The organism is Clostridium sp. HGF2, from assembly GCF_964240115.1.
Lineage (GTDB): Bacteria > Bacillota_I > Bacilli_A > Erysipelotrichales > Erysipelotrichaceae > Clostridium_AQ > Clostridium_AQ innocuum.
This window is the reverse complement of record NZ_CAXSSO010000005.1, coordinates 1-57671: the sequence shown is the minus strand read 5'-3', so window position 1 is coordinate 57671 and position 57671 is coordinate 1. Positions and strand designations below refer to the sequence as shown.

Here is a 57671-nt window from a genome sequence, read left to right as displayed (position 1 = left end):
CCTTTTTCATATACCCTAAAGTAAGAAAGAAACAGTGATAGAATTTCTCTTTTCTTTTACTGCAGGTTTCCTGCATTATGTTATTTTAGAAAGCTGAATGCATCCGGATCTGCAATGAAATGTGCATATAAAGGGATTGGATCAACTGGATTTTCCCAAGGGACCTCTTCCGCATTCAATTGCGTAATTCTGATTTCATGTTCATGATACTGTTTATTCAATACGAATTCCGGCAAACTTGAGGAACCTTCCATAACAAAGACTGGAGCACCTTTCATTTCTTTCAGATGTCCATATTCACTATTGGCATCTTCAATAATCAGATCACCAAATATAAACGGATCTTTTCCCGTATTGATGGATAAATGGTAATAACCGCTAGGAATGATTAAATAATCCCCAGGCTTCACATTTAACATAATCACCTGAATACTGTTTTCTTCATAGGCAAATAATTCAAAAAATCCTGTACCCTGAAGAACCTCATATGCTTCAATGTGCCTTGTTTTCTTAATCGGATGTACGCCATGAATATGACCGTGAGCTTTCATCATTTCCTTATGAATCGTCTGTGGCATTAGAATGGTATATTCATAACGGATATGCTGACTCTTAAAGATCTCTTTGTGGGCGCTGCGGTAGATACCGTTATACATGTAATACAGAGGATAATCATCCTCATAATCTACAGAATTACGGAATAATTCACGCATATCCTTCATTCTTCGGATTGCGATTTCCTCAATCACAGTATCCGGTGGTACCTGCAATTCTCTTGTTTCGTCGTTAAATACAGATGGGATGGTAGATGCTTTTCCAAAATCATAGTCCATAATATGACCTCCAATCATTTCTAATTTCATTATTATCATGCTCGGATTCTATTGTCAACCTGAGTATTTTTATTACTTTTATATGTACAAAGCAGAGAATTGTATGCTTTTTCTTTATAGATTTACGAAAAAACCTAGTTTTATAATATTTTATTTTCTTTACTTTCCAGGACAATAAAGAAGAATGTCTAAAAATCAGCAAAATAAAAAATTTTAAAATTGATAGTACCTTTTTTTATAGCATAACAAATTTAATAAATTTTAATTTTTGTATAGACAATAAAATAATTGTATGTAATAATTTGATTAAGGTTAGTACAAAAAGGAGGCTGGACATATGTCATTTGTTTTTACAAGAGTGGATGATCGGGCAATTCATGGACAAACAGTTACCATGTGGAGCAAGATTTTCCAGAACAACGGTATTCTGCTGGTGGATGATGAAATATCGAATGATCCAACAATGCGTCAGATTTACAAAAATGCTGCAGTGGGAATGAAAGTTTTTATTTATACCGTTGAGCAGGCATTGATCAAGGCGAAGCAGGCATCAGAGAGTGAACGAAATTATATTCTGATAGCCAGATCACCTATTGTGTTCGAGAAACTGGAGAAAGGCGGTGTAAATGTAGGTAATAAAATCACTCTCGGACCGGTATCACAGGAAGAAGGCAGAACCCTTCTTGCTCAATTTACAGCATTAAATGATGAAGAAATACAGGCGTGCGAATATCTTTCTGAAAAGGGTAAAGAAATCGTATTCCAGAATATTCCTTCTACACAGGCAGTTGATTGGAAATCCGTACATCATAAATAAAAACATAGGAGAGGAGTGAGTCGTGTGAGTATATTACAGGCAGTACTGATTGCTCTGTTCAGCTATTTAGCAGCAGAGTGTGTACCAGTTCTTATGGGGGATTTTGGAGGATATTATGTTTTAAGTAAGCCGCTGGCTTCCGGATTGATCGTTGGAATTATTCTTGGGGATGTTTCAACAGGTGTCACAGTGGGAGCAGCTGTTCAAACAGTATATCTTGCCACAATGTCTGTTGGTGGTTCCATTCAAACAGATATCGCTGTTGTTGCTTATCCTGCTGTAGCACTCGGAGTAGTATCTGGTGGAGATGCCAATGTTTCTATAGCACTTGCCACAACCTTAGGAATCGTTGGTATTCTAATCTGGAATGGTATGGAATTCTGCAATGTATTCTGGGGTAATATGGCTGTGAAAGCTGCAGAAAAAGGTGATTATAAGGGTGTTATTAAATATCATGTCTTTGGTGCCCAATTAACTACCTTCCTGCTTCGTTTTGTTCCGGGATTTCTCGTTTTGTACTTTGGTGCAGACTATGTAATCAGTCTGACAAATGCTGCACCGGCTTGGACCATTCATGCACTGGAAATTGTAGGCGGCGTATTACCAGCTGTTGGTATCACGATGATTACCAGCTTGTTAATTAAGGATGGAACATACTGGGTATATTTCCTGACAGGCTTTATTCTCATAACCTACTTTGAACTGAGTATGGTAGCTGTTGCTGTAATTGCTGTAATTTTTGCAGTAATCGCATACAAGCTTCTTGGCAGAAGCACTCCTGCTGATCAGGAGGAAGACGATATGGAGGTTGAATTCTAATGGAACAGAAGAAATTAAAGAAATCAACATTGATGAAGAGTTATTTAAACTGGTCATTTTTCCATCTTACATCTCTTGGCTTTGAACGAATGGAGGCATTTGGTTTCCTGCATAGTATGCTGCCAATCATTAAGGAATTGTATGGAGACGATAAGGAAGAAGAGATAAAGGCATTAAAACGTCATAGTGTATTTTATAATGTTGAGCCCATTCTAGGCAGTGTGGTACCCGGTATTGTCGCAGCTCTTGAAGAAAATCGGGCGAACGGTGCAGAGATTGATGACGGTATGATCAATGGCGTGAAGGTTGGTCTTATGGGACCGCTGTCAGGAATTGGAGATAGCTTTTTCCAGGGATTGATGTGTCCGATTTTCTTGAGTATTGGCATCTCTCTTGCAGCTGATGGAAGTATCGTAGGTCCTCTGTTTTACATATTTACCATGTTTCCTCTGATTGTTGCTTTCTCTTATATTGTATATTTTAGAGGGTACAGATTAGGAATTGAATCCGTCAATATGTTTCTTGGTAAAAATGCAAAGCGTATTCAGGAGGCGTTCTCTATTCTGGGTCTGATCGTAACGGGTGCGATCGGTGCCAGCTTTGTGGCATTAAGCGTGAATATTACAATCGTAAAGGATGTTACGGTTCAGGGCTTTCTGGATGGTGTATTCCCATCTGTACTGCCTTTGCTTCTGCTCGTTGTGACATGGATTTTGATGGTAAAGAAACATGCGAAAGCAACACATCTGATTATTATCTATATTATACTTGCTTTCATTGGTGCATTTACAGGTATTATATAAATCACAGGTGCTGCTGAAGACTTGGTATTGGACAAAGCATCCATGATAAATACATGTAAGCTTTTCATTTTTATACGAGTAAAGGGAGCTTTTACTTCCATACTACTCCTTCCCTGAGTACCGAAAAGGGATAAGGAACAACACTGTAGAAAAGAAACAGCGAAAAAACGAACAGGTATGTGAACATACATTTAGAAAAAGAACATGAAGCAGGCTCTGATTCACTCTCGGATATTATAAAAAAGGTAATTCTAATAGTGACTGATAGCCTAGAATTACCTTATTCCGATTTTGAACGTAAGCATACTCTCCTGTTCTTTTTTGTATCGTGCGAAAAACGCATACCTCATTCAGTAGACTGCTGGTTTTCCTGCTGTATAAGCGCCAGATAATCACCATATCCCTTTTCCTCCATCTCAGAGATGGGAATAAACTTCAATGCTGCACTGTTGATACAGTAACGCATCCCACCGCAATGCTGCGGACCGTCATCAAACACATGTCCCAAATGCGCGTCGGAATGTGCACTGCGTACCTCTGTTCGACGCATACCTCCACTTATATCACTTTTTTCTTTTATCAGGTCTTTCTGAATCGGTCTGGTAAAGCTCGGCCATCCGCAACCGGAAACAAACTTATCCGTAGAAAGAAATAGTGGTTCTCCACTGACAATATCGACATAGATTCCTTTTTCAAAGGTGTCCCAGTAAGCATTTCGATAAGGTCGCTCTGTCGCGTTTTCCTGTGTTACTGCAAATTGCTCTGCACTCAGTCTCTGCTTTAGCTCCTGCTTCTCCGGCAACGGGAAACGGTGGGGCTCTGCCGCTTCCTTCCTTTCAAATTTCCAGGCGGGTATATGACAGTAACCATCCGGATGCTTATCCAGATAATCCTGATGACAGGTCTCTGCGGAATAGAAATTTTCAAGAGACTGATATTCAACAGCAAGCGGCTGATCATAGGATTTCTGAAGCTTGTCCAAAGACTGCTGTATAACATCGGCATCCTTTGGATTGGTATAATAAATACCGGTGCGATACTGAGAGCCGATATCATTTCCCTGACGATTTACGGATACCGGGTCGATGATAGTGTAAAACTGATTCAAAAGCTCCTCCAGCGTAAGCACGTTTTTATCATACAGGACATGTACACACTCTGCAAAGCCCGTATCCTTTGTACAGACATCCTCATAGCTTGGATTATCACTCGTTCCGTTCGCATATCCGCACTCCGTGAAGCGGACGCCTTCAAGGGAGGATAAGAATTTCTGTACACCCCAGAAGCAACCGCCGGCCAGAAATATCTCTGCTTCTTCATCATGCTGTATATCTGCCTGAATATTTACCTTCTGAACCGGCTGTTCGCTTTTTCTTGTAAACAAATAAAACAGTAAAAGTATCCCTGCGGCGGCGAATATTAAAAGTACCATGTCATATCATCTGCCTTTCTTTCATATAGTAGCTGTTGTCATCGTAAACTGCATGCGGCAGCTTCAACACTTACAGCATCCCCAGAGAACAAATATTTATACATGCGGTATAAAGGTGAGAAATGTGGCAAGAATTGTATTAGAAACTGTTACAATCACGGCAATTCTATGATAGACTAAAGCTGAAATGGAAAGGAGCATTGCTATGGAGTTTAGAAGAATCAAACCGGAAGATTATAAGGACATCCATGCACTGAATGAAAAGCTGGGGTATTCCTATGATGGGGATAAGGTGTATGAGCGTATCATTTCCATACTGGAAACGGGAAGTGACTTTATCACCGTTGCGGAGGATGAAGGCAGAGTTGTTGGTTATATTCACGGATCGCCTTATGAAACACTGTATTCAGATAAGCTGGTCAATATTGTGGCTTTGGTAGTCAGTGATGATTACGCGGACAATGAAGAGGTGCGTCAGATTTATGATGTATTTGAGGCCAGAGTACGAAAAAACGGATATTGCGGTCTTCGTATGACTGCGAATGTCAGAAGAAAAAATCTTTTCAAGCTGCTGAGTCAGCATGGATTCAAGAGTCACAGCGACCTGAAACACTATCTGAAATATTTTGACTAGTATTAGATTATTGAGGGAAAGAATGCGTACTGCGATATAACAGGGATTATATCGTTTTTTTATGCTGAAGTATATTCTGACAGCCTGCCCTCTACCTTTTAAATCATTGGCGGCTGCCTGCTTCTTGCTGATGGGATATCAAAAAAGGATGAATTTCACCCTTTTTCAAAATGACATATAAATCTGATGATCTCATTGCGGCAGCTGGCTAGCGTATTACATATGGGAATGCAGGAGGATTGCTTTAAGTATTAGATGTTGCATTCTGCAGAAGAAAGTAAGAACTATGCAGAACAGCTTCGTGAGGATAACAATACTATTGCCATTATCGACTGCTTTGCTTTTTCAATGCTTTCAGATTGCTCGTACGTGGTACCTTGCGCAGTTTTTCCAGATTCTGCGCCAGTATTTTTTCGTAGGAGGATGTCAGCTCCGGTTCATAGAAATGCTTGTTTTTCAATCTGTCCGGCAGATACTGGATACGATTCCATAGATCACTACGTTCATAATCATATTTTTCATCATCATCCATATTGACCGGTGTATATCGAAGATAATCCGGGACACTGTAGGAGGTATGGCGCAGTGTACTCATTGCTGTATCGATTGCATGCTCTGCACTCTTTGACTTTGGTGATAGAGTCAGATCTATCACGGCTGCGGCCAGGATAATACGGGCCTCCGGAAAGCCTACTCGTTTTGCGGCATCAATTGCCGTTGCACACCGTGCCACTGCTGCAGGATTTCCCAGACCGATATCTTCATATGCGGTAACGAGCAGTCTACGCTCGATACTGTCCATATCATTCGCCTCGATCATGATACCCAGATAATACAGGGCAGCATCTACATCACTTCCCCGAATGGATTTCTGGAATCCGCTTAATACATCATAATAACCGTCTCCATCGCTGTCCATGCTCATATTCGGAAACTGGGAATATTGAGAAACAAGCTCCTGTGTGATGACACCGTCACTTGCAAGTGCACAGATTTCAAGAATGTTGAGTGAATATCGTATATCTCCATTGCTGTGACGCGCTATGATATGCAGTGCTTCCTCCTCAATCTGAACACTGTCATTGAGGCCGTCCTGATGATGAATGGCTTTCATCAGAGCCTGTTCGATATCCTCCTGCTGCGCCTGCTTGATTTCAAACAGATGACAGCGGGAACGGATGGCGGGATTGATGGCATGCAGCGGATTGCTGGTGGTTGCGCCGATCAGGGTGATATTACCGTTTTCCACATGTGGGAGCAGAAGGTCCTGCTTATCCTTGTTTAACCGATGCACCTCATCAATGATCACGATCAGTCCCTCGTAAAACTTTGCCTCCTGAAATATGGTTTCCAGATCCTTCTTATTTCCGGTTACTGCATTAAACATGCGAAACGGAAGCTCCAGCTCGTTTGCGAGCACCATAGCCAGTGTTGTTTTACCGGTACCGGGAGGTCCATAGAAAATCATGGAGAATAAGCGCTTTTCAAGAACACATCTGCGAAGAACTTTGCCTTCACCAATCAGGTGCTGCTGTCCGATGATATCATCCAGATGCTGCGGCCGCATCCGAAAAGCCAGTGGCTGCTTCATATACATTCCTCCATTCATGTACGTATAATTTTATCATAAAATCATAGAAAAGGGAGCATCAACAGGTATTTCTACCCAAACAGATGCTCCAGAAGAATCTTCGTACCAATCAGTATCAGAATGATACCTCCCAGAATGCCGGCATATTTCTCTAAAAGATCACCGAGGCGGTTTCCAAGATAGACGGCAATGAAGCTCAGCACAAAGGTTGTAACACCAATAACCGTAATCGCAGTCCAGATATGTACCTGTAGAAATGCAAAGCTGATACCGACAGCAAGTGCATCAATGCTGGTCGCTACAGCCAGAATCAGAATGGTTTTTAAAGTCAGAGATTTATCTTCACAGGCCTCCTCCTCTCCACGAAGAGACTCCCGTATCATGTTCCCTCCGATGATGGCCAGCAGACCAAATGCAATCCAGTGGTCGATGGAAGCGATGAACTCCTGAAAATAGCTTCCTGCCCACCAGCCGATCAATGGCATAACAGCCTGGAAAACACCAAAGAAAAAACCCAGCGTGAGTGCATAACGCAGAAGATCTTCTTTCTTCATTGTCATACCTCTTGCGATGCTGACCGCAAATGCATCCATACTCAGCCCGATACCAATCATAAAAATAGAAAATAAACTCATACCCTTATCCTCCTGAATGAAAAAGAGACTCATACGTGAAAAACACACGCATAAGTCTCGTTATTTAATACTTAAGCCAGATTCACTGTGAATCATTATGTTGACCTAACTACTCAAATGTGAGCTAACTACTCCCTTATAAGCCTGTACATCATATCAGAAATAAATGTAAAATGCAATATATCAAAGTGCATTTTCATTACTTAATTCATTTAGCAGGTCATTTGCTTCCGATTTCCTGCTATCTGCCTTTTTGTAGTCTTTAAAGGATGGAAAATCAATTTTATTTACTTGATTGATATCGTTCAGATTCACTACGAGGCTGATCGTCATATCAACTGCTTTCTTTTTTTCGTCCTCATCGTCCAGCTCATAGGACGCTGCGACCTTCATTTCTATACGCTCAAACTGATTCTGCTTATTCACTGTGAAAATATAGGAGCCTTCACGTATACCGGTGACTTTAATGCCATTCCCGAGTTTAAAGGTATCATCATCAATGGATTTATTAGCATAATCCTTTGCGGCACTCAGACCGTCTTTATTCATGACAGCCGTGATGACCTTTCTGCCATCCTTTTCCTCCATCGTCATTTCTTCAAAGCTCTTTTCAACATTCTTTTTCGGATCACCGGTTTCCTTATCAAGCTTCAGCCTGTTCAGCAGCTGATCATCCAATTCCTTGTATTCCTTTTCCATCTCCATGATGTTTGCATACACAACATCATCCTTCATATAAAATGATGCAAGATCATCGAGTCCGATTCCATTTACAGCGGCATCCATGTGCAAAGCCAGCTGCAGCTTCTTTTCCGCATTATACGTTCCGTCCATGGTAACCTTGGCATGCATATCCATATCATCTGCATCAACGAGCAGCTTCATATCATAGGCTGCGGATTTCATCTTTGTAATGTTTGTTGCTGCCTTTGCATACGCATCCAGTGCATCCTCATTTATTTTGTTCTTACTGCTGCATGCTGCAAGTGTGAAACCCATCAGTGCACAGGTCAGTATCGCCAGTATTTTTTTCAATTTTCTCATCTCCCTTTTCTATTTAGAAAAAGGCCGCGAAGCTAAGAGTTCAACGGCCGTTACATGTTATTCTATGCTGCCTTCCTTGTAATCCTTGAAGTCCGGGAAGTCAATGCTGGAAACCTTGTTGATATCCTTTACGGTCAGAGATATCGTACCATTCATTTCCTGCTTGGTCTCACCCTTGGTATTTGTCATCTCCATGGTAATGACAGCTTTCTCCATGAAGTCATTGTTCAATGTGACATCCATATCCAGCTTCTTGAATTCTACATTCGCATCCGTAACATTGTTTTTCTCTGTTTCTTTCTTTGTTTCCTCGTTCAGCTTTTCAACATCGAAGGAAAGCTTCAGGTCGTTTCCCTTTACAGATGCTTCCTTCAGGAATTTCTTCATGTCTTCCTTGTTCATTTTAAAGGTATCCGCATCAAAATTTACATTTGGAATACTTGCAGTACCCATTGCATCCTTCAGACTTGTTTTCTGTTTCATCATATCCATCATGTTCAGGTACATGGTATCGTCCTTAACAAACAGCTGCATGTATTTCTCCAGCTTCTGTCCACTTGCTTCCATATCCATGATCATGCTCAACTGCAGAGGCTTCTTTGTTTCTGAAATAAAACCACCATACAGCTTAATCTTTGCATTTTCCTTATCTACAGTCATATCCATATCTGCAGAGTAATTCGCATTTTTTACCTCGCTGAATTTCTTTACCGAGGATTCCAGCTTATCCAGTGCGTCGTCACTTACCTTGGAACCGGAGCAGGCAGCCATGGAAAACAGCATACCAAAACTTAATACCAGTGCGGCTAATTTTTTCATTTGTTTCTCTCCCTTACTATTTTTATTATAGTTTAATAATACCATAAGGTTCTTTCATTTTATAGTATTTTTCTACAAATTACAAAAAAGTAAGAAATACAAACTAACTGTGTTTCCCTATGAAATAAACACGGATGAATTGCGTCTTCCGTAAATCTGCGATACACTATATAAATATAAGAAGGAGGTGTCTGTATGATACGAATCGGGCAATCAACAGATATACATCAGCTGGTAAAAGGAAGAAAGCTGATTCTGGGAGGCGTGGAAATTGAACATGAGATGGGACTGCTTGGGCATTCCGATGCGGATGCGCTGCTGCATGCAATAGCGGAGAGTATTCTGGGGGCGCTGGCGCTGGGGGATTTGGGAAAGCATTTCCCGGATACCGATGAAAGATATAAGGATATGAATTCTTTGTGGATGCTGAGGCAGGTATATAAGATTATGGAGGAAAAGGGATACGCAATCGGTAATCTGGATGCCATGATCATGATTGAACGACCCAAAATGGCTCCGCATATTCCGGCAATGAGAAAGCATGTCGCAGAGGCACTGTGCTGTGATATGGAACAGGTTAGCATCAAGGCAACACGCGGGGAAAAGCTGGGCTTCGTTGGTCGTGAGGAAGGTGTGCAGGCACAGTGTGTGGTACTGCTGCATAAAAAGGAAGGCATTGCATAACCGCTTTTCCTTCCAATGATAAAACTAAGAATTATTTTTAATTTTATTCTTAAAACTATTGACGGATTCACTTTTCGGGTATATAATAAGAACGGTTCTTAAGATTGGAGGTTGACATGATAAGAAAGTCTTCCAAGCAGCGTGATATGATACTAAACTATATGAAACAGATAGATGGTCATGTCACACCGGAGCAGGTCTTTCAGGAAATGAATGCCGGCGGCCAGAAAATCAGTCTGGCAACGATTTATCGAAATCTGAATATTCTCTGTGAGATGCATGAAGTCAAAAAGATTGCGCATCCTATAGATGGTTATCAGTACGATAAAACTTGTAAACCGCACTATCACCTGCACTGTATTAAGTGCGACCGCATCCTTGATTTGGATATTCCTTATCTTGAGTCATTCAACGAGGAAATGTCAAAACAGACTGGACTTCCAATCAAGACACACAATATGATGGCAGAGGGTATCTGCCAGGATTGCTTGAAAAAGCAGAATGGTATGGATCAGGAACACTGATCAGAAAATGTAAAGTTAAAAACGGAGGAAAAAAACATGGAATTAAAAGGATCTAAGACAGAACAGAACTTAATGGCAGCATTCGCCGGTGAATCTCAGGCACGTAACAAATACACATATTACGCACAGATGGCTCGTGAAGAAGGTATGGAGCAGATCGCTGATATCTTTGAAGAAACTGCACGCAATGAGCAGGAGCACGCAAAGCTGTGGTTCAAGGCTCTGCATGAGGATAAGGTTCCTACAACTGCAGTAAATCTGGAGGATGCAGCTGCTGGTGAAAACTATGAGTGGACTGACATGTACAAGGGATTTGCGGAAACTGCAAAGGAAGAAGGCTTTGCTAAAATCGCATTCCAGATGGAGCAGGTTGCTAAAATCGAAAAACATCACGAAGAACGTTACCTGAAGCTGCTGGAAAACGTGAAGAACGGTAAAGTATTTGAGAAAGATGAAGCTACTGTATGGGTATGTGATATCTGTGGATACCGTCACGAAGGAACTGCAGCACCAAAGGCATGTCCGGTATGCGGATACTCCGGAGCTCACTTCGCTGAAGAAGCTAAAAACTACTAAGAGAAAGTCATTAAGAAAACACGGCATAGATCCGTGTTTTTTTTGCGATATACAGCTTATTTCTAAGCCGTGATTTTATAGCACTATTGGTGTTGGGGCACTGCCTTCTTATGCATAGCGATAAACGCGACTCTTCAGGTTCAGCATCTTCCTTATGATTCTATTGCACCCGGAATCCTGCGTGTAGGCTTGTGATTATTTTATATAGAAGGAAATATAATTGTTTGTTAATCTACCTGTTGATAAGAAATACTGGTTAAAATGAGCAAAAACATTCAAATTCATTTATAGTATATATAAAAATGAATGAAAATGCTTGATTTTGTTTCGCTGCAGCCTTATAATTAGATTGTAAGAAAGGGCACTATGGTGTAAAAGGTGACAAAATGAAACCAACAAAAAAAGCATGTGAAATGACGACAAAGGAGCTTGCACAGTATATTGATTATTCCGTATTAAAACCTGAATTTACAGAGGAGGATATCATTGCTCTTACAAAAGACGGCGTCGAGCTGGGCTGTGCTACAATCTGTATCAATCCAGGATATATGGATCTTTGTGAACCATATGTTAAGGGAAGCGAAACAATGCTGTGTCCGGTATGTGACTTCCCATTTGGGACGAGCTCAACAGAATCTAAAGTGAAGCAGATTGAAATCGTAGCAAAATACGATACTGTAAAAGAAGTGGATATCGTTGCTAATTTCGGTCTGATCCGTTCCGGTAAGTTTGATGAAGTCACGAAGGATCTGAAAGCATGTGCGGATGCTGCTCATAAATATGGCAGAGAAATCAAGGTGATTTTTGAAACAGATGCTCTCAATGAGGAACAGGTGCGTAAAGCATGCAAATGCTGTATCGATGCAGGGGCAGATTTTGTAAAAACCAGCACCGGATTCCTTACAGGCTTTGAATCACACGGAGCAACACCGGAAATCATTAAGGTTATGATGGAAGAGGTTGACGGTAAATGTAAGGTTAAGGGAAGCGGATGCATCCGTACCAGAGAACATTTCCTGCAGCTGATCGATATGGGAATCGATCGCATGGGTGTTGGATACAAGTCTGTACCGGTAGTTTTAGGTCTGGATAATAAGGTTTCCACAGATAATTACTAATATCGGATAAGAAGCGAAGAATATAGTAAAGAGGCAAATAGGGATGCCTCTTTTTTACTGTGGAAATATTATCAGCAGCACGATACCGGAAAGCTGTGTGGTAACTCTCATACTTTTTGTACATAAAATGTTATATTAGCTGTACTGTGAATGTATGTATGGTTGTAAAGGCTGAAAGATGTCGTACTGCATACCTGAATAATATAAAAGAACATACAATTGTATCTATGCAATTGCTGATCGATATTTGAATCCTTTAAAACAAAATGGCTGCTTTCAAGAAGAGCTGATAGGTATTCGTATCGATTAAGAGAAATGAATGGTTTTCCTTTGAAAAACAGTAAACTAATCAGATTATGAGATAAACAAGAAACAAAAGCTTGCTAAATATGGAAAATACCAAATAAAATCACAGTTTCGAATATATTATTTTATAATAACAAACATTTTCCTGCTTTGAATAAGCAGAATTGTAACTGCAATGCTGTCAAACGTGCAAGAATGTGCAAATAATAAAAAGGCTGCGTGTCATTTATAAGTATATCGCTATTTATAGTTTTGTAAACGATTACACAAATAAATATAATATCCTTGTAATTACAGCAGGTCTGATTTTCCAAGGGGTAGGGGCCGTGAAATGTGAGAAAGGATGACTTGCTGTTGAGCTGCTTTATGCAGAGAAAAGGAGATGAAGTTATGATTACTTGGGTACAGGCTGCACTGCTGGGTCTAATGAGCTGTACAGCAGCGTCCATCCCTGCCGCACTGGGTACGACGATTGGTAACTATACATTAAATCGTCCGTTGATTGCCTCATTATTTGTCGGGTTGATATTGGGTGATGTAGAGGGCTGTATCAAACTGGCTATTCCTATGCAGATTATCTATATCGCAGTTGTAACACCTGGAGGAACCGTTGCTGCCGATCTTCGTGCAGTATCGTATATCGGTATCCCGCTTGCCTATGCAACAGCGAAATCACAGGGGCTTGATCTTGGCGGTCCGGAAGCACTGGGACTTGCCGGATCCATTGGTGCACTGGTAGGTACGGTCGGCACGGTACAGTTTTATGGAACTGCTATGATGAATCTTGTCTGGCAGCATATCGGATGGGCAAGACTTGATAAAAAGGGTTTTAATATCATAACAAAGGTCAATGTGATACTTCCGCTGATTTCGCATATTCTTGTATCCTTTATTCCGGTCATGCTGATTACCTATTATGGTGCTGGAGCTGTTACAGATTTTAAAACGGCGTTACCAATGGATTCCTGGTATATGAAATCGCTGTTTACTATCGGCAGCTTACTGCCTGCGGTAGGGATTGCAATACTGCTGAAATCTGTCGTAAGCAAAGCCACCGATTTGATTTTCTTCCTGTTTGGCTTCACGGTTGCGGCATCCATGCATTTAACACTGATTGCGGCAACTGCAGTCGGTGCTGTATTCGCACTGATCAATTATCAGATGACGATGATTCGTTTGAGAGGTGCAAAGACAAATACAAATGAAGAGGAGGATATCTGATATGAAGAAGCTTTCGAAAAAAGTTTTATCCAAATCCTTCTGGCGCTGGTTTTACGGAAATCTAACATGCTTCTCTCATGAACACATGCAGACCTTCGGTTATATGTGGTCCATGCTGCCAATCGTTCAGGAACTGTATGACTCCAAGGATGAGCAGGCTGAAAAGCTGAAGACCTATTACCCATTCTTCAACACGGAGCCGCAGATTGGTTCCATTGTTGTCGGCATAACTGCTGGTCTGGAAGAAGCACGTGCGAACGGAGCAGAAGAAATTGATGATGAGATGATCAATGGTATTCGCGCCGGTTTGATGGGACCTCTTGCAGGTATTGGTGACTCTTTGATTGTCGGCACCTATATTCCGGTACTGCTGGGTATCGCATTGGGGCTTTCAGAGGGTGGCTCACTGATTGGTCCTCTGTTCTATATTATCGTATGGAATATCACAAGTATTTTATTTCAGAAATGGATTTATGGAAAGGGCTATGAGCTTGGCGGTTCTGCTGTGGAGGTAATTGTCGGCGAACAGGCAACTGCATTGCGTGAATCTGTCATTGTAATGGGTCAGGTAATCGTAGGTGCCATGGCCGGCACCTGGGTTTCAATTACAACGGCTGTACAGCTGACAACTTCTATTCAGAATAAAACAGAGATGGTCATTGAAGGCTCTAAAGTTATCGAAAAGGTTACAGGAACTCAGGAAGTACCTGTACTACTGCAGGAAAAGCTCGATGGTGCATTTCCCGGCGTTCTGACTCTGCTGTTTGTAATGGGCTGCTGGTGGCTGATGGCGAAAAAAGGAATCAGCCCGATCAAGATCATGCTGCTCATGGTTGTGATTGCTGTTGCCGGAGTTCTGGTTGGATTCTTTGATCCGGGTCTGTCATATTAAGAAAGACAGATAAAGAGAGGAATTGTTGCATCCCTGATGGATAAATGTATGTAATTAAATATGATGCAGATTCCTTCTGAAATACAGACATCTCCTTTTCCAAGACAGCGACTGTCATGTTTGTAATCTCCCTTTGGAAGAGCTGTTATCATATAAAAAATCATCGATACTGCTTCGATGATTTTTTAGTTCAGTATGATGGATAGTTCAAAGCCTCCGGGAGATAAACGGTTCAGACTCTTCGATAAAGCTTAAAGCTTTTTAGATAACAATATATAATGAAATGATGTATTCCTGCAATATAAGCCGGATGATGAACTGCTTGTGGAGCATCCATATCGGACTACTCTTTGCTGTTATATGGAAATGGTGCAGTACAGCTGCTATTTGACAGCAATGAAATGATCCGGAAGTGTTTCCATTCCTGTCGTGCGATTGATAAAAACATCTTCAAATTCATCCAGCTGAGCAAACGTACAAAAGCCCTTTACGTGCAGCTTGCTGTCATCGATCAGAAGATAATTATGATTTGATAATTCCATAGCGATACGCTTCAGCTCTCTTGTGGCCATCTCGGCTGTGAAAGCCTTCTTCATGCCCAGATTAACACCGGCACAGCCGATAAAGGCACGGTCAAAATTATAGAGACGCAGCATATTTTGAGCTTCATTGCCCTCACTCATTCGATATTTCGTATTGAATTCTCCACCGATGACAATGATTTTAGCCTTTGGATTCTGAACATTCTGTACGATTAGGTGATTGTTTGTTACAATTTTAATCGGTCTGCTGCTTAGAAAGTGAATCATCGGTACAATACTGGTACCACCATCCAGAAAAACACACTCCCCATCCTCTACCAGCGTGCTGGCAGCTTTACAAATCCGCAGCTTCTTATCATAATGAATGGACATGCGTTCCATCATTTTTATTTCCGCTTCATCTGTCAGAATGCGTTCCCGTTCTTTTTTTACAGCGCCTCCGTAAATTCTGTCAACCTTATTTTCATCATCCAGCTCAAGAAGGTCTCGGCGTATGGAGGATTCCGATACATGCAGCTCTTTGGCAATCTGTTTTACCTGTATCGTCTGTTCCGATTCCAGTTTTTTTAGAATATACAGCTTTCTATCAGCTGACAGCATGTCTGTTCAACTCCTATCTTTATGGTTTATCAGAGGTATTTATCCTTATGTATGTGTGTCTGGTGCGTTATGCAAACTGTAGTCAGCATATTCGTTCATAGCTTTATTATACGAGAATATGAAGAGCATTACAAGCACTATTGCACGAATATTATCGAAAATGTACGATTTATTATGGATATAGATGTTAAAACGAGCATAAACAAGCAAATAAGCGGAAGGAATGTAAATGAAAAAGTCATCCTTTTTCCGGAAGGCAGCCTATCAGTAGAGCTGTTCAGCCGGTAAGGATGAGTATATGTAGGAGCTGTTAATCTGTCAGAGTAAGCAACAGCTGTCTAAATTCCTGAAAGCTTATACATTCCTTGATCTGATCGGGTACATGCTTCTGAGAGAACAGCAGAATCAGGGCTTCATACAGCTTTCTGAATAAATGTGACTCCTGTTCGTGTATGGCGATCAACAGGACAACATGAACAATCTGCTTGTCCCAAGTGATACCCTGCTTCGACAGGGCGAGAGCTATGCCGGTCCTTCTGGCGTCCATTTTCATGGAATGAGGAACAGCGATACATCCAAAGGCTGTGGAAGCGGCCTCCTCCCGCTTGATTACATCTTCATAAAAGGATGGAGAGGTATAGCCCTGTGCATAGAGCTTATCGTGGAGGATACGGATTATCTGTTCTTTTTTCAAACCGGCATCTGTATGCAGATAGAAAAGCGATTCATGAAAAAAGTCAGAAAAGCTCTCAGAGAGGATATGCAGCTTTTTCTGATCTATAACCTCCTGTATTTTTTCGAATATCAGCTTAAGATCCATTGCTTTTTTCAATGGAGGAATCATCAGCATATGCGGATACTCTTTTTGTACGGGAATTGTGGTAAACAACAGGTCGATTGCTGTATCCGGCAGCTGTGCTTCATAGGAGCATGCAGCACTGATACAGATTTCAGAATCAAAATGAATGAGAAGATAATTATAGATTTCCTGCCTGCTATTTTGATAATCCGGACACAGCAGTACGCATTTCAGCTTTCCGCTGTCGCTGCTCTGCCGTTCGATATCGGCACCGATGTGCATAGCAAGATAAGCGATTTCATCTGCAGTGATGTGGAGATTACAGGAAGCCTCCAGATAATTTGCTACATAGATTGCGCAGTCGAACAGCATTGGGCAGGAGGCCTGAATGCTTTCCAGCAGCGGGTTGCGCAATGAGGTGTTTCTCTTACAGCGGGCAAATAAATTCTTGAAATGCAGAGCAAGCGGATACAGCAGCGTATCCTTATCGAGCTGTAAACCATACTGTCGGTTGACAGAGGATATAACGGTCTGTGTGATTTCATAGATATCCTGTCCGACAACGGTAATCAGCTCCTGTCGGCTTTCCGCATGGCAGAGGTTGATGCTGGTGGTGACAAGGTTGTGAATATCACAGCGTTCTGGATCCAGTAAGGCAACATGAAAGCTTTTTTCTAATTCGTCTATTACAGACACCGTAATTTCTGAAAGCTCAGGCTGCTCCTTTTGTGAATGCTCAATCGTATTGCCGCTTTGCATACGGTCAAGCAGTATAGCAAGATGCAGTGTCAGATTTGTATATCCGAAGTCATTGATATAGCAGCTGTGCTTCTTGAATGTCTCATGCAGGATATCATGAATCTGCTGCACATTCAAATCCGGGAATATATCCTTCAATGTCTGTAAATCCACAAAGCGTTCACTAGATTCCTGATAAATAATGTCTGTCAGAAATTTTCGTTTATGTCTTTCCTCCCCGTCCGCATATATCATATCATTACGGCATCGAAAGGTGATTCCGGTATCCTGATACTCTTTGTTCATGCGATTCAGCAACCCTTTTATGGATGAATAGCTCAAATACAGTTCATCGCAAAGATCATACAAATCGATTTCCTGCACGTGGTCAATGAAAAACTGCCGGATGATATAAGAGCTGCGCTCCTGGTATGTCTGCGGAATATCACTTTCTGCTTTCACATGCGTATCTGTATCAATACGGTATCCTCTGGGACCTGCCGCAATCAGATCTGGAAATTCCTCCTGTATGGCGGCAACGTAGTTTTTTACCGATCGCGGAGTAACATTAAGCAGTCTGGCAAGCTGTGTGGAAGAAATCGGCTGTTTCTGCTGTCTTATTATATGGACAAGCTCCTCATGTTTCTTTTTCATACGCATACCTCTCTCTTTACTGTTATTATAATGCAAGAAGTAAACAAAGCAAAACGAATCTTTTTCACTACAGGGATGAAAATATAAAAACTTTCACCCCTGCAAGGAAAGATTACAAGTTGAGCATTTTCTTTATACCGGAGATAATATAGGCGTGGAACAGTTCCAGTACCAACAGGAGGTAGAAAAGATGGAAAAACTGAATATATTATTATGCTGCGGAGCAGGGATGTCCAGCGGCTTTCTGGCACAGCAGATGCGCGGTGCAGCAAAAAAACAGGGGATCATGGCCAAGGTGGAAGCAAAGAGTCAGAACAATATAGCGGATGATCTTCCGAAGATGGATATTTTGCTCATCGGGCCGCATTTATCCTATGCTTTTGATGAATTAAAGGCGATGTGTGATCCGTATGCAGTCCCGGTTCTGATTATACCGAAGGATATGTATGCAGGTCTCGATGGAAAAGGACTGCTTGCTTTGTGCATGGAAACGTTAAAGGAAAAGGGATAGAGCTATGAATACATTTATTAACTGGCTGGGCTCCAGCTTTGCACCAAAGGTCGCCAAGGCCATGGATAAAAAAATAATACGTACACTTTCCGGAGCATTGATGGCCAATGTGCCGATTCTGTTGCTGGGGAGTATCATCTCCATATATAATCTGCTTGCGGGTTATGTCTCCTTTCTTCCGGATCTTTCTCCGGTCTATAATTTCAGTTTTGGCATTATGTCGCTGACACTTGTTTTTCTGGTTGGCTATCACGGCGCAAAGGAATATGGGTTTAAGGAATATGGTGTGTCAACCGGCTTAATTGCTTTAATGATGTTCTTTATGGTGATTAAACCGTCTATTGCGGACTTTCAGTTTCAGGTAGCGTTTGGAAGATTCGGAGGCTCCGGTATGATTTCTGCATTCTTTGCGGGTATTGTGACCATTGTGATCAGTAATCTGTATTTCAAGCTGCTTCTGTTTGAGGATTCCGTATCTCTTCCGGATTTTTTGATTCGCTGGCTGAATCAGGTTATTCCGGGAATTATCGTGCTTGTGCTTACTACCATCCTTATTTACTGGTGCGATATTGACCTATTTGAGCTCATTACCAAGCTGTTCTCACCACTGATCAGTATCGGTCAGACCTATCCGGGCTTTATGCTCTGTATCTTTATACCGGTATTCTTCTATTCATTTGGTATCAACAGCTGGTTTATGAATCCAATCACCAGTCCTATTGGTCTTGCAGGAATCACCGCAAATGCAGCTGCATTTGAACAGGGGCTGCAGCCGACAAATATCTATACATCAAATGTAACCTTTTCGGTAATCTTTATCGGAGGTATGGGAATGACACTGGCTTTGAATATCATGATGCTCAAATCCCGCAGTAAGAGAATCAGGAAGTTCGGACAGATTGCCATGATACCGTCGCTGTTCAATATCAATGAGCCTCTGGTATATGGAGCACCGATTGCCTTGAATCCGATTTTAATGATACCGATGTGGATCAATGCACTGGTTCTGCCAACGATTGCATGGTTTGCGTTCTCCAGCGGTCTTGTCACGATTCCGCATGCTGTCATGAATGTGAACCAGCTGCCGATGCCGATTTGTTCCTTTCTGGCAACACATGGTGATTTTCGTGCCGTGATTCTGGTTGTAGGCATGTTCCTGCTGTCATGGCTGATCTGGTGGCCGTTCTTTAAGGCACATGAGAATAAAATGGTAAAGGAAGAAATGGAGATGGAAGCAAATGACTGATGAAAACAATGAGCTGATACTGAGTGCAATGGGGATTCTGACGCATGCCGGAGATGCCCGTCTGCATACCAAAGAGGCATTAAAATATGTACAAGCATTGCAGTTTGAGAAGGCGGATGCCTGCCTGAAGGAAGCCAAAAAAGAGATAACACAGGCTCATGCGGCACAGACAGAAATTATTCAGGCCGAAGCACGGGGTGTGCAGTATCAATACTGCATGCTGTTCAATCATGCACAGGACACACTGATGACAATCAACAGTGAAATTGAATTGTGCAGTTCTCTAATCGATACCTTTCGCAGCTTTGCGGCTATGTTTGTAAAAAAGGAGGAAAGCTGATGAGTGTGTTTCCTGAAGATTTTCTATGGGGTGGCGCAAGTGCTGCTGTTCAGATGGAGGGAGCCTATCTGGAGGATGGAAAAGGGTTGAATGTTGCGGATATCCAGATTTGTTATAAAAAAGCTGCAGGCGGCGGCAATACCAATTATACCAGAGAGCTTTTGAAGCAGCGTATTGAAGATGTGCAGGCAGAAAAGCAGCAGCAATATTATCCAAAGCATAAGGCGGTGGATTTCTATCACCGATATAAAGAATACATAGGATGGATGAAGGAGTGTGGATTTAAGGCATTTCGAATGAGTATCAGCTGGGCACGGATTTTTCCGAATGCGGATGATGAATATCCCAATGAAGCGGGACTTCGGTTTTATGATGAGGTGTTTGATGAATTGCACAGACAGGGCATCGAGCCGATCGTCACACTGACACATTACGATATGCCGTTAAAGGTGGTAACACATTATCAGGGATGGTATGGCAGAAGGACGATTGATCTGTATGAGCGTTTCGCACAAACCTGTTTGAAAAGATACAAGGACAAGGTTACATACTGGATCGTAATCAACCAGATTAACCTGATTTTTGGGGAGTCCTTCAGCTCATTGGGAATGGTTATGGATGAGTATGAGGATTTCACTGTCGCAAAATATCAGGCGGTGCATCATGAGTTTGTGGCAAGTGCGGGGATCGTCAAGGCTGCAAGAGAACTTGATCCTGCGTTAAAAGTCGGTATGATGCTGGCAGATCAGCTGACGTATGCAAAGACCTGTGATCCGCAGAATGTAAAGATAGCGATTGAGAAAAACCGGATGAAGGATTTCTTCTTTGCGGATGTACAGCTGCGTGGAGAATACCCGGGATATGCGAAAACGTGGTTTAAGAAGCATGGTATCACGATTCAGATGGAGGATGGTGACGAGGAGCTGATCCGTTCGTATACCATGGATTTCCTGGCAGTCGCATATTATTATAGTCACTGTGTTGATGAAAATGGAAATCGCTGCGCCAATCCGTACACAAAGGCGACGGAGTGGGGCTGGACGATCGATCCGGTTGGATTGTACAATACGATGGCACAGTATTGGGATCGTTACGGCGTACCGATGATGATTGCAGAGAACGGTGTGGGGGTGGAAGAGGCATTGGGAAGTGATGGCTGTATACATGACGAATACCGGATTGATTATCAGAAACGCCATATTCAGGAGTTAAAGGATGTAATGGAAGAGGGTACGGATATCTTCGCATATACCATGTGGTCACCATTTGATATCGTCAGCGGAAACAGCTGTGAAATGGAAAAGCGGTATGGGCTTATTTATGTGGATATCGATAACGAGGGGAATGGCACTGGTAAATGTATACCTAAGGATTCCTTCTACTGGTACGCTCGCCTTATAAAATCGAACGCAGAGAACTTATAGGGTGCACAACGTGCGCCCATGTGATTGAATCAAACGCGGAGAATCGACCTATCATACAAAAGGAACTACTACAGAAAAAGAATAATACTAAAAAAGATGCAATACAGAAATATACAATTCATAGCGTTGATGAATTGCAAGATACCTGTAAGCATCTTTTCATTATTCTAAATACTATCCTGTGTATGTGTCTTTATAAATTGTACTATCTCAAGAGAATTATGAAATCTCTTTATACATTGTCGAAAATCCGTTTCCTTGATCAAGTTGGCTACTGCGACTAAAGCATCCAGATGTTCGATATTATCTTTAGAACAGAAGGAAAAGAAGACCTGAAGCTTTTTTCCATTGATAAATTCTACCGGTTTTTTTAAAATCAACAAGGTCATGCCTGTTTTTCTGACCGTTCCTTCATTCTTCGCGTGGGGAATAGCAATTCCATCATCAATTATCATATAGGACCCATAATTTTCAAAAGAATATAGCATTTGTTCCTGATAACGCTGATCCACATAACCGTTTTCTACGAGCAGACCACCTGCTGTACGTACCGCATCTCTCCAGTTTTCAGCAGGATAATTCAGAAGGATATTCTCTGCCGGCAGGATATCAAGGAGTGTTTGGTCACGGCCATCATCCCGTATCAATAAATCCTGCAATGCCTCGCTCAGGTTTTTCTTCAACTCCGCATAATCATGGATTGTGCAGGATTTTTTTACAGCCTCCAAAATAGCGGTCATACGAACCCGCTTTTTTCGCTTTACAAGCAGTTGCTCATCCAGCAGTTGAATATCCTCACTGCTTAAGACAGGATGCACATGAAGAATCGGAAGGTCGTTACAATATTTCAGAGTATTGATTGTTGTGACAATCATGTCCACCTGATGCAGCAGCTCATACTGTTTTAAATAATGGTAGGGAATACAATCGAGAACATTCACCTCATAGGTATCTGACAGCTGCTGTTCCAGAAGTCTGCTGGTTCCATATCCGTGCGAACAGATTATCAGAATATTCTTTTTCTTACTATTGTTTTTTTCGCACCGGTTAATTGCTGCCTTGAAATGCAATGTCAAAAGAGCGGTTTCATCCTGATCCTGATGCTCACCTGTAAAGAAATTCAACTCTGTAAGCACCTGCTTCATCACCTCATATTCCTTGGGAAACTGTTGTTGAATCAGGCGGTAATCCATATCTGATACAGGAATATGGTTCAACAGGCGATACATAGTCGGGCGAAGATGCGTCAAAAGACTTTCATAGAGAGTACGATCCTGATTTAGGTTTAGCTGATAATATTTACTGTACAGATTGATGATTTTAGATACAAGCAAATCGTGTTCAAACCATTCATTTTCCCGAAGATTACTGTTTTGTGCATAATTTGAACCAATTAACAGGGAAGACAGCTGCATTGTTTCATAGCGATTCAGGTCTTGCTTAAGCAGTTCCTTATTTGCTTCAATCACCTTATACTCCGGGCATGTAATGAGGAAATACTCATTATCACAGGATAACAGAGTCTGCTGTTCTGCTGTTCTGGCTAAAATAATCAGGCAGGAATAAAACATGATAGAATAACTATGGTCAGATAAAACAAAACCAAGCTCTTTCTGTATAACATGTAAAAAATTATGAATTTGTTCCTCCGCAAGATCAGTACGCCAGTGATAAAGAATCTCAATTAGAATTTTCTGCTGTGTTTCTGGCAGCTTTTCATTTTCCATAAGCAGCTGCAGTAAAAGCTTGCGTATGTTTTCTTCAGAACCGTTGAGCACCAGTCCTTTTTTATGCTCCTGTAACAGCTCCAGGTGATACTTTGTAAGAGTTGTACGAATATCATCCATATAGCTTTTGGCACTGGAGCGTGAGATATCAAGATTTCTTGATACGGCACTCAGGTTGATACTACCCTCAAAGCACAGAGTGTACAGCATGAATTTCTTTTTGGTATCTCCACTGTACAGCTGTGGGCGCTTTTCCTGTAAAAAGCTTTCAACATAGGAACGGTCCTGCAGTGTACAGATTTTTTTTATAATTGAAATTCCATGCTCCTTTAGCTCATAGTTTAGATTATTCACATAATAACGGATACTGCGTTCGCTGACTGAAAAGTAATCCGACAAATCCTTAATACTCATGGGGGCTTCCTTATTATATAAAAGAGAAAGCAATTCTATATCTTTATCTGACAGCATACTATCACCTTCATCCACATTATAACAGATATAGATATTTTTCGTATGACAGATTTTTTCACATTTATGTGAAAGAAAGTGGTGGGGATACTTTTCTTCACAATAAAATGAAACCGAATACAAATGTATTTCTTTTGTTTTGCATGATACCATATGGGTGTAAAGAAACAGGACGCTACAGGAGGTACCATTTATGATTACTGATTTACTGGGAAAACATATACGGACTGCAGAAAAAGCAGAGGACTGGAAGGACGCCATTCGCATGGCGGCTGCACCGCTTCTGGAGAATGGAAGTATTCGAGCATCATATATTGATGCTATGATTCACAACGTTGAGGTGAATGGACCGTATATCGTTATAATGCCGGATGTGGCGATGCCGCATTCCCGCGTGGAAGACGGTGCTTTGAAAACGGATATATCTATTCTGAAGCTGAAGGATGGTGTCGCATTTCCTCAGGACAATATCGTACATCTGATTATTGCTCTATCCGCCAATGACAATGATGCGCATATGCAGCTGCTCAGTGATATGGTTGACGTATTTATGGATGAGGATAAAATGAATGGCCTTCTGCATGCGGAATGTGTAGAGGATATCAGGAGAGTGCTTGCATGAGCAGAGTCACCTATCCGCTTGTAATCAACGGATTTACGATTTCAGCAGATTATGAGCAGGAGGATGTGGAAACGATATTCCTTCCGCTGCTTCGTAAGCTGAGTGAATTTCAGAAAGAGAAAAAACGACGGCTTCTGGTCTTTCTCGCTGCACCGCCGGCTGTAGGGAAATCCACACTGGCTCGTGTACTCGCCCATCTGTCCAGAGCTGATGAACAGCTTTGTGAAATACAGGATATCGGATTAGACGGATTTCATTATCCGCAGCGCTACCTTGATTCCCATACCATGCTGAAGGATGGAATCAGGATCCCATTACGTGATGTTAAAGGTTGTCCGGAAACCTTTGATATAAAAAAACTGACAGAGGCTTTACGTATCATCAGAGATCAGGATATAACTTGGCCGGTTTATGATCGAAATCTGCATGATGTTGTCGAGGATCAGATTCAGATATCCAAGGATATACTGCTTCTCGAAGGAAACTGGCTTCTGTTACAGGAGGAAGGCTGGAAGGAGCTGAAACAGTTCTGCGATTACAGTATCTTCATTCAAGCCGAAGAGGACATGCTGAAACAGCGTCTGATTGAGCGGAAGATACAGGGAGGACTTTCCCGCAGCGAAGCGATTGCGTTTTACGAACGCAGTGACGGCAGAAATGTTTCGCGGGTCCTACAGCATTCCATGCAGGCGGATCTGACTCTCAGACTGTCACAGGATATGAGATTTTGTAAGGAGGAAATAAAATGAATCGAGCGAAGCTGCAGGCATTCGGTGGATTTCTGACCGCTATGGTCATTCCCAATATGGGTGCCTTTATCGCATGGGGATTTATAACGGCTCTGTTCATCCCTACAGGATGGATACCGAACGAAGGCTTCAATGAACTGGTAGCGCCAATGGTAAAGTATATGCTGCCAATGATGCTTGCCTATTCCGGGGGAAAACTGGTACACGGCGAACGTGGGGCGATTGCCGGATGTGTAGGAACCTTTGGACTGATTGTTGGTTCTGAAGTAAATATGTTTCTTGGCGCAATGATTATGGGACCGCTGAGTGCATGGTGTGTAAAACAATTTGACCGGCTGATTGCCGGAAAAATTCCTGCCGGATTTGAGATGGTTGTCAACAACTTCTCCCTTGGTATTATCGCAATGATTCTGAGTCTTTGCTCTTACGCAGCAATCGGACCTGTTATTGAATTTGCGAATGAAATGATCACCAGTATGATTACATCACTTGTGAAAACAGGATTCCTGCCGCTGTTATCTGTAGTAAATGAGCCTGCAAAGGTACTGTTCCTGAACAATGTTATTGATCAGGGCGTCTATTATCCTTTGGGAATGCAGCAGGCTGCGGAAGCAGGGAAATCCATCTTCTTTATGGTTGCCAGTAATCCCGGTGCCGGGCTTGGTCTTCTGCTTGCCTTCTCTTTCTTCGGTAAGGGAAACAGTAAGAAAACAGCACCAGGCGCAATCATTATTCATTTCTTAGGCGGTATCCATGAAATTTATTTCCCATATGTGCTCATGAAGCCGCTGATGATCTTTCCGATGATTATCGGTTCCGCATGCGGTATCATGGTGTTTGAATTTTTCGGAGCAGGTCTGGTTGCCGGACCGAGCCCGGGTTCTATATTTGCATATCTGGCTCTGACTCCAAGAGGAAATTTCATCGGTATTCTGGCAGGTGTAGTAACAGCTACCGTGATCAGCTTCCTGCTTGCTTCACTTATTTTAAAGACAAGCAAGGATAACGGTGATGAAAAGCTGGAGAAGAGCATTGAGAAATCCAAGGCTATGAAGCAGGAAGGAAAGGATCTCCTTGCATCTTCATTACAGACAGAAGAAGCAGAGGCCTTAAAGGATATTGCATATATCGCATTTGCATGTGATGCCGGACTTGGAAGCAGTGCGTTAGGGGCTACAGCGTTCAAGAAGCGTCTTCAGAAAATAGGAGTTGAAAAAACAGTACGTAATTATGCTATTGAAAAGGTGCCGGATGAGGCGGATGTTATCGTAACGCACATCAGTCTGCTGGATCGAGCACGCTTGAAATTTCCAAATCGCCGTATTGTCACCATTCAGAATTTCATGAATGATCCGAATCTGGATGCGCTTTTCGAAGAAATCAGCAATACAGAAAACTAGAGAAGGGAAGGATATCATGTTAGCAAAAGCTGCCGTACTATGCGGAAAGAATACCATACAAGTTAGGGAACTGGAATTACCGCCAATCGGGGATGATGAACTGCTGGTGAAGAATATATCAAACAGTATCTGTCTGTCTACGTACAAGGCAGCGCTTCTGGGGGAGGATCACAAGCGTGTACCGGATAATATCAGCGAGCATCCGCCGATTACCGGTCATGAGTTTACAGGCATAATCATGGAAGTAGGAAACCATCTGAAAGACAGATTTCAGCCGGGTGAAAAGTTTGTACTGCAGCCTGCGATGGGGCTTCAAAGCGGTTATTCCGCAGGCTACAGCTATGAATATTTCGGAGGGAATGCCACCTACTGCATTATTCCGAAAATCGCCATTGATCTGGGGTGTGTACTCCCTTACCAAGGAAATTACTTTGCGAATGCATCCCTCAGTGAACCAATGTCCTGCATTATCGGAGCATACCATGCAACCTATCATACAAAACAGTATGTATATGAGCATTTCATGGGCGTAAAGGAACAGGGAAAGCTGGCGCTTATGGGCTGTGCCGGACCGATGGGAATCGGAGCGATTGATTATGCAGTAAATGGGCCGGTTTCATCAAAGCTGATTGTAGTGACTGATATCGATGAGCAGCGTCTGGAACGTGCACGTACACTGATACCGGAAGAAGCGGCAAAGAAACAGGGAAAAACATTGATTTATATCAATACAAAGGATATAGATGCAGTAAGTGAGCTGCGAAAGCTTAGCAGGGGCACCGGCTTTAATGATGTGTTTGTATTTGCCGCAGTACCAGCACTTCTGAAACAGGCTGATGCAGTATTGGGAAATGATGGATGTCTGAACTTCTTTGCAGGACCAACCGATAAACAATTTGCAGTACCGTTCAATTTCTACAATGTGCATTATGAAGGAACGCATATTGTGGGAACCTCTGGCGGATCAACGCAGGATATGCTGGAATGCCTTACGCTGTCTGCAGAAAACAGGCTGAATCCAAGCTATATGATTACACATATCGGTGGGTTGCAGGCTGCACCGGAAACAATTCTGAATCTGCCAAATATACCGGGAGGGAAAAAACTGATTTATCCGCATATCGATCTGCCACTGACTGCGATTGAAAATTTCCGCAGCAGGCAGTCTGAAAACCCGTTGTTTAAAACACTGGCGGATATATGTGAGAGAAATCATAATGTATGGTGTGAAGAAGCGGAGACCTATCTGCTGGAGTATTATCAGGTTTAAAAAGGAAAACGTTGAACCTCATTCTAAGAAAATAAAGCAGGAATGAGGTTTTTTATGATGTTTCGTTGTAATGTGTTGAACTTATACTCTTACATGTATCAGGCTTATTTCGAATAGAGTATATAAGCATACAAGGCGAATGAGAATAGCAGTTGATTCCTACGTAAATAAAAAGCATAAAATCACCTGTCGCTGGTAATCTTATGCCTCATGGATTAAGCGAATACAATTATAAGTGGAATACTTTCCAATTTTCTCTTGCTTGTTTCATATTGCTGGGCGCTAAGCCTTCCTGTCACAGTGCTATTTCGCCAGCCATATCAATTTCTTTTTAAGCTTTCATAATGCTGCAGGATGGCATGATGTAGTTCATGTGTTTTTGGAAAGCCGGTAATGCGTTCTACAACGTTGGAAAGACCCTCTTTCTGTATACTTTCCTGAAGCAGCAGTGCCTGTGGATCATCTGGATTATCATATAAAAAGCCATAAGCTATCGCCTTTGCTATATGATTATATGAAAGACTATTCTCGTAACACATGAGAGCACTTCCTGAAAGCCGATCACCTTTCGACAGCTTGCGAATTGGATCATAGGCAACCCTGTAAATATAATCTACCATATCACCCTCTGCCTGAGGGAATACGCTTAAATTATCGAGTTGCTCCTCTGTGAGCGGATATTTCGCCAGAATACCTGCCTTTATTTCTTTCTCAACGGCTGAAATGAATGCTGAGCCGTTGGCGTCACTGCTGATTTGATTGATTGTTTCATAACCGGAATAATACCCCATGAATGCTCCAGCAGCATGCGGACCGTTCACGATGAAAACCTTGACATCCTTCAGAAGCTCTAGCTGATCAGTAATCTCCATCCATTCTATATCTGAAATATCAACGTTCAGCGGACCCTGAATTAATAGCGATAATACGGCAGTTGTACGTATGTTTAAAGACTGATTGCTTTCAGCGTCCGTACTTCTTCTGATGATGGAATCACGTAGTACAACATGATTGTTGAACCAGATGTGATCTGTATCCGTAAGCATGTGAGAAAATTGTTCATGTATACCCTGCATCATATGATTTTTATTGGTTAAAAAGATGATGGAGAGATTCTGATGCGGATTTTTTTCCTTCCTAACTTTCAGACCGTCCATGAGTGTGATAACCGCCTCCGAGATTTTTTCAGGATATATGACAAACATGATTAAATCAGCCTGAATTATTTTATCTGTAATTGCTTCCTGCCCCCATGTGTATGCTTCAAAATTGGATATACTATGTTCCTCTATTCGATCAAAGCGATGTACGGTAACATGATAGGAACCGGCTTCTCTCAGGTTACTGATTACAACAGGATCAGTGTCAATAAATGTCATATTCCATGCAGGTGAGTTTGCGATTGTTTCTCCGATAAAGCCTTTGCCGAGACGTCCTGCACCGATAATAATTGCTTCTTTCATATTATTTATCTGCCAGCTCAGTTTGAGCGACCGGTTTTTTTAGAAGATTCACTAAAATAGCAGTAACCAGTGTGCCAACGATAATTGCGATAACAAACCATATTTTTTCATCAATGATAGGCAGTACAATCGGTCCTCCATGCGGCGCATAATCCTTTACACCGGCTACTGCTGCAATTGCACCTCCAACAGCACCACCTGCCATAATTGACGGAATGACCTTTGCGGGGTCAGCGACAGCTAGTGGTATAGCACCTTCGGAGATTCCTATCAGACCCATGAATAGAGATGCCTTGCCTGCATCACGCTCCTCCTGGGTATATTTGTTTTTTGCCAGCAATGTCGCAAGCCCCATACCCAGTGGTGCAGTACAGATTGGAACGGCGCAGATGCCGAAGAATTCGTAGTGCCCCTCTGCCATCATCCCAATAGAGAATAAGCAGGCAGTTTTATTAACCGGACCTCCCATATCAACAGTAACCATCATCCCCATGATGATACCCAGAACAATTTTACTTCCGCTTGATAAGCTGGTCAGAAAGCTTTCGACTCCACCCATCGCCATGCCGATTGGATTGGCAAGAATGTACATATAGAAAATACAAACAATAAAGGATGTAACAACAGGAATGATCAGTATTGGCACAACGCTCTTAATCAATTCAGGATAGTGTATCTTCTTCATATATTTAACCAGATATCCAGTCATAAAGCCTAATACCAGCGCTCCCAGAAACCCTGTTTTTACAGCATTTCCCCCGATCGTAATTTCTGTATTCGCGATATAGCCGGCAACTAGTTCGGGAGCCAGAGCGGGTTTGCCTGCAATGGCATAAGCAATATACCCGGCCAGAACAGGAATCATCAGGAACAAACCGGCCCCACCGATTTCCTGTACATGAAGAAGGAATTCATTTTTAATAACCATCCCTTCTCCAGCTACCGCAGTGCCCCCAAATGCGATGGAACCTGCATAGAAGATACCGCCAATCACGGTCATCGGTATCATGTAAGACATACCAGTCATTAAATGGTTTTTAATTTTCTTGAAATCAATACTCATAACTGTCTCCATTCTCTCGTTATACACGAGTGCAAATTTTTATGTAAGTTTTTTATAACGTTTGAATCTTGTCATCTGTAGCATTAGCGCTTTCATGACAATGGGTATGATGAATGAAAAAGTATTTTCTTCTTGACTTGAAATGAAGCCGCTCCAATACATCATGTAAAGATTCACATTATGATTTAACTATTATCATTTTTACTATCAACTAATCTTTCGTTTATGTTTTCATCGCTTTAGTCTTTTTAATTTCTGAAGCGTCTTTTTAAAGTAATTGAGCCCTCTTTCTTCCAGCAGTGCGCTTTCATACTACATCTTTCAGAATTGAAGCTTATGGAATCATCTCAGTAATCAGTAGTTTACTGTCTCTTTCAGGTTTATGAGCTATAGAGCTTCCATTTCGAACGGTGTTTTCTTAAACCGCTTTTTCGAGCTTTACGATTGCTGCTTCCGGATTCTTAATAGCATCTGCCACATCAATTTCAACAACGCATTTACCGTCAAAGCGCTCCAATCCTTCCACTGCACAACCAACTGCAATCAAAACTATATCAGCCGTTTTAAGATCCTCTTCGGTAATCTCATTTTCTGCTCCCATTGCCCCTTGTGTTTCCAGTTTGATTTGATGACCGCGTTTTCGTCCTGCCTCTTCCAATGCTTCCTGCGCCATGTATGTATGGGCGATACCTGTCGGACATGCTGTGATACCTACGATATTCATTTATATTCTCCTCTCTATTGCTCGAGTCTGCTTAGACATTCGAATAATTGTGTTTCATTTCCTGCATTGACAACGCTGCTGCGAAATTCATCATGCATAAGGTTTCTGCTTAGCCAGGCAAGAATCTGCAGATGTTCTCTGGTTCTTTTATGTTCTGGGACACCAATCATGAAAATCATGCGGACGCTTTCCTCTCCCCATAAAATCGGTTTCTTCACTGTAGATACAGCCACAAAGGATTCTGTAACATCATCACTTGACCCATGCGGTATTGCAACTTCATAACCGACTGCTGTGGAAAATTCCTCTTCTCTCTGTAATACGGATTTTCTATATGCTTCACCTCCATTCAGTTTGCCGGCTGCTGCGGCTTCATGAATTAGAAAATTGATAGCGTCTGCTTTGTCTTTAAACGTTTTATTTACAAACGTCAGTTGTTTATCGAACATGCTTCCCCTCCTTTATACGTGCCCCGGCTCGCTGATCAGGATATCCATGCTTCCGGTAAGCCGAAAGCTGGTACAGCTGGATGTCACAATAAATCCCTGACCGGCCTTTAAGAAATAGCTTTCATCCTTTATATGAATGTGCCCTTCCCCGCTTAAGATAAGACATAGGGAATAAGTTTCATTGCTTATTGTTTCTGATTCCTGAATTTCATAACGCGTAATTCGGAAAAATTCATTGCTTATGTATTGCAAAATATGATTGTTTCCATGCAGCTCATCACGAATATTCATTTCCGGTTCTTTGTGCGGAAAGCAGATAACATCCAATGCTTTTTCCAAATGCAGCTTCCGTGGTGTACCATCCGGTTCGGTATTATCATAATCATAGATACGGTATGTGACATCGCTACTTTGCTGAACCTCAGCAAGAAGCATTTTTCCTTCCACACCATGTACGATTCCAGCCGGAGTAAATACACAGTCACCTGCTTTTACCGGTGTTCTATGCAGCAGCTGTCCCCATTTTCCTGCCAGTGCCAGTTCTTTAAATTCTTCTTTTGTGTTGGCTGTATGACCGCGTATCAGCTTTGTTCCATCATCCACATCAAGATATAGGCAGAACTCTGCTTTACCTAAATCATTTTCATACTTCTCGGCATAGATATCATCAGGATGCACCTGTACGGAAACAGGCCGTGTTATTTCATTGATCTTGATAAGGAGTGGAAAACGTTCTTCCTTCGCATTGTGAAATAACTCACGATGCTGTTTATACACCTCCTTTAGTGAATGGTTTTTATAGGTACCATTCGAGATGATACTCGTACCGTTTTCATGTGCACTAATAGCCCAGTATTCACCGATTTTCTGATTTGCAGCTTCATCGAAGCCAAACGTTTTCTGAATTTTGGTACCGCCGTAAATCTTTTCTTTCAACGGTGAATGCAGAAACAATATTTCATCAGACATTAACATCACTCTCCTTTGACATCTTCATTATGCCACAGTCTCTTTTCTCTGAATATGTCAAAGTCTTTCATATATTTTTGTAAAACATAGTACACGAAAGAAAACGCTACAATGAGCGTTTGTTAATAAGAGTAAGTTTCTCGGCAATTGATATGTGGCTTGTTTATAGAATTACTGTTATAAATTTTCAATTATATTATAGAATTCCGCTCTTGATTTACAATCGCGAATACTTTGTATCGTTTCATGTGATTTAATAATGCGGTAAATATTACTAATCAATTTTCTTGAGCGTTCCTTATTCTGGAAGCTGAAAGCCAGACAGATGATGATATCCACCTTCTCTTTATGCCAAAGCACAGGTTTTTTTAAAGTCATGATTACGATTTTTTCCTTAAGTACATATTTGGTGATGCCATGAGGTATCGCGATACCATTACCTACCTCTGTAGGTGAAATTCTTTCTCTGCTTAGCATGGAATCCAGAAAACCATCTATCACATAGCCGTTGCATTCTAGAATACTACTGATTTTCTGCAGGATTTCATCACTGCTACTATAATTCTGGTTAATAAATAAGGTTTGTTCATCCAGCATTTCCAGAAGTAGATTTTTTATGTTCTCATCTGACTGTGTTGTACTTCCCATATAGATTTGATTTATTTTGCGTACGTCATATGCATCAACCAGGGGTGAAATTAGAATAGCAGGCTTTTTATGATAATCAAGTTGTATCGTAGAAATAATAAAATCAAACTCATCCAGATAGGCCATTTTTAAATCATCAATATTAAATGTTTCAACAACATCAAAGCGCGGCAAATTACGCTTTACTCTGTTTTCTACCAGGGCAGCACTTGCGCCGCTTGAATGAATGACGATTGCAATTTTCTTTGACAGATTAAGGCGTTCAATAGATGCCTGAACGTGGATAAGCAGAAAGCTTATTTCATCGTCAGATAAATGAACACCAAAATTATTCTCAAAGGTCGCCGAAGCCAGAACCAAGACGGAAAATAGGGCGGGATACTGTTCCTTGATTTGGGGAAGGAATGGATTTGTGATATGAATTTTATTCGTTATCCTCGCTACCATGGGAACTACATGAAGCTCAAGCCCCTTCAAAAGCTCATCATCAATCAAGTTTTCTCCCAGTACGTTAGAAATCGTCTCTACAAATTCTCTAAGCTGTTCTCTTATCTCATCCGTTCTCGTACCTGTATAATGTAATGTGTTTTCATGATAGACACCGGAAACACGGGCATTCAGCCAGCGTATATCCTGTTCTTTTAATTCAATATGATGTGCATCTTTCAGCCATTTTGATAATTCCACTGTTACAGGCCAAGTTTTCAATCTGTGCAGCTCTGATACGACTGGGCGATAGGTCGTCTGAACAAGAAAGTGCATCTTTGCAATGCGGTCAAGAAAAATAGCAAATTGAATGAATATCTGATAATAGTACATATCATCCATCAGCTCACAGGAAAGCTTATCTGTCACAAAATGTATCATTTGTTCAGCAATTGCCATATGATTTTTATGTACATAGGAGGCTAGTATTTTTTCACAGGTCTGCAGATCATAGCTTTCCTTAGAAGAAATTTTCGATTTAAATTGTTCAAATACATAATTCCGCTTAGCACTGCGAATATGCTGTTCTTTCCCATTTACGTAAGTCCCACTCTTATCTCTTGTGAGAAACAATTCATTTTTCTGAAGACTTCTATCTACATATTCCAGATCATTTACGATACTGCTTTTGGATACCTGATATTTTTCTTCCAGCGTTCTCACAGATACCTTCTGATCCCTCATCAAAAGGTTTTCCAATAACTCCTGCCGCCTGGCTTCTGTAAAGTCCTGGTTGAGATAATCCTGGTCAAGATAGGTTCGAAATCTTCTTTTCTCCTCAGCACTGCCTTCTAGCAGATAGCCCTGCTGTTTCTGTTTGACCAACTTCAAATCAAATCGTTTTAATTCAAAGTCTAATTCCTTTAGATAATTATAAGCTGTCTTTGCGGAAATCGCGAGCTTTTCTGTGAAATAAGATACAGGAATACTCTCCTCACTGTTGAGCAGTATCATGTAAAACATCTTTAGCTTATCATTCGCCACCATACTTCACCTCCAGTAATCTGTTATTTTTTATATTATTCTACACTTATATACCAATAGTATTATAACGTATAATAAATGAAATAAACTAAAAGATTACTAATAAATATTCCACATCTGTAAAGTGCTATATAAAAATCAGCAAAGAATATCATTCGTGTCTGTTATTTTTACATGCAGTCATATTATTTGATCTTTTAGATAAATATAAAAAAGAAGTTCCTCAGTCCATTGTTATACAATAGATTTTGAAACTTCCGTATTCAATTTCGCTTCCCTCGCTTCTACATGTATTGAAGTTATATCACACAGGATAGCCATATGTGTGACCTTTACGTTTTAAATATTTGAAACAAGCTCTTCTGTCCGTTAGCTACATAGGTGTTTTCTTTTATCTTTTTTTCAAATTTACTGCTGTCGATATTTGCAAAAATTGCAGGCGATACAGCATATATCTGCTTTTCCTTCCATAGAAAAGCATAACCACAGTATTTCCTTGATTGGTTTCACGATATGCTTCCAGTAAAGCATTAGTCAAACAAAAAGGAAAACACCTTTTTAATTTGCCATAGCATTCAACATATTCTTTTCCATATAGTCAAGAAATATCGACTCCTGGCAGTATATGTCTATTCAGCTCGTTATATTTTAAAATACAATGATCTTGCTTATCAGCTGCAGTTCTTCACATGCCTGCGGGAATGCTGAAGCATACACAGGGATATGATGACAATCGAAACTATCCAGAACAGCATAATAACATTCTTCCAGGCCAGCGAATAACCGCCAATACTGAAATACGGCAGCATTTCACCCAGATGAGGATTCAATGCGACTTTGAAAAATTGTGTGAAATGTACCATTTGAGAAGGAAAGAACTGATCAATCACCATGCCTGGCAAAAGCTGATTGAAAAAGCCTGTAAATCCGCTGATCAGCGTCACCAGAAGAAGTGGGATCACTGTCGCAAAACGATTCTTTATGATATAGGAAAAAAGCATAGTGATAAAGGCGGTTGCTATTGATGCGATACTGATCAGCAGCATAGCATTCACAATCAGCGTTCGATAAGTAAATACATAGGCTGTGATATTCAATGATGCCTGCGACTGGGAATAATAAGTCAGATTCAGATCACGCAGTGGAAGGAACATACAGGACATGATATATACGATAAGAAATTGTATGAGTACGATTCCAAGCGCAAGCAATATACCTGCACACAGCTTTGCCGCAGTTATCTTTTTGTTTCCGGCAGCTGTGGGAATCATAATCTGATAGGTCTTATAATGCTTCTCCATAGCGAAGGTATTTGCCAGAATGATAACAAGAATAAGCAGCGAAGCGAATTCCAGATTATACAATGCTTCAACGAACAGTGTATTTGGAATATTGCTGTCAATCTCATGAGAGGCTGATTTATAACGGTTTATGAAATTCTCCATCGTGGCATCGTATATGCTGTCCGGATACTCAAAGCCGGCAATCTCAATATTAAGCTGTTCCTTACTTAACTGATCCGGATGAAGCCACTTTCTCTGGGCGTCAGAAGAGAAGTTTTCATAATCGGCAACATCCTTTTTATCCTCAATATAATAATCATAGATATTGCTATACAGCTGGCGCACACCATCATGTTTTAAATAATCTTCAACATGTACCTTTACTTTGTCGCTTCCTTCGATTTCCTCATAGGAAATACCTCCGCTGATCTGCATATAGTTTTCAAATAATTCATTGACTTCCTTACCGGTGTACTTACCGCTGCGTGCGTCTTTCAGTAAGGTTTCATAATTATCGCCATATACAGCTTTCATTTTTTCTTCATCCAGCGTTGTTTCTGTATACTTGTTCATAATAGCGCGGAAGTCTTTATCCATCTGCTGTATGGTCTTTTCACTGAGTGTTCCCGCATAGGAATGTTGAATCTGATCGGCCAGCCTCCAATATGCAAGTCCTGTTCTTTCTATTCCGTTTTCATCCTTCATGACGATATCAGTGCGGTACTGCAGTGGCTGATGGTAAACCTGATAGGTGCGGTAGCCATTGAAGATAAACAGGATAAGCAGCAATACGATGTTGACTTTGCTTTTGAAAATCTTTTTAAATTCAGATTGAATCAATCGTCTCATAGGGAATCACCTTCTTTAAAATAATATAAATAAAGATCATCCAGATCAGGCGTTATATTATGAGCCAGGGTATGTGGACAATCATCAGCCACGATACGCAGTTCGATGTCATTATCGACATTATGACTCTTTACGATAATATGGGAAGCCATAAGGGAGAGTGCCTCCTTTTTCGGAAGTGTTACCTGCCATACCTTTTCCTTCATAGTATGAAGTAGCTCTTTTGGTGTATCATGAAGAATGATTTTTCCTTCCTTCATAACGATGATATCGTCTGCGATGGTTTCGATATCACTTACGATATGCGTGGAAAGCAGAACGATGCATTCCTGTGAGAGGGATGCAATCAGATTGCGGAAGATAATGCGTTCCTTTGGATCCAGCCCGGCAGTCGGCTCGTCCAGTATGAGAATCTCCGGTTTATTTAGAAGTGCCTGTGCGATTCCCACTCTACGCAGCATACCGCCGGATAACTGTTTCATTTTTGTTTTCCGCTTATCCTCCAGATGCAAAATATGCAGCAGCTCGTCAATTCTTTTTCTGCTGTATTGCTTTGACTGATTTTTCAGAATACTCATATATTCCAGGAATTCATAGACGGTATAGTGCGGATAAAAACCAAAATGCTGTGGCATATAGCCGATTTTTGACGCATAGACATCATACTGTTTTAAAGCGTCTATTTCGTCATAGCTGATGCTGCCGCCATCCTTTGGAAGCAGTCCGCAAAGAATTCTCATCAGCGTTGTTTTGCCGCTTCCGTTTGCTCCAAGTAAGCCATGTACACCCTTTTCAATCGTTAAATTTACATCATACAGCACCTGATTCTTTTTGAATGATTTATTGATATGTTCTATAACCAGCTCCATTTTTGCTGCCTCCTTTCTGTATCCGACATCCCTTTATTCAACTGCCGCATATTGAAAAGCGTTAAACAAGAAACGATAAGTATAACCAGCACCGCCTGAGGATTGGATATCATGTACCGGATATACTGACTGTATATAAAAAGATATATACAATAAAACATGGAGTATGTGGCAAGTGCGGATATATAGCCTTTGATTCTGTGTAGTAAATGTGTAAAAATAATTTGCATGGCATACAGCGGAACGATACCGGTCATGATAAAATCAGCAGGAATCCAGGATTCTTTAAGGATGAATATCACCAGTAATATAAAAGACATCACGAGCCCGTTTAAGGCGATACCGGCTGTACGAATCAGAAAGGCGCGACAGGGATTCAGGTAAACAGGACTGATGGTATCCAGCATCCTGTAGTGGCTGCATTTATAATATTCATAAAGCGCAGAAATACCCAGTATGAAAAAGTAAATAGCGGTGTAAATCTGAGCATTGACTGCATCCAGCGTTATCAGCAGTATCGAAATCAATAGTCCGATAATAGATAGGACCATATAGAAGCGAAAATCCAGCCACATATAGCGAAGAATCAGCTGTAGCAAAGAGGTGCAGTTTTTTTGTGTGTATTGTTCCTGCTCTTTTTGACAGAGAAGAATCGTTTGTTCCATCGCTGCCTCATCTACCTGTATGAGTTTCTGTTTCATGATAACCTCCTTCTTTCCATAATGCACAAAGCCGCTTTAATGCCGCCGTGTGTCTTGTTTTCACTGTGGATACGGGAATTGAGAAGCTCTGCGCTATTTCCTTAAATGTCATCTGATGGTAGTATTTCAATAGAATTACATCCTGTTGAGAATCAGACAGCTCCCCTATGTAATACATAAGCTCTTCGTTTCGTATCTGATCAAGAATGACTTCATGTACATCACTGTCCGCAGAAATTAAGTTTTCCTGCCTGTCAATATCCGTGTGCAGATCACGCTGCATTTTTCGGTGATAGTCATGACACAGGTTACTGGCAATCCGGTATAGATAATGCAGCGTCTTGCCCTGCGCATGATACATGGGAAGCTGACGGATGAAGCGCACAAACACTTCCTGTGTAATATCCTTTGCACTGTCGTCTCCCTGCATTTTGCGATATGTGAAGGAATAGACGTATGGATAGAGGTCTTGTATGAAGTTATTTAGTGTCTGCTGATCGCCTTTTTTTATTTTATGCAGGATCTGCTGTTCTCTCATATGCCGCCTCCTCACTTACTTAACGATTTGATTTGAAAAAAGGTTTTACTTTTCATTTATTTTAGCATACATGATAAAAAGACTTATCCACAGCTTGCTATAATTGCTTTATTCACGACTAACGTTTTTTACGTTAATATGCTTTCACAAAATTATAGCATTTTATACAGCTTGAATAAGTCCTTCGCTTTATTGTGTTTGCTTTAGTAGGTGATTGACAAACACCATCTGTTTCTGCGCTTCCTGAATAGTGTGTTCTATATAAGTGTCATCAATGGTGCTTGTCGTTAGTACGAACTCCAGAATCAGCGGTAAATTGATTCCTGTAATGCAACGTACATTATATCTGTCCAGATAAGGAGCTACCGCCTGCGTCATGCTTCCACACATGAGATCTGTGAAAATGATAATTTCCTCCTGATTTTCAAAGGATTCAATGATTGTTTTTAATTGCAGCGCAGCATCCCTGTCATCAACATAGGCATTAACAGCGTAAATATTGTTCTTTTTTGTTAACACCTGTATGGAACTGACATAGCCATCCGCAAGATATCCATGGGTCGCTATGATGTATTTCATGAATCATACCTCCTCTGTGTGCGTCTTCAAATAAGCAGATGCACCATCATTTGCCGCATGAACAACACTCAGACCTCTATCTTCCGCAAGCAGGTGAGCAAGCATTTGAAAGGGGACCATGTACTCCATGACGCTGCAATACGGATCATCTTGAAAGTGGCACAGCAGTGCTTTGGAATCTTTCAATGGATGAGAATGATTTGCGATTAGTATTACATAATCGCTATATAACCGACACCAGCGTATCAGCTCCAGCATTCGCATTTCCTGTACACCGTCTGGAGCAATCAAAAATAATAGAGTATCCTTTTGTATCTGTGTGGTCCCGGTATGCATAAATTCCTCCTGCTCATAAGCAAGAGCTGCAATAGATGCAGCTTCTGCGATCTTTAAACCACCTTCCTGTGCAACTGCATAGTAGGGACCGGCTCCAATATAGCGTGCAACCATTTTCGTCTGCAGCAGCTCCCTATGGTTTTTATACCAGTCTGCTGTATCCTTTATGATTTGATTCACATTATCTTCCGATCTGGTAAAGTATTGCTGATAATATGTGTATTGCTGCCTGCTGATGAGCTCTTTTTGATTTGCCGTTTCTATGATGCAGAGAAATGTTATCAGCAGTGATGCCATATGTGTACGTGTTTCGATAAAGCTTTCCTCAGAACCGCATAGCTTATTGATGACGATATCCGAAAGGTTTGCAAGGGGAGAATTCGAATCAATAGTTATACATACTACAGGGATATTCAACCGTTTACATTCCTGTGCCATCCTGATCGGTCCGGTTGTTGTTCCTGAATGTGCAGGGCAAAGCATAAGCATTTCATCCGGGCTATACTGCTGATTGATGTTAAATTGAAAATATTCAGGAAAGGAGGCAGGATTGCACACCTCTGTTTCCACCTGCAGCAATTTCTCCATACAGGGGGCAAGCATATTTCCTACAAAGGTGCCGGATGCCTGTCCGCTGAAATAAACCTTTTTTACTGTATGTGTCAGAAAATGCTGAACAAAGTCCTCAGTGAGTTCTTTTTTATGCTGTAGGAGTCTACGGATGAGCAAAGGTTCATCAGTAATCGCCCGCAGTAATGCAGTGCGTTCCTGTTCCTTTGCTGTTGTCTTGGCACCTTCCATATCAGATGATACCGAAGGAGCCCAGAATGACACCAATAATAATAACCCAGATCATTAAAACGGTAGGCTTAACATTCTTTTTACGCATCAGCCATGCACACAGCAAAGTTAGTAGCAACGGCAGAAGATTCGGACAAATTTGATCAAACAGCTCCTGAATAATGATAGGCTCCTTTCCATAGCTGATCTGTAATGGCGTAGACAACGACACATAAGCACTCGTCAACGCTCCAACCACACTGAGTCCGACAATTAGACATAAATCTGTAATTTTTTGCAAAACGCCGGAGTTAACGACCTTTTCAATGAAGACCGATCCCATTTTAAAGCCCTGATGAATACCCCACCAATGAACCAGATAATTTGGCACATTATAAATCAGGAAATAGAGAAGCAGACCAAATGGATTGCCTGCGATACACATAGAAGCCCCAATACTGGCGGATATGATGCGAAAGCCGCCGGTCTGAAAGAAGGCATCACCGATTACGCCTGTAGGTCCCATCAAAGAGGTTTTAACTGCTTCAATCGTAGGTCCCATGGTATTACCGGATTCGGCGTTTTTCACCTCCAGAGCTGCAACGATGCCGACTACAATTGCCTCAAATTGCGGACAGGTATTATAGAACTGCATATGCCGTACCAGTGCATCCCGCATTCCCTGCGGGTCATCCTTATAAATCTTTTTAAATATCGGAGTAAGGGAATAGACATAAAACATATTGTGCAGCCGCTCACTGTTGTAGGAAATTTCAATCGGCATGCTGCGCCAAAAGACCTTGTGTAAATCTGACTTTGTAATTTCAAATGCTTTTTCACTCATATGCGTCTTCTCCCTTCTCGTTACCTGATGTATACATGGCTACAAAGCCAAGACCTGTTGCGATGATAGTGATAGCGATAACATTCAGATTCAGGAAAGCGGCAACTGCGAAGCCGACGAAATACAGACCGATAAACCGTTTGTCCCAGAGAATGTTTAAAAGCATACCGAATCCGACAGCAGTCAGCATTTCACCGGCCTTGCCAAGACCGTTCAATACATTTTCAGGAATGACGTTGATCAGTGACGTAATCGCCCCGGTTCCCAGAAGAACGGTAAGAAAGACAATGGCTGTCATGAAGAACAGCTTTACAAAACCGACACCGAGGTGAAACTGTCCGATTTTTTTATAATTTCCTTCTTCAGCCCATTTGTCAGCCCAGCGATGCATCAGATAGCTGACAACAATGTTATAAGCATTGGATACGTTCCCGCCCAGAATCGCGATTGGCATTGCAATGGAAATCGCGACATCAAAGCTGTTTCCGGTTGCCAGTGCAAAATAAGTTCCTAAAATCGCCCCGATACGCGTTTCTCCATTGATGATACCGGCATAGCTGATAAACCCCATCCATACCAGTTCCAGTGTTCCCCCGATAACAAGCCCCTGCTCGAAATTTCCCATGACCAGACCCGTTAAGGCACCGCATACGATTGGTCTGTCCATAAAGGAGCTTCCGGCGATATTGTCCATGGACCATGCAAATGCATAAACAAGGCCCAGTAAGATAGCTGTTTGCATAAGTTCTCCATTCTCCCGCTTTCTGCGAGTAAATTTTAACGAAACAACATAGATAAAGATTTGCTGTTTCCTTTTTCTCTTTCTTATAAATACTTCGTAATGGATACCGGACGTTCATCCGGTGTAACATAGGATTCCGCTTTCACGCCGAGGTCTACGATACTGCGAAGGTCATCATAATCCTCAGGGGCAAAAGCCAGAGAAGGACATACCATCTTCTTACCCGGTCCGCCTTTCATAAGTGCTACATTCAGATGCTGTATTCCGGGTACACTGCGGATGATTCGCAAGGCGTCCTTCGGTGTTTCCACAAGCAACTCAATTCTTCGACGCTCGTTTTTAGGATCCATGAGAAACAACCCTGCTTTTTCCACAGATAGAATCTTCAAACCGCAGTTTGCCGGAGCAGACATTTTCATCAAACTCATACGCAGAGGGTCCTGTATCACTGCATCATTGGCAACAACGATCATATTGATATCCAGTTTTTTCGGCCACACCTGTGAAGTCTGGTAATGTAGTAAGCGAAAATCAATTCGAAACAAACTGATCATACAAATCTCTCCTTTCTTTCCTTATTGTACATACGGTGGTGAGCTCAGGCCTCCGCATGGTTCAGGCATTACTTTTTGAATATATAATCATACATATATAAAATTTCACTCACAGGGATGTCCACCTTGTAGTAATCCATAATTCTGGCAAAGCTGTCGTTGAACATTTTCTGAAACCGTTTCTGTTCTACATCCAAAGAGTAACCACGTTCCTTCTGGGCGATTTCATTTTTCATGACAAGCCGTTCTATAATACAGGAAATATGAATGTACATACCAACCATAGTTTCATTGGCGATCAGCATACCCAGCAGCTCCTGAAGGTGATCCAGTGCTTCTTCAATAAAGGTGATCAGTTTATCTGCATTGAGTACGGTCAGGTAATTCATGACATTTTCCAATGTGAAATTCTTGATGAGATTCCGGTTAAACTGCTCCTGCTCATTCTTTGTGAAGTAGCTGTTCAGTGTTGAGGTTATACTGTCCACATCCTTGAATGCAATGACATCCTCCATCGGTACGCTGGAAACATTGCGTATGTCTAAGCGTGTTGTTGTGACAATGAACAAAACATCATACAGCTTGAATATATCATCCTGTTCCTTGTTTTTCTGTAAGCTGAGACAGTCATAGGCGAAAATACTGATATCAATCTGTCGGGGCATGCTGTTTTTAAAAAGCTGAACAACACGCTCGATTGCTTCCATTCCTGTTTCCGAGGTAAATATGATTGCTTTTTTGCGATTGATATTGCTGAATATTTTATATTCACATACGGTTTCTCTGCTTACCTTGCTCAATATTTCCTTCATTTCTACATTTCTGCGGATCTCTCCGGCCACATGCAAGGCCATTCGGGTGGAAACATTGTTGATGATTCCGATATTGATGCCGCATTCTTCAATCAGCTGTGTACCTATATTCTCCAGAGATCCCATATCCACAAGCAGAATCAAATCCTTTCGTATACTGTTGTCGTTGATATATTTTCTCAGCTTCATGACAATGTCGTCCATGGATGTACTAACCGGCATATCAATTCCTTCCATAATGTGGCTTCCAATCAGCTTGTTCGCAGCATCTGCTATGGAAGAGGCAGTGGAATAGCCATGTGAGATAATAATGCAGTTGTAACGGTATTTATCAATGGAACGGTTATAAAACTGAATATTCAAAATCAGAAATATCAGATTCATATCATTGATTTCCACATCAATTGTCTGTCGTATCTTGGTCATGATTTCCATGGCGCTTCGATAGCCTGTGGGATAATGCTCCTTTAACAGATGAATGACCTTACTGATTTCTTCGGCATGCTGCACCTCATAGCTGCGGATGGAAGAAAACATCTGCATATAGCTGTAAATAACGCGTGCAACAACGAAAGCACAATTGGATGGTATGTAGATATCATAACGGTCCAGCATATGTTCAAATACATCCAAAACCGCTTTTTCATAGGCACGAACGCGTGCATTGTAATATTTATGCTCAAATACGATATAGTCATAATAGACATTCATGTTATCAATGCAGCGTTCAAGAAACAGCTTCAGATCGATGCTTCCCTTTTCGTATTCCCGATAGGCGGTCACTATAAAATCGAAGAAATCAATGATTCTTCCATTTTTTGTCTGCGGCAGATATTTGCAGATATCAATCATGTATTCCTCTTCACTATTGCTTTTATCAAGAGTCAAAGAATTGATAATAGATACCGGAAGATGATACAGATATATGTGCAGATCATCCGATACATCATGTGACAGATAGGCATTTGCACAGCTCGACTGTATGCAGGTTGATAACTCCTCAATATTGTTTTCATAGGTATGATTCACCAGGGCGATAAACGCCTTGCTGGAAATGAGAATATTTTTCTTCAACCGCAAGCCTTCCTCTTTGAAAAATTCAATGATCAGCATTTCCTTATCTTCTATCGGCCTGTTTTGGAGGCTTGGGATATGACAGATAATCGGTATGCTGTGAAAGAAAGCGTTATGTATATTCTGCTTTGAGTCTATACAGCTGGTAAAGATAATACGGGTTCTGGACTTAAATACCTTTCCCTGCTTTCCTGAGGAAATGGTATATTCACCACTTTGCATGTACTGAATCAATAGAAAGTAGCACTGTGGTGAAAGCCGCTCAACATTCTCTATGACCAGAATTCCATTTTTTGCTCTGGCAATCAAACCACCTAGATATTTCTGCGAGCCGTCGTCCAGATAAGTCCCGAAGATGATTTGTACATCCTTTTCCCTGCCATTGCTTTCCTCATACTGACTTTCATTAAAGAAGACCAGTCTGGCATCTTTGTCTATTAGCGATTCTTCGATAGCATATTGGTAAATCAGGCGTGTGAAGAAGGTCTTGCCCACGCCGCGTTCCCCGTAAAGGAGGATTGGCAAACCGTTTGGCGGATATTTAATTGCAGACTGGCACTGCAGAATACATTCGCTGAGAGAGGTATCATGTCCAACAGCCTTCAGAAAGCTTCGTTTTGTTCGCAAAGACCTACCAAACTGATCAGTCAGCTCCTTTTCATCGTAAAATTCATTATTTTCCAGCTTGATCTGATATACACTTTCAAGTGTATGCCGATCCAGAAAATAAACCGGTCGTGTTTGAACCTTCAGAAAGATACCGTCTCTGTAAAATTCATTCAGATACTGTGAGGCAAGCGAACGAGAAATGTTCAGGCGCTTGCTTAAGTAGCTGGAATCACATTTCAACAGCTGATTGCTGCAAAATTCAAATGTGCATTTTACAATAAATTCATAAACTTCATTTTTTGTTTCTCTACTCATTGCGGCTCCTTTCTGCACCCAATCTTTCCACTTTTATATTAAAGGGAAACGGACGCCATATGTAATGTGTCGACACTTTCGACACATAGGCAGGAAATATCGTCAGCGAATGCGTCTTTAGACCTGTCCTCATGAAGTAAAAGGTATCAGGTTCTGCTGTTAGTATTGAGCTATGCTGCTAATATATGAATTTCAATCAAGAGAACATGAAAAAAGAAAGCCGGCAACTGCCAGAATGATGGGAATAAGTGTTCAAAGTGTCGACACTTCCCTGCCCTGTCATCAGAGTATTTATAATGAAGATAAAGATATGAAGGAAAGGAGGAAATAAGCATGCGATTTGTTATAACAAAGGATTATGATGAGCTGAGTCAGGTGATTTCATCCACCATGCTGAAGCATATGCACACAGACCGGCCTCGCGTCAATATTTGCGTGACAACCGGCACGACGCCCGTACAGGCATATCAAATACTGGCTCCCCTGGTGAAAGACAAGCCGTATTTTGAACATGTCCATTATTATGTGGTGGATGAGTTCTGGTATGCAAAGGAGCCGGGAACTCAGGATGTGGATATTCCCGTAAATAAAATGAGCATGGATTTAAAATTCTTTCAGGCAGCCAATATCCCGGAAGAGAGAATTCATACTCTGCGGGATGAAACCGTGGACAGCTTTGATGCGGCGATACAACAGACCGGCGGCATGGATATGGTCCTTATGGGAATCGGTACGGATGGTCATTTCTGCGGGAACCATCCGGGTACCTTTACAAACTGGAATCAGGGCTGCCACAGTATTGACCGCTACTGTACGCCGCAGGTGAATCAGCTGCTGGAATTTCTGTTGAAGGATGACATTCACAGTGATGATGTGTCGAGAATCCCTGATCATTACCTCACGATGGGGCCGAAGACGATTATGGATGCAAAAAATATTGTCATGATTTTCTCAGGGAAAGGAAAGGCTGAGACGGTACGCAGGGCATTCTTCGGTCCGGTCACTATGGATTTTCCGGTATCTGTTTTCCAGCTTCATCCACATGTAAGCGTGCTTTTGGACGAAGCAGCGGCATCTGAAATAAGGGAGCTTTTGTAAACGGGATGCTGATTCCCCAGTATCAGCGGAAAGGAAAAGGCAGTTTCAATAAACTGCCGGTGAATGTATGAGATTTATAATTACAAAGGATCATGAAGAAGTAAGTAATGTTATGGCACAGCTAATGCTGAAGCATATGCATAGCGACAAGGAGCGTGTCAATATTTCTATCACAACGGGCAAAACGCCAGTCCGCGGATATCAAATCCTGGCTGAACAGACGAAGGGGAAGGCATATTTCAACAATGTGCATTACTACATTTTTGATGAATTCTGGTATAAGGATGATCCAAAAGGTATCTGCCGTGCCAGCCTGGACTACAAATACTTTGATCTTGCGGATGTAGAGGAGAGTCATATTCACAATCTGGATGAGAGTAACGCGGACACCTTTGATGAGGATATACAGCAGGTTGACGGTTTGGATTTGATAATTATGGGAGTTGGAAGCAATGGCCATTTTTGTGGAAATCAGCCGGGAACCTTTGATAACTGGAATACGGGTACCCATCGTATTGACAGACATGCGACACCGCTTGTAGAAGAACTGCTGCTGCAGCTGTTGAAGGAGGATTTACATAGCGACGATACAGCACGCATTCCGGATCATTATATTTCCATGGGGCCGAAAACTGTCATGGCTGCGAAAAGTATTGTCTTCCTGATGAGTGGAGAACAAAAGGCAGAGGCAGTGAAACGAGCGTTTTTCGGACCTATCAGTGAAGATTTTCCGGTATCCATTTTTCAGCTGCATCCGGATGTGACAGTCGTTCTGGATGAAGCTGCCGCAGGCAGAATCAAAGAGCTGCTGTAATGCTGCGTGTACACCGCTTTGAACAGGACTGTCAATATATCGAGGATACCAAGCATCATAAGCTTTATCACATTCCCGCAGAGCAGTGCGGTATATTTCAGGTATTGCATAGGGCTTTGTTTGCCGGTACTGCGCTTTGCGGTGCTGCGCTGGGACTTTCGATACCGCTTTGGCTGGCTGTCTCAGCAGGCTGTATGCTGGCAGTACTGCTAAAGCTATATGAACATCGTGTTTTTCTGCCACGGCTTTCCTGTGTGAAACGACTGCCGAAGCAGATGGATATATCGCGCAGACAACATCATAAGCTGCTTATTATCAGCGGATTTCTCATTGTCTTCCCACTGCTTATCTTACGGAATCAGACATATCAGAATCCTGTTGTAGTTACACTGGCGCTTACTGTGACAGGTATATCCGCATTTCAGTTCATACGGCAGCTGCGAATATCACGGAAAAGGAGAATGCTATGAAATTTATTGTTACCAGAGATTATGAGGAACTGAGTCAGGTTATGGCTCAGCTGATGCTGAAGCACATGCATACTGAAAAAGAACGTACCAATATCGCTATCACAACCGGAAGCACCTGTATACAGGGATATCGACTGCTTGCCAAACAGGTGCATGGCCGGCCGTGGTTTGATCCGGTGCATTACTATATCTTTGATGAATTCTGGTTTCAGGATGAACGTCATGAGAAAGAAATATCCGTTTGTCAAATTAGTCTGAATGAAAAATATTTCCACGCCGCAGAGGTTGCGCCGGATCATATTCACGATTTGAATATGGAAAATTATAAAACCTTTGATAAGGATATACAGAAGCAGGGAGGCTTAGATCTTGTGATTATGGGAATCGGGAAGAATGGCCACTTCTGTGGAAATCAACCGGGTACCTTTGACAGCTGGAACGCAGGAACACGGCTTGTGCGAACAGATGAAACACCATATCTGAGAGAGTATTCCCGTAAGCTGCTGCATCATGACTTCCACAGTGAGGATACATCCCGGATACCGGAGTATTATATTACGATGGGGCCAAAAACAATTATGTCCGCAAAAAATATTATATTTCTGCTAAGCGGAAAGGAAAAAGCCGAAACAGCAAAGAAAGCATTCATAGATCCTGTCACAATGGAATTTCCGGTATCTATCTTTCAGCTGCATCCGCATGTCACTGTTATTCTTGATGAGGCAGCGGCGGCACTGCTGCCTCTGTAAACGTTGTGTGCACAGGCGATAATATGGCATACGCCTCTTTGCCTGTTTCAAACTGGAAAAAAGCTCAAGATTATCCTAACGAAAGGAAACAGCTTGAGCCTTTTTCTGTATGACGGTGTGAAATTATAAAGTAACGACGATTGCTTTGAAAAGTGCGATATGCAATGTCGGGTATATCATGACATAAAAAAAGTGTTAGTGTTATCGATCTGGGGGAAGATATACTGACTTACCTATATGGGTGGGGGAAGAAAGAGTAAGCCAGCTGATAACACTAACATAGTTAATATAACCTATTTTATATGTAAAATCAACTTTTTTTTAACATTTGTCAAAATTTACCTATTTATATTGGAAATATTTACTTTAAAAAGAAAGAGGTATCAAAATTGCGAAAATCATGGATGACTGCATAAACACCTGCAATTTTCTCATATGCAGCTTTTCGCTCCGGCGTGGTAATCGCAATCAGTCTGCCCGGCTGACAGCGATATGCAAAATCAAGACCGGATAGAGAATCTTCAATAATCATACAGTCCTCCAGCTTTACTCCGATTGCCTGAGCACCTTCATGAAACATGGATATCTTATCGACATGGGTGCCGTCGTCATAAATGATCTTATCAATATCAAACCAGCGGTCAAGGTGAAAGGAAGAAATAAAGAAATCAATATTATCCTTAATGGATGCTGAACAGATGGTCATCGGTATCTGCAGCTCTTTCAAATAGTCCAGTACATCCTCCAGACCGTCCACTAAATGAAACATCTTCGGATCATTGATACAGCACTCGCGATACAGCGCTTCCTTTGCTTTGGACAGCTTTTCACTCTCCTCATCACGCATGTCGCCGAGCAGCAGCTCGATGATTTTTTTGTTTGTCTTCCCATGGGTATGATCCAGCTCATAATCTGAAATCGGACATCCGCGATATTTCTGAGAAAATACATCCCATGCTTTCTTATGCTTTTCAGAATCAAAAAACATCGTTCCGTTAAAATCAAATAACAGTCCTTTTTTATTCATAGCTTCTCCTTTCAGAAAGGCTTCCGCCTTTTCTCTCTTTATTGTAGTATACGGATTTGGTTCGTCAAGTCCTCCTGTATAAATCCATAGGCGTTTTTCAATCCATAGGTGCTGCTGTTTTTCTGTAGCGTTCCGTTATGGACAGGACCATCGCTGCGCACCTGAAACCATCCATCCTCCTGCTTCAATACAAGGTGAGAGCAAGGAACAGCTCCCGCCCTATACAGTACAGTGTCTTTTTTCTTTGAGGAATATACGGTGACTGGCTGTTCACTGACAAGGTAGGAAATGTCACGGTCCCTTCCCTGCATCACCATATCGAAGGTCTGATAAAAATCCGCAGCCTTTTCTCCCCAGTAGGGGTCCGAGGCATAGCGTACATTCATGCCGCCTGCCTTATCGCCGAAGAACCCTCCATGATACAGATCGCTCAACGGGTTGAGATAACTGTTTTGCAGGTACTTTTCCGCATGCGCAAGGATGCTTTCCCTTACGCTTTTATAGCCGGAGGCGCTTTGTGAGGGGGAATCATCATACGCTGCATGACCGAACAGATTTTTCTTTTCCCGTGCAATTGCACTTCTTCCAAAATCACTTTCGTTCATTGCCAGTGCAAACATCATGATGGCATTTGTGCTATAACGCTTCTGCGCCTCTATAAACCAGGCGCCGCTGTCATACAGAAGAGACTGCGAGGAGGACGAAAAGCCGAGATAGTTTTCCACATACCAGTTGATATCGTCCGCTGCATAGCGGCTGATGCTGCGATGCGGCAGAAACTGATAGTAATTGTAGAAGGCTTCTTTATTTGCGGCTCTTTCATGACTTCCCTTACGATAATCATCAATCATATCTTCAAAGGTGGAATAATAATAATGACCGTCATAGCTGTAATAGGCGTGATCCTTCAGCCCTGTTTCTCCCATGGACAGCTCACTGGCGTAGCTGGATTCTGCTATATTCGTTGTTATTTTATGCGTTAACAGATGAGATTTTGCAGTATAGTGATTGATGGACGCCACATCATTTTCGTCATAATAATTATGTAAGGTGACTTCATCGACAGCTGCCCAGCCATCCACTCCTGCCTGACGAAACCGTACTTCGCTTCCGTCGTCACTGATATCGACAAAGGCGGCATCATTTCCATAGCAACCGTTTGTATAGCCTGTTTCCTCTGTTTTTGCCATACGGTAGGAGGTGTTGAGCGTACAGTCCTTTCTTTGAAATTGTACGACACCATAACCGATCGCAATCAGCTTATGATCATAGCGGATACCTGCATTTTGTTTTTCCGCTCGTTTTGTCTGCGTCAGCATTTCTTCCTTTGCCTGCGCCAGAGAATGGTATTGTGCATACTCCTGCTCAACACCTTCTTTCAGGATTACAACCGTATAGGTCCTTCTGGCAGAGAAAACCCATGAGATAACCAGAACCGTCAGGGCAATCAGAAGTCCGCTGGCAAGTATGGGAATATAGCGGTTGATTTTCTTTCTCTTGCGTTTTCGAACGTTTTTTTTCATGCCTTCCTCCATTTTCTACAGTGTATCGTAATTCTTAAAAAAAGGAAAGAACTCTTGTAATTCTTAAGAAAAGTTTTATAATGATGAAAAAAGTGAGGGTGATGACGATGCTATGTGAAAAAACATTTTATGAGCTTTCTCTTCTTTCCTATTTTGATACCTATGCGGTGAACATACCGGTTTCGGATATGATTCGGCATATACAGGAGGATGAGCAGCTGATGCAGGATTACGGTCAGTATCCAGATTTCCAAAACAACATGAAGCTTGTCCGTCAGATCAACCCGGACGAATATGCACATATGACAGTAAAGGAATGGTATAACGATAACGCAGACAGCGGTGTTGTGTATTATACATTTGAGATGGAGGATGCTTTGATATTTGCTTTCCGCGGAAGTGAAAAGCTGGATGATGTACATCACAAAACCGGATGGCAGGACTGGAAGGACAACTTCCGTATGTTTTTGAAGGACCCCACCTGGCAACAGATTCTTACACTGCACCAGATACAGAAAACAGATATACAAAAACCCTTTTATATGTGCGGACATTCCAAGGGCGGCAATCTGTCGCTGTATGTTGCCTTGACAATGAAAAAAGAGCTGCAGGATTACCTGGTAAAGGTGGTAAGCTTCAATGCTCCGGGGATCACAAAGCCGATTCTTTCCCTGTATGAACAGCGTGCCAAGGATCCGGAATTTCTGGAAAAGCTGCTGATTTTTGAGAATGAGAACGACTGCGTTTCGGCGTTTTTTGAAAATTTAAAAGAACCGGTTTATGTGCGTTCCTGTTATCCATGCACAAACATGGAGGAGTTGTATCACAACCACAATTTGTATGCGATGGATTTTCGGGACAATGCCTATGTTATGGCGGAGAAGAAAACGGTTATGCCGAAGTTCTTCTATCATTTCATCAATGATTTCTTTATGAATCTGAAGGAGGAACGGGTGCAGCGGGTTGTCGCCAAAATGGACGAGTATTTTGACAGCGGCTGTTCCATGGAAGAGCTGTATAAGCTGATGCTTGTGGATGTATCTCGGTATGTATCGCTGTTTGAGGATATTCCGGAGGAGGAAATGGCGACCATCACCCTGCAGGATTTGATCGACCGCCGTAAGACTAAGCTGATTATGGATAAGGTCAAGGAGCTGCAGCCAAACAAGACGCTTCAGAAAATGGCGGATACGGTTAGAATTTCTTCTCCAGTCGCAAAGCTGAATGAGATTGATATGAAGGAAATAACACAGGGTCTCATTGATAATTATGAACTTATGGTAAAAGAGAAAACAAAGGAATTTCAAGCAATGATTACGGAAAACAATGAGAAAATCATGCATGCAATCCGATCAATACGAAATCGCGAAGGTGATTCCCAAGAAAGAATATAGTTGCAAAGTTGCCATTCCTATAGTATTCTAATAGTAGAATACTGCAAATATAGAAAGAAGGGTACCTATGCCGCTGAAACATGCAATTCTGGGTCTGTTGAACTATGCGGAAATGACGGGTTATGATATTGACCGTTATTTTAAGTCAAGCATTGCCTTTTTCTGGCATGCGCAGACGTCGCAGATCTATAAGGAGCTGAACACCTGTACAAAGCATAACTGGGTGGACAGTGAGATTGTATATCAGAGTGATAAGCCGAATAAAAAGGTGTTTCATATTACTGATGAGGGAAGACTGGAGCTTAACCGCTGGCTGGCGGATGCGGATCTTGAAGATATCATGAAGTACAAGAATCCGCTGCTGATTAAAATATTCTTTTCCAGCAATATCGATATTGACAAGACGATGCGCCTACTGGAGAAATACATACGGGAGTGTTCTGATATCATTGATAAAATGAATGAAGATCTGAATAAGATTCCGGAATTCGAAGCACAGATTCACAAGGATAATGAATCCTTTTACTGGGGAATGACAATGACCTATGGATTTATGTACTATCAAAATGAAATCAAATGGGCCAACTGGTGTATTGATAAGCTGAAAGAAAAAATAGGATGAAACCATATTCATACAGGCTGTAAAGGTAGCTTAAAATTTCACGGAAGCCTGTGATTATCTATAGAAACATGATATAATGAGGGCGAATAATTATCATATCCTAGAACAGAAGGGAGAAACATCTATGGAAAAACTGACAATGCAGGATTATCTTAACTGTTTACAGGCAAAGAAGCAGGAAGCACATGACAAGCAGTGGCTGTACATCGAAGTGAATGCGAAGGATCTGCTGGAAGAGTGCGAGCCGGGCATAAGAAATCAAAATGTATGCTGTAAGGCTATGCTTGATGCTATGCTGGAGGGTGACGGCTTTATCGTAGAGCCAAAAAACAAAAGCAAATGCGCAGCGAGTCTGACAATCCGCTATTATGTGGATAATCTGAGTCCTGAGCGGAGAAAATATGCAGAAGTAAATCAGTAATCAAATAGAAAAAGGATGTAACATATCAATATGCTGCATCCTTTTTGTATGTCTGTATATTTTTGTCGAAGAATTCTGTTTCCCGGGAAATGTCTTCCTTCAGTTTGATGACAGTGGTCCCAGCACTGACAACAGCAGCCAGCTTCAACCGCATTCATCACATTTTTTGTATGGATAGAGATAACGCTGCAGCACGTTATTTACCGGCTTTTTATAACTTCAGTACAGAGTCTGTGTGTTCGCAAAACAAAAATAAGACTTTACAAATATATGGTTAAATGCTTTGAAAAGCCTATAAATAAAGGGCTTTCAAGAGTTCATATCCTGTCATTATCCAAAACAAAAGTTGAACTTAAATTGGATTGAAATGTTTTTGAATCTCTTTTATTATCTAGGTGTAAAGCAAACGAGGAAGCGTGAAGGAGGTGACACGATGCTGAAAGATCTGACAGATGAAAAGCTGATCCGGCTGAACATTGAAGCTGCTGACTGGGAAGAAGCAATTCGCAAATCTGCGCAGCCGCTGATAGACGAACACAAGGTCAAGCCGTCCTATGTGGATGACATGATTACAGGGGTTAAAGAAAACGGTCCTTATATTGTTCTTACCAAGCATGTTGCACTTCCACACGCCAGACCGGAGTCCGGAGCACTGGAAAGTGCCATTGGTATCGCAACCTTAAAGACACCGGTTGTCTTCGGAAATGAAGCAAACGATCCTGTGAAATATCTGTTCTGTTTAAGTGCAAAGGATAACATGGAACATCTGAATGCACTGGCTGAGCTGGCGGGAATGTTTGAGGATGCTCAATTTTACAGGCTCCTGGAACAGGCAGAGAGCGCAAAGGAAATCATGGAATACATCAGTAAATAGAAAAAGGAGGAAACTGATATGTACAAAGCTTTAGTATGTTGCCGTGCAGGCATGGGATCCAGTATGCTGTTGAAAATCAAGGCGGATCAGGTCATCAGCGAAAACGGCTATCCGATCCAGACAGAGCATGGAAATCTGGATTCACTGAATGGATTTAGCGGGGATCTTGTTATCACGATGGATGATCTGGCAGATGAATTAAAGGACAAGGTTCCTTATGCACTGGGGATTCGCAATATCATGGACAAGGTGGAAATGAAATCCAAAATGGAAGAGTTTCTTGCCACAAAATAGGGATGAACAAGGGAATGTATAAAAAATAACTAAAGGAGAGAAAAACATATGTTAGATGCGATTTTAGCGCAATCACGAAATACCGCATTGATTATGGGGCTGATTGCGATGATTGGTCTGCTGCTGCAGAAAAAGCACGCAACGGATGTGATCAGCGGTACGATGAAAACAGTTATCGGATTTATGGTCTTCAACATTGGATCTTCAGCAATGTCAGGTGTTGTACAGACATTTACAGATTTGTTCAATGTAGCATTTGGAATCGAAGGAGTTACCACGCAGGTAGAGGTCGCAACAGGTCTTGCATTGAATACCTATGGTACGGAAGTGGCTTTGGTTATGCTACTGGGCTTCGTTGTCAATCTGATCGTTGCCAAATTTACAAGATTTAAGGCAATCTTCCTTACCGGACAGCACTTTCTGTACTTTGCATGTGTTATCGCACTGATCTTTATTGCAAATGGTCTGCCGATGCCGCTTACGGTAATCGCCGGTGGTATCCTGCTTGGATTCTGCGGAGCAGCACTGCCATCCTTCTGTCAGCCGTTTATGAATAAAATCACGGGTGCCGATAACCTGGCAATGGGTCACTTTAACTGTATCGGTTACGCATTCTCCGGATATGTAGGGAAATTATTCGGTAAAATGGGAAAAAGCACAGAAGAGAAGAAGGATGCCAGCACTGTTAATATGCCAAAATTCTTTGAATTGTTCCGTGACTTCATCTTCTCGGTAGCACTGTTCATGGTTGTATTGTTCTACGTGGCTGTCATCGCCTGTGTGGTAAACGGTCATATGGACATCGTGCTTGAAAAAGCAGGAAATGATATCTGGTTTATCTATCCGTTCCTGCAGGGTCTGCAGTTTGCGGCCGGTATGAGTGTCCTGATTTATGGTGTGCGTCAGTTTATTGCAGAAATCACCGCAGCATTCGTTGCAATTTCTGAGAAATATATTCCAAACTCCAAACCGGCAGTTGACTGTCCGGCAATCTTCCCATTCGCGCCGACAGCTGTATTGATCGGCTTTGTGGGAGCATTCGTAGGCGGTCTTGCGGCAATGGCAATCATGATTGCATGCAACAGCAGTGTCATTATGATTCCGGCAGCCGGTATCTGCTTCTTCTCCGGTGGTACCTGCGGTATCTTCGGAAATGCCTATGGCGGATGGAAGGGCGCACTGGTTGGTTCCTTCATCGTTGGTATGGCATTAACCGGTCTGCCGCTGATTCTGTATCCTGCATTCGCAGGTCTGGGAATTTCCGGAGCATCCTTCCCGAATGTCGATTACAATATTATCGGAGCATTCCTGAACTGGATTCTGGGAATCTTCGCCTGATTCACGAATAGGGCAGGGATGGAAGTCCTTGTCCTTCTTTTTGAAAAGAGGTAGGTCCTATGGAACTGAAAGAGCTGATCAAACAGCAGAAAGCAAAGGGTGTCCTTGTGAAAGCACTGGCGCATCCTTCTCTGGTCATCATGGCACAGGATTGCGGAATGGACTTTATTCTGTATGATTGCGAGCATGGTGTTCTGTCCTATGAACAGCTGCATGATCTTATGGTGCTTGGCAATATGCGAAAGCTTTCATCGATCGTCAGAGTTGCACAGCTGGCCAGATCCGATGTATCCAGAATCCTGGATTGCGGTGCCTGCGGTGTGATGGTGCCGATGATTGAAACAGCTGAACAGGCGGAGCAGCTTGTACAGTGGAGCAAATATCCGCCGTTGGGAAAACGAAGCTATTCCGGGGGAGCCAATACGCACTATGCCCCTGGGGGAAATCATGCACTGCATATGAAGCAGCTGAATGAGAAAACGATGAGTATTGTACAGATAGAAACACGGCAGGGTGTGGAAAACATCGATGCTATCCTGAATGTGAAGGGAATTGACGGTGTGCTAATCGGTCCCTGTGATTTGGCGATATCACTGGGCTGGCCGGATGATCTCATGCGTGAGGAAGAGCTCAATATGATTCAAAAGGTCGCTGATGCCTGCTTGAAACGTGATTTGGGCTTTGGAATTATCGGCGGCATAGCGATGCAGGAATATTTTAAAAAGGAAAGCAGTCTGCTTGTTTCCGCTATTGATACAGCACTGATGCGGGAAGGCTTAAAACAGGCAGTGAGAGAATATGAGCAACTGGAAAGGAAGTAACTATATGGCAGTAGAAAAAGAACAGATACGGGAGTTTCTGGATATCGAATCCAGTGAATTGAAGAATTTCATAGACAGCATTGACGCAGAGGCGCTGATTGCGGCCAGAGAACTGATTCTGCAGGCGGAACAAAATCATAACCGTGTGCATGTGACAGGAATCGGTAAGCCGGGACATGTGGCCGGGTATGCAGCATCGCTGTTATCCTCCACAGGAACACCAACCTATGAGCTGCATGGAACGGAAGCCGTACATGGCAGTGCGGGACAGGTGCTGAGCGGAGATGTCGTAATTGCCATTTCCAACAGCGGAGAGACGACCGAGCTGAAGGCAACCGTGGAGACACTGAAAAGCAATGGTGCCAAGCTGATTGCATTAACCGGAAAAGCTGATTCCTGGCTGGCAAAGCAGGGGGACGTCACGCTGATTGCCGGTGTCAATCAGGAGGGGGATGCTATGAACAAGCCGCCAAGAGCCTCTATACTGGCAGAGATGGTCATGCTGCAGAGCCTGAGCATCTTATTACAGAACGCAAAGAATCTGACACCGCAGCAGTATGTGAAATGGCATCCGGGCGGCAGTCTGGGCGCAAGTATCAAAGAAAGCGGGGACAGATAAATGAAGCTGGAAGGAATCATAACACCAATCGTAACACCGTTTCATCGTGATGAGGAACAGAGTATCAACTATGAAGCGACAAAGCAGCTGATCGA

General features: G+C 41.9%; 57 protein-coding genes. 30 read left to right on the top strand and 27 right to left on the bottom strand.

Annotated features, from left to right (window positions below; all coding sequences use genetic code 11):
• Positions 1-80 precede the first annotated feature (80 nt).
• Complete coding sequence (locus tag ACESPQ_RS10110; RefSeq protein WP_257327463.1) at positions 81-833, bottom strand: glucose-6-phosphate isomerase family protein; 753 nt, start codon at positions 831-833, stop codon at positions 81-83.
• Positions 834-1170: 337 nt separating this feature from the next.
• Here ACESPQ_RS10110 and ACESPQ_RS10105 point away from each other — a divergent pair, with 337 nt between their 5' ends.
• Genes ACESPQ_RS10105 through ACESPQ_RS10095 form a run of 3 tightly spaced genes read left to right on the top strand, consistent with a single transcriptional unit; the run spans position 1171 to position 3272 of the window.
• A complete protein-coding gene (locus ACESPQ_RS10105; RefSeq protein ID WP_002606507.1) occupies positions 1171-1650 on the top strand; it encodes a PTS system mannose/fructose/N-acetylgalactosamine-transporter subunit IIB in 480 nt (159 codons plus the stop codon).
• A 24-nt stretch (positions 1651-1674) separates the two neighbouring features.
• A complete protein-coding gene (locus ACESPQ_RS10100) occupies positions 1675-2469 on the top strand; it encodes a PTS mannose/fructose/sorbose/N-acetylgalactosamine transporter subunit IIC (RefSeq protein ID WP_002606506.1) in 795 nt (264 codons plus the stop codon).
• Positions 2469-3272 (top strand): PTS system mannose/fructose/sorbose family transporter subunit IID, encoded by an 804-nt coding sequence (locus tag ACESPQ_RS10095; protein ID WP_002606505.1) that lies wholly within the window; start codon positions 2469-2471, stop codon positions 3270-3272. Before ACESPQ_RS10100 ends, ACESPQ_RS10095 begins: the two co-directional genes overlap by 1 nt.
• Before the next feature lie 346 nt (positions 3273-3618).
• Here ACESPQ_RS10095 and msrB read toward each other — a convergent pair whose 3' ends face one another.
• A complete protein-coding gene (msrB, locus tag ACESPQ_RS10090) occupies positions 3619-4704 on the bottom strand; it encodes a peptide-methionine (R)-S-oxide reductase MsrB (protein WP_002606503.1) in 1086 nt (361 codons plus the stop codon).
• A gap of 205 nt (positions 4705-4909) precedes the next feature.
• Between msrB and ACESPQ_RS10085 the strand changes: the two genes are divergently transcribed.
• Entirely contained in the window at positions 4910-5338 is a 429-nt protein-coding gene (locus tag ACESPQ_RS10085) for a GNAT family N-acetyltransferase (protein ID WP_002606502.1), read from the top strand.
• Positions 5339-5663: 325 nt separating this feature from the next.
• Here the strand turns inward: ACESPQ_RS10085 and ACESPQ_RS10080 are convergent, their stop codons facing one another.
• From ACESPQ_RS10080 to ACESPQ_RS10065, 4 genes are all read right to left on the bottom strand, one after another.
• Positions 5664-6929, bottom strand: a complete 1266-nt coding sequence (locus ACESPQ_RS10080) for a replication-associated recombination protein A (RefSeq protein ID WP_373144324.1) — start codon at positions 6927-6929, stop codon at positions 5664-5666.
• A 71-nt stretch (positions 6930-7000) separates the two neighbouring features.
• The gene (locus ACESPQ_RS10075; protein ID WP_008816217.1) at positions 7001-7564 is read right to left on the bottom strand and encodes a manganese efflux pump MntP family protein; all 564 of its coding nucleotides are present in this window, start codon (positions 7562-7564) and stop codon (positions 7001-7003) included.
• Positions 7565-7747: 183 nt separating this feature from the next.
• Entirely contained in the window at positions 7748-8608 is an 861-nt protein-coding gene (locus ACESPQ_RS10070; RefSeq protein WP_373144323.1) for a hypothetical protein, read from the bottom strand.
• 57 nt (positions 8609-8665) lie between these two features.
• Positions 8666-9427, bottom strand: a complete 762-nt coding sequence (locus ACESPQ_RS10065) for a DUF6612 family protein (protein ID WP_002606498.1) — start codon at positions 9425-9427, stop codon at positions 8666-8668.
• Between the two features lie 195 nt (positions 9428-9622).
• Between ACESPQ_RS10065 and ispF the strand changes: the two genes are divergently transcribed.
• The 6 genes from ispF (at position 9623) to ACESPQ_RS10035 (ending at position 14748) form a co-directional block, all read left to right on the top strand.
• Positions 9623-10111, top strand: coding sequence for a 2-C-methyl-D-erythritol 2,4-cyclodiphosphate synthase (gene ispF, locus ACESPQ_RS10060; RefSeq protein WP_008816219.1), 489 nt, complete (start codon positions 9623-9625; stop codon positions 10109-10111).
• Positions 10112-10227: 116 nt separating this feature from the next.
• Positions 10228-10635: a Fur family transcriptional regulator gene (locus tag ACESPQ_RS10055; protein WP_002606496.1), complete on the top strand. Its 408-nt coding sequence runs from the start codon at positions 10228-10230 to the stop codon at positions 10633-10635.
• 36 nt (positions 10636-10671) lie between these two features.
• Positions 10672-11211: a rubrerythrin gene (rbr, locus tag ACESPQ_RS10050; protein WP_002606495.1), complete on the top strand. Its 540-nt coding sequence runs from the start codon at positions 10672-10674 to the stop codon at positions 11209-11211.
• Positions 11212-11597: 386 nt separating this feature from the next.
• Positions 11598-12329, top strand: a complete 732-nt coding sequence (gene deoC / locus ACESPQ_RS10045) for a deoxyribose-phosphate aldolase (protein ID WP_002606494.1) — start codon at positions 11598-11600, stop codon at positions 12327-12329.
• Positions 12330-13025: 696 nt separating this feature from the next.
• Positions 13026-13856: a PTS mannose/fructose/sorbose/N-acetylgalactosamine transporter subunit IIC gene (locus ACESPQ_RS10040; protein WP_373144322.1), complete on the top strand. Its 831-nt coding sequence runs from the start codon at positions 13026-13028 to the stop codon at positions 13854-13856.
• Between the two features lies 1 nt (position 13857).
• Complete coding sequence (locus tag ACESPQ_RS10035) at positions 13858-14748, top strand: PTS system mannose/fructose/sorbose family transporter subunit IID (RefSeq protein WP_002606492.1); 891 nt, start codon at positions 13858-13860, stop codon at positions 14746-14748.
• Between the two features lie 383 nt (positions 14749-15131).
• On the opposite strand, the gene ACESPQ_RS10030 is transcribed toward ACESPQ_RS10035, so the two are convergent.
• Positions 15132-15890 (bottom strand): DeoR/GlpR family DNA-binding transcription regulator, encoded by a 759-nt coding sequence (locus tag ACESPQ_RS10030; protein WP_373144321.1) that lies wholly within the window; start codon positions 15888-15890, stop codon positions 15132-15134.
• Between the two features lie 310 nt (positions 15891-16200).
• Positions 16201-18081, bottom strand: coding sequence for a BglG family transcription antiterminator (locus tag ACESPQ_RS10025; protein ID WP_002606489.1), 1881 nt, complete (start codon positions 18079-18081; stop codon positions 16201-16203).
• A 190-nt stretch (positions 18082-18271) separates the two neighbouring features.
• On the opposite strand from ACESPQ_RS10025, the gene ACESPQ_RS10020 reads away from it, so the two are divergent.
• The 4 genes from ACESPQ_RS10020 to ACESPQ_RS10005 are packed head-to-tail and all read left to right on the top strand — an operon-like array spanning position 18272 to position 21602.
• Positions 18272-18592, top strand: a complete 321-nt coding sequence (locus ACESPQ_RS10020; protein WP_373144320.1) for a PTS sugar transporter subunit IIB — start codon at positions 18272-18274, stop codon at positions 18590-18592.
• A 4-nt stretch (positions 18593-18596) separates the two neighbouring features.
• On the top strand, positions 18597-19838 hold the full coding sequence (locus ACESPQ_RS10015) for a PTS sugar transporter subunit IIC (protein ID WP_373144319.1): 1242 nt from the start codon (positions 18597-18599) through the stop codon (positions 19836-19838).
• A complete protein-coding gene (locus ACESPQ_RS10010; RefSeq protein ID WP_002606486.1) occupies positions 19831-20178 on the top strand; it encodes a PTS lactose/cellobiose transporter subunit IIA in 348 nt (115 codons plus the stop codon). The genes ACESPQ_RS10015 and ACESPQ_RS10010 overlap by 8 nt, the downstream gene beginning before the upstream one ends.
• On the top strand, positions 20178-21602 hold the full coding sequence (locus ACESPQ_RS10005) for a glycoside hydrolase family 1 protein (protein ID WP_257327467.1): 1425 nt from the start codon (positions 20178-20180) through the stop codon (positions 21600-21602). The genes ACESPQ_RS10010 and ACESPQ_RS10005 overlap by 1 nt, the downstream gene beginning before the upstream one ends.
• A gap of 167 nt (positions 21603-21769) precedes the next feature.
• Here the strand turns inward: ACESPQ_RS10005 and ACESPQ_RS10000 are convergent, their stop codons facing one another.
• Positions 21770-23743: a BglG family transcription antiterminator gene (locus ACESPQ_RS10000; RefSeq protein WP_373144318.1), complete on the bottom strand. Its 1974-nt coding sequence runs from the start codon at positions 23741-23743 to the stop codon at positions 21770-21772.
• 250 nt (positions 23744-23993) lie between these two features.
• On the opposite strand from ACESPQ_RS10000, the gene ACESPQ_RS09995 reads away from it, so the two are divergent.
• Genes ACESPQ_RS09995 through ACESPQ_RS09980 form a run of 4 tightly spaced genes read left to right on the top strand, consistent with a single transcriptional unit; the run spans position 23994 to position 27841 of the window.
• Entirely contained in the window at positions 23994-24422 is a 429-nt protein-coding gene (locus ACESPQ_RS09995) for a PTS sugar transporter subunit IIA (protein WP_009588490.1), read from the top strand.
• Positions 24419-25171, top strand: coding sequence for a nucleoside/nucleotide kinase family protein (locus ACESPQ_RS09990; RefSeq protein ID WP_022299970.1), 753 nt, complete (start codon positions 24419-24421; stop codon positions 25169-25171). Before ACESPQ_RS09995 ends, ACESPQ_RS09990 begins: the two co-directional genes overlap by 4 nt.
• Positions 25168-26571: a PTS mannitol transporter subunit IICB gene (locus tag ACESPQ_RS09985; RefSeq protein ID WP_373144317.1), complete on the top strand. Its 1404-nt coding sequence runs from the start codon at positions 25168-25170 to the stop codon at positions 26569-26571. The genes ACESPQ_RS09990 and ACESPQ_RS09985 overlap by 4 nt, the downstream gene beginning before the upstream one ends.
• A 16-nt stretch (positions 26572-26587) precedes the next feature.
• Complete coding sequence (locus ACESPQ_RS09980) at positions 26588-27841, top strand: zinc-binding dehydrogenase (RefSeq protein ID WP_373144316.1); 1254 nt, start codon at positions 26588-26590, stop codon at positions 27839-27841.
• A 320-nt stretch (positions 27842-28161) separates the two neighbouring features.
• On the opposite strand, the gene ACESPQ_RS09975 is transcribed toward ACESPQ_RS09980, so the two are convergent.
• The 16 genes from ACESPQ_RS09975 to ACESPQ_RS09900 all read right to left on the bottom strand — a co-directional run bounded on the left by ACESPQ_RS09975 (position 28162) and on the right by ACESPQ_RS09900 (position 45512).
• On the bottom strand, positions 28162-29304 hold the full coding sequence (locus ACESPQ_RS09975; RefSeq protein WP_373144315.1) for a hypothetical protein: 1143 nt from the start codon (positions 29302-29304) through the stop codon (positions 28162-28164).
• Between the two features lies 1 nt (position 29305).
• Complete coding sequence (locus ACESPQ_RS09970; RefSeq protein ID WP_373144314.1) at positions 29306-30367, bottom strand: PTS fructose transporter subunit IIC; 1062 nt, start codon at positions 30365-30367, stop codon at positions 29306-29308.
• A gap of 418 nt (positions 30368-30785) precedes the next feature.
• Entirely contained in the window at positions 30786-31091 is a 306-nt protein-coding gene (locus tag ACESPQ_RS09965) for a PTS fructose transporter subunit IIB (RefSeq protein WP_002606481.1), read from the bottom strand.
• A 14-nt stretch (positions 31092-31105) separates the two neighbouring features.
• Positions 31106-31540 carry a PTS sugar transporter subunit IIA gene (locus tag ACESPQ_RS09960; RefSeq protein WP_008816237.1) on the bottom strand — a complete coding sequence of 145 codons (435 nt, stop codon included), beginning with the start codon at positions 31538-31540 and terminating at the stop codon, positions 31106-31108.
• Positions 31541-31552: 12 nt separating this feature from the next.
• Positions 31553-32509, bottom strand: coding sequence for a type I phosphomannose isomerase catalytic subunit (locus tag ACESPQ_RS09955; RefSeq protein WP_008816238.1), 957 nt, complete (start codon positions 32507-32509; stop codon positions 31553-31555).
• Positions 32510-32686: 177 nt separating this feature from the next.
• The gene (locus ACESPQ_RS09950; protein ID WP_373144313.1) at positions 32687-34630 is read right to left on the bottom strand and encodes a BglG family transcription antiterminator; all 1944 of its coding nucleotides are present in this window, start codon (positions 34628-34630) and stop codon (positions 32687-32689) included.
• Positions 34631-35298: 668 nt separating this feature from the next.
• Entirely contained in the window at positions 35299-36759 is a 1461-nt protein-coding gene (locus tag ACESPQ_RS09945) for an ABC transporter permease (protein ID WP_109770738.1), read from the bottom strand.
• Positions 36756-37628 carry an ABC transporter ATP-binding protein gene (locus tag ACESPQ_RS09940; protein WP_002606476.1) on the bottom strand — a complete coding sequence of 291 codons (873 nt, stop codon included), beginning with the start codon at positions 37626-37628 and terminating at the stop codon, positions 36756-36758. The genes ACESPQ_RS09945 and ACESPQ_RS09940 overlap by 4 nt, the downstream gene beginning before the upstream one ends.
• Positions 37613-38329 (bottom strand): hypothetical protein, encoded by a 717-nt coding sequence (locus ACESPQ_RS09935; RefSeq protein WP_373144312.1) that lies wholly within the window; start codon positions 38327-38329, stop codon positions 37613-37615. The genes ACESPQ_RS09940 and ACESPQ_RS09935 overlap by 16 nt, the downstream gene beginning before the upstream one ends.
• Positions 38301-38867: an RNA polymerase sigma factor gene (locus tag ACESPQ_RS09930; RefSeq protein ID WP_002606474.1), complete on the bottom strand. Its 567-nt coding sequence runs from the start codon at positions 38865-38867 to the stop codon at positions 38301-38303. Before ACESPQ_RS09930 ends, ACESPQ_RS09935 begins: the two co-directional genes overlap by 29 nt.
• Positions 38868-39056: 189 nt before the next feature.
• A complete protein-coding gene (locus ACESPQ_RS09925) occupies positions 39057-39446 on the bottom strand; it encodes a PTS sugar transporter subunit IIA (RefSeq protein ID WP_002606473.1) in 390 nt (129 codons plus the stop codon).
• 3 nt (positions 39447-39449) lie between these two features.
• Positions 39450-40583, bottom strand: coding sequence for an SIS domain-containing protein (locus ACESPQ_RS09920; RefSeq protein ID WP_373144311.1), 1134 nt, complete (start codon positions 40581-40583; stop codon positions 39450-39452).
• A 1-nt stretch (position 40584) separates the two neighbouring features.
• Positions 40585-41406 carry a PTS system mannose/fructose/sorbose family transporter subunit IID gene (locus ACESPQ_RS09915; protein WP_002606471.1) on the bottom strand — a complete coding sequence of 274 codons (822 nt, stop codon included), beginning with the start codon at positions 41404-41406 and terminating at the stop codon, positions 40585-40587.
• Complete coding sequence (locus ACESPQ_RS09910) at positions 41399-42148, bottom strand: PTS mannose/fructose/sorbose/N-acetylgalactosamine transporter subunit IIC (RefSeq protein ID WP_002606470.1); 750 nt, start codon at positions 42146-42148, stop codon at positions 41399-41401. The genes ACESPQ_RS09915 and ACESPQ_RS09910 overlap by 8 nt, the downstream gene beginning before the upstream one ends.
• Before the next feature lie 83 nt (positions 42149-42231).
• Entirely contained in the window at positions 42232-42702 is a 471-nt protein-coding gene (locus ACESPQ_RS09905; RefSeq protein ID WP_002606469.1) for a PTS system mannose/fructose/N-acetylgalactosamine-transporter subunit IIB, read from the bottom strand.
• Between the two features lie 68 nt (positions 42703-42770).
• Positions 42771-45512 carry a sigma 54-interacting transcriptional regulator gene (locus ACESPQ_RS09900; RefSeq protein WP_002606468.1) on the bottom strand — a complete coding sequence of 914 codons (2742 nt, stop codon included), beginning with the start codon at positions 45510-45512 and terminating at the stop codon, positions 42771-42773.
• A gap of 333 nt (positions 45513-45845) precedes the next feature.
• Here ACESPQ_RS09900 and ACESPQ_RS09895 point away from each other — a divergent pair, with 333 nt between their 5' ends.
• From ACESPQ_RS09895 to ACESPQ_RS09880, 4 genes are all read left to right on the top strand, one after another.
• A complete protein-coding gene (locus tag ACESPQ_RS09895) occupies positions 45846-46610 on the top strand; it encodes a 6-phosphogluconolactonase (protein WP_118001698.1) in 765 nt (254 codons plus the stop codon).
• A 67-nt stretch (positions 46611-46677) separates the two neighbouring features.
• Positions 46678-47424, top strand: coding sequence for a 6-phosphogluconolactonase (locus tag ACESPQ_RS09890; RefSeq protein WP_373144310.1), 747 nt, complete (start codon positions 46678-46680; stop codon positions 47422-47424).
• Entirely contained in the window at positions 47424-47894 is a 471-nt protein-coding gene (locus ACESPQ_RS09885; protein WP_373144309.1) for a hypothetical protein, read from the top strand. The genes ACESPQ_RS09890 and ACESPQ_RS09885 overlap by 1 nt, the downstream gene beginning before the upstream one ends.
• On the top strand, positions 47891-48643 hold the full coding sequence (locus ACESPQ_RS09880) for a 6-phosphogluconolactonase (protein WP_373144308.1): 753 nt from the start codon (positions 47891-47893) through the stop codon (positions 48641-48643). Before ACESPQ_RS09885 ends, ACESPQ_RS09880 begins: the two co-directional genes overlap by 4 nt.
• A gap of 361 nt (positions 48644-49004) precedes the next feature.
• On the opposite strand, the gene ACESPQ_RS09875 is transcribed toward ACESPQ_RS09880, so the two are convergent.
• Positions 49005-49670, bottom strand: coding sequence for an HAD family hydrolase (locus tag ACESPQ_RS09875; RefSeq protein WP_257334145.1), 666 nt, complete (start codon positions 49668-49670; stop codon positions 49005-49007).
• Positions 49671-49708: 38 nt separating this feature from the next.
• On the bottom strand, positions 49709-51193 hold the full coding sequence (locus ACESPQ_RS09870; protein WP_373144307.1) for a glucosaminidase domain-containing protein: 1485 nt from the start codon (positions 51191-51193) through the stop codon (positions 49709-49711).
• 80 nt (positions 51194-51273) lie between these two features.
• On the opposite strand from ACESPQ_RS09870, the gene ACESPQ_RS09865 reads away from it, so the two are divergent.
• From ACESPQ_RS09865 to ACESPQ_RS09830, 8 genes are all read left to right on the top strand, one after another.
• On the top strand, positions 51274-52587 hold the full coding sequence (locus ACESPQ_RS09865; RefSeq protein WP_227761271.1) for an Mbeg1-like protein: 1314 nt from the start codon (positions 51274-51276) through the stop codon (positions 52585-52587).
• A 67-nt stretch (positions 52588-52654) separates the two neighbouring features.
• On the top strand, positions 52655-53209 hold the full coding sequence (locus ACESPQ_RS09860; protein ID WP_002606460.1) for a PadR family transcriptional regulator: 555 nt from the start codon (positions 52655-52657) through the stop codon (positions 53207-53209).
• Positions 53210-53333: 124 nt separating this feature from the next.
• Positions 53334-53630, top strand: coding sequence for a hypothetical protein (locus ACESPQ_RS09855; protein WP_002606459.1), 297 nt, complete (start codon positions 53334-53336; stop codon positions 53628-53630).
• Positions 53631-54063: 433 nt separating this feature from the next.
• The gene (locus ACESPQ_RS09850; protein WP_002606458.1) at positions 54064-54504 is read left to right on the top strand and encodes a PTS sugar transporter subunit IIA; all 441 of its coding nucleotides are present in this window, start codon (positions 54064-54066) and stop codon (positions 54502-54504) included.
• Between the two features lie 18 nt (positions 54505-54522).
• Positions 54523-54798, top strand: coding sequence for a PTS sugar transporter subunit IIB (locus tag ACESPQ_RS09845; protein ID WP_002606457.1), 276 nt, complete (start codon positions 54523-54525; stop codon positions 54796-54798).
• A 48-nt stretch (positions 54799-54846) separates the two neighbouring features.
• The gene (locus ACESPQ_RS09840; protein ID WP_002606456.1) at positions 54847-56136 is read left to right on the top strand and encodes a PTS ascorbate transporter subunit IIC; all 1290 of its coding nucleotides are present in this window, start codon (positions 54847-54849) and stop codon (positions 56134-56136) included.
• A 59-nt stretch (positions 56137-56195) separates the two neighbouring features.
• Positions 56196-56957, top strand: a complete 762-nt coding sequence (locus tag ACESPQ_RS09835; RefSeq protein ID WP_002606455.1) for an HpcH/HpaI aldolase family protein — start codon at positions 56196-56198, stop codon at positions 56955-56957.
• Positions 56958-56961: 4 nt separating this feature from the next.
• Entirely contained in the window at positions 56962-57576 is a 615-nt protein-coding gene (locus ACESPQ_RS09830) for a KpsF/GutQ family sugar-phosphate isomerase (protein ID WP_002606454.1), read from the top strand.
• The last annotated feature ends 95 nt before the right edge of the window (positions 57577-57671 follow it).

Excerpts from the sequence above, each read along its gene's own strand:
- ACESPQ_RS10110 (WP_257327463.1), bottom strand. The coding sequence starts at position 833 with ATGGACTATGATTTTGGAAAAGCATCTACCATCCCATCTGTATTTAAC.
- ACESPQ_RS10105 (WP_002606507.1), top strand. The coding sequence starts at position 1,171 with ATGTCATTTGTTTTTACAAGAGTGGATGATCGGGCAATTCATGGACAA.
- ACESPQ_RS10095 (WP_002606505.1), top strand. The coding sequence starts at position 2,469 with ATGGAACAGAAGAAATTAAAGAAATCAACATTGATGAAGAGTTATTTA.
- msrB (WP_002606503.1), bottom strand. The coding sequence starts at position 4,704 with ATGGTACTTTTAATATTCGCCGCCGCAGGGATACTTTTACTGTTTTAT.
- ACESPQ_RS10085 (WP_002606502.1), top strand. The coding sequence starts at position 4,910 with ATGGAGTTTAGAAGAATCAAACCGGAAGATTATAAGGACATCCATGCA.
- ACESPQ_RS10080 (WP_373144324.1), bottom strand. The coding sequence starts at position 6,929 with ATGAAGCAGCCACTGGCTTTTCGGATGCGGCCGCAGCATCTGGATGAT.
- ACESPQ_RS10075 (WP_008816217.1), bottom strand. The coding sequence starts at position 7,564 with ATGAGTTTATTTTCTATTTTTATGATTGGTATCGGGCTGAGTATGGAT.
- ACESPQ_RS10070 (WP_373144323.1), bottom strand. The coding sequence starts at position 8,608 with ATGAGAAAATTGAAAAAAATACTGGCGATACTGACCTGTGCACTGATG.
- ACESPQ_RS10065 (WP_002606498.1), bottom strand. The coding sequence starts at position 9,427 with ATGAAAAAATTAGCCGCACTGGTATTAAGTTTTGGTATGCTGTTTTCC.
- ispF (WP_008816219.1), top strand. The coding sequence starts at position 9,623 with ATGATACGAATCGGGCAATCAACAGATATACATCAGCTGGTAAAAGGA.
- ACESPQ_RS10055 (WP_002606496.1), top strand. The coding sequence starts at position 10,228 with ATGATAAGAAAGTCTTCCAAGCAGCGTGATATGATACTAAACTATATG.
- rbr (WP_002606495.1), top strand. The coding sequence starts at position 10,672 with ATGGAATTAAAAGGATCTAAGACAGAACAGAACTTAATGGCAGCATTC.
- deoC (WP_002606494.1), top strand. The coding sequence starts at position 11,598 with ATGAAACCAACAAAAAAAGCATGTGAAATGACGACAAAGGAGCTTGCA.
- ACESPQ_RS10040 (WP_373144322.1), top strand. The coding sequence starts at position 13,026 with ATGATTACTTGGGTACAGGCTGCACTGCTGGGTCTAATGAGCTGTACA.
- ACESPQ_RS10035 (WP_002606492.1), top strand. The coding sequence starts at position 13,858 with ATGAAGAAGCTTTCGAAAAAAGTTTTATCCAAATCCTTCTGGCGCTGG.
- ACESPQ_RS10030 (WP_373144321.1), bottom strand. The coding sequence starts at position 15,890 with ATGCTGTCAGCTGATAGAAAGCTGTATATTCTAAAAAAACTGGAATCG.
- ACESPQ_RS10025 (WP_002606489.1), bottom strand. The coding sequence starts at position 18,081 with ATGAAAAAGAAACATGAGGAGCTTGTCCATATAATAAGACAGCAGAAA.
- ACESPQ_RS10020 (WP_373144320.1), top strand. The coding sequence starts at position 18,272 with ATGGAAAAACTGAATATATTATTATGCTGCGGAGCAGGGATGTCCAGC.
- ACESPQ_RS10015 (WP_373144319.1), top strand. The coding sequence starts at position 18,597 with ATGAATACATTTATTAACTGGCTGGGCTCCAGCTTTGCACCAAAGGTC.
- ACESPQ_RS10010 (WP_002606486.1), top strand. The coding sequence starts at position 19,831 with ATGACTGATGAAAACAATGAGCTGATACTGAGTGCAATGGGGATTCTG.
- ACESPQ_RS10005 (WP_257327467.1), top strand. The coding sequence starts at position 20,178 with ATGAGTGTGTTTCCTGAAGATTTTCTATGGGGTGGCGCAAGTGCTGCT.
- ACESPQ_RS10000 (WP_373144318.1), bottom strand. The coding sequence starts at position 23,743 with ATGAGTATTAAGGATTTGTCGGATTACTTTTCAGTCAGCGAACGCAGT.
- ACESPQ_RS09995 (WP_009588490.1), top strand. The coding sequence starts at position 23,994 with ATGATTACTGATTTACTGGGAAAACATATACGGACTGCAGAAAAAGCA.
- ACESPQ_RS09990 (WP_022299970.1), top strand. The coding sequence starts at position 24,419 with ATGAGCAGAGTCACCTATCCGCTTGTAATCAACGGATTTACGATTTCA.
- ACESPQ_RS09985 (WP_373144317.1), top strand. The coding sequence starts at position 25,168 with ATGAATCGAGCGAAGCTGCAGGCATTCGGTGGATTTCTGACCGCTATG.
- ACESPQ_RS09980 (WP_373144316.1), top strand. The coding sequence starts at position 26,588 with ATGTTAGCAAAAGCTGCCGTACTATGCGGAAAGAATACCATACAAGTT.
- ACESPQ_RS09975 (WP_373144315.1), bottom strand. The coding sequence starts at position 29,304 with ATGAAAGAAGCAATTATTATCGGTGCAGGACGTCTCGGCAAAGGCTTT.
- ACESPQ_RS09970 (WP_373144314.1), bottom strand. The coding sequence starts at position 30,367 with ATGAGTATTGATTTCAAGAAAATTAAAAACCATTTAATGACTGGTATG.
- ACESPQ_RS09965 (WP_002606481.1), bottom strand. The coding sequence starts at position 31,091 with ATGAATATCGTAGGTATCACAGCATGTCCGACAGGTATCGCCCATACA.
- ACESPQ_RS09960 (WP_008816237.1), bottom strand. The coding sequence starts at position 31,540 with ATGTTCGATAAACAACTGACGTTTGTAAATAAAACGTTTAAAGACAAA.
- ACESPQ_RS09955 (WP_008816238.1), bottom strand. The coding sequence starts at position 32,509 with ATGTCTGATGAAATATTGTTTCTGCATTCACCGTTGAAAGAAAAGATT.
- ACESPQ_RS09950 (WP_373144313.1), bottom strand. The coding sequence starts at position 34,630 with ATGGTGGCGAATGATAAGCTAAAGATGTTTTACATGATACTGCTCAAC.
- ACESPQ_RS09945 (WP_109770738.1), bottom strand. The coding sequence starts at position 36,759 with ATGAGACGATTGATTCAATCTGAATTTAAAAAGATTTTCAAAAGCAAA.
- ACESPQ_RS09940 (WP_002606476.1), bottom strand. The coding sequence starts at position 37,628 with ATGGAGCTGGTTATAGAACATATCAATAAATCATTCAAAAAGAATCAG.
- ACESPQ_RS09935 (WP_373144312.1), bottom strand. The coding sequence starts at position 38,329 with ATGAAACAGAAACTCATACAGGTAGATGAGGCAGCGATGGAACAAACG.
- ACESPQ_RS09930 (WP_002606474.1), bottom strand. The coding sequence starts at position 38,867 with ATGAGAGAACAGCAGATCCTGCATAAAATAAAAAAAGGCGATCAGCAG.
- ACESPQ_RS09925 (WP_002606473.1), bottom strand. The coding sequence starts at position 39,446 with ATGAAATACATCATAGCGACCCATGGATATCTTGCGGATGGCTATGTC.
- ACESPQ_RS09920 (WP_373144311.1), bottom strand. The coding sequence starts at position 40,583 with ATGGAAGGTGCCAAGACAACAGCAAAGGAACAGGAACGCACTGCATTA.
- ACESPQ_RS09915 (WP_002606471.1), bottom strand. The coding sequence starts at position 41,406 with ATGAGTGAAAAAGCATTTGAAATTACAAAGTCAGATTTACACAAGGTC.
- ACESPQ_RS09910 (WP_002606470.1), bottom strand. The coding sequence starts at position 42,148 with ATGCAAACAGCTATCTTACTGGGCCTTGTTTATGCATTTGCATGGTCC.
- ACESPQ_RS09905 (WP_002606469.1), bottom strand. The coding sequence starts at position 42,702 with ATGATCAGTTTGTTTCGAATTGATTTTCGCTTACTACATTACCAGACT.
- ACESPQ_RS09900 (WP_002606468.1), bottom strand. The coding sequence starts at position 45,512 with ATGAGTAGAGAAACAAAAAATGAAGTTTATGAATTTATTGTAAAATGC.
- ACESPQ_RS09895 (WP_118001698.1), top strand. The coding sequence starts at position 45,846 with ATGCGATTTGTTATAACAAAGGATTATGATGAGCTGAGTCAGGTGATT.
- ACESPQ_RS09890 (WP_373144310.1), top strand. The coding sequence starts at position 46,678 with ATGAGATTTATAATTACAAAGGATCATGAAGAAGTAAGTAATGTTATG.
- ACESPQ_RS09885 (WP_373144309.1), top strand. The coding sequence starts at position 47,424 with ATGCTGCGTGTACACCGCTTTGAACAGGACTGTCAATATATCGAGGAT.
- ACESPQ_RS09880 (WP_373144308.1), top strand. The coding sequence starts at position 47,891 with ATGAAATTTATTGTTACCAGAGATTATGAGGAACTGAGTCAGGTTATG.
- ACESPQ_RS09875 (WP_257334145.1), bottom strand. The coding sequence starts at position 49,670 with ATGAATAAAAAAGGACTGTTATTTGATTTTAACGGAACGATGTTTTTT.
- ACESPQ_RS09870 (WP_373144307.1), bottom strand. The coding sequence starts at position 51,193 with ATGAAAAAAAACGTTCGAAAACGCAAGAGAAAGAAAATCAACCGCTAT.
- ACESPQ_RS09865 (WP_227761271.1), top strand. The coding sequence starts at position 51,274 with ATGATGAAAAAAGTGAGGGTGATGACGATGCTATGTGAAAAAACATTT.
- ACESPQ_RS09860 (WP_002606460.1), top strand. The coding sequence starts at position 52,655 with ATGCCGCTGAAACATGCAATTCTGGGTCTGTTGAACTATGCGGAAATG.
- ACESPQ_RS09855 (WP_002606459.1), top strand. The coding sequence starts at position 53,334 with ATGGAAAAACTGACAATGCAGGATTATCTTAACTGTTTACAGGCAAAG.
- ACESPQ_RS09850 (WP_002606458.1), top strand. The coding sequence starts at position 54,064 with ATGCTGAAAGATCTGACAGATGAAAAGCTGATCCGGCTGAACATTGAA.
- ACESPQ_RS09845 (WP_002606457.1), top strand. The coding sequence starts at position 54,523 with ATGTACAAAGCTTTAGTATGTTGCCGTGCAGGCATGGGATCCAGTATG.
- ACESPQ_RS09840 (WP_002606456.1), top strand. The coding sequence starts at position 54,847 with ATGTTAGATGCGATTTTAGCGCAATCACGAAATACCGCATTGATTATG.
- ACESPQ_RS09835 (WP_002606455.1), top strand. The coding sequence starts at position 56,196 with ATGGAACTGAAAGAGCTGATCAAACAGCAGAAAGCAAAGGGTGTCCTT.
- ACESPQ_RS09830 (WP_002606454.1), top strand. The coding sequence starts at position 56,962 with ATGGCAGTAGAAAAAGAACAGATACGGGAGTTTCTGGATATCGAATCC.